A 56,362-nucleotide genomic window follows, 5' to 3' on the forward strand; every position below is an offset into this window, starting at 1 on the left:
CCGGCACCACCCACACCCCACAGGGTCCAGGATCGCTCCGGAGCAACTTCCCAAACTTACCGGCTGCTTGCCTCCTAGTCAAATCGGCGTTCTTGACTTGATCTTCACGAGGAACTCAGTCAACTTCACCGATCTCCACTGGGGAGCAGCGCGGGTACTAACTATACCACCAGTTCTCCGGGGAGGCAAAAGCCCGGTCGGGCGGCCTGCTGCGCCTCAGAGGTCGTCCGCTAGATCCACGCAAAGGGCCCGGAAACTCAAGGCTTCCGGACCCTTCACCCTCAGAAAAGCAGAACAACTACCCCACAGGCGTGAACCAGGAAGCTCCGAGCGGCGGCAAGGTGACGGTCAGTGCCGCAGGCAATCCTTCCGCCCCGGGTGCGGTGGCAAGCAGTTCACCGCTGTTGATCACGCCCGAGCCTCCGTACACCTCGGCGTCAGTATTGAGTACTTCCTGCCATGCGCCGGCGGACGGGACGCCGAGCACATAGTCCTCGTGCGGGCCTCCCGAGAAATTCACGGCGCACACCAGGGGGTTGCCGTCGTTGTCCCACCGGATAAAGGTCAGTACGTTACGGTCCGCGTCCGCGCCGTTGATCCACTGGAAACCGCCGGGCTCGTTGTCCCGGACATGAAGGGCCGGCGTCGAGCTGTACAGCGTGTTCAACTCACGGGTGAGCAACTGGAGTCCGCGATGCGCCGGAATGTCGGCAAGGAACCAGTCGAGCCCGTGCTGTTCGGACCATTCGGCCTCTTGGCCGAATTCGGTGCCCATGAAGATGAGCTGCTTGCCCGGGTGCGCCCACTGGTAAGCCATGAACACCCGGAGGTTGGCAAGCTGCTGCCAGCGGTCGCCGGGCATCTTGCGCAGCATCGATCCCTTGCCATGCACTACCTCGTCGTGGCTGATGGGCAGCAGGAAGTTCTCCGTGAAGGCGTAGACCATGGAGAACGTCACCGTACCGTGGTGCCAGCGGCGGTTCACCGGGTTTTCGGAGATGTACTTGAGGGAATCGTGCATCCAGCCCATGTTCCATTTGAGGCCGAACCCCAGGCCGCCATGGTTGGTCGGCGCGGTAACGCCCGGGAACGCCGTAGATTCTTCGGCGATGGTCACTGCCCCGGGGTGGGTCTTGTAGATCGTCGCGTTGACCTCCTGGAGGAAGGAGATGGCTTCCAGGTTCTCGCGTCCACCGTGGACATTGGGGAACCACTCCCCTTCCTCGCGCGAATAGTCCCGGTAGAGCATGGAGGCCACGGCGTCCACCCGGAGCCCGTCGATGTGGAATTCCTCAAGCCAGTACAGGGCGTTCGCAACCAGGAAGTTCCGGACCTCGGTGCGGCCGAAGTCGAAGATGAGCGTGCCCCAGTCCGGGTGCTCACCGAGCCGGGGATCGGAGTGCTCGTACAGCGGTTCGCCGTCGAAGCGGGCGAGGGCCCAGGCGTCCTTCGGGAAGTGCGCGGGGACCCAGTCCAGGATGACGCCGATGCCCGCTTGGTGCAGCGAATCAACGAGGAACCGGAATTCGTCCGGATGCCCGAATCGTGAGGTCGGAGCAAAGTACGACGTGACTTGGTAGCCCCATGAACCGCCAAAGGGGTGCTCGGCCACCGGCATGAACTCGACGTGGGTGAAGCCAAGCCATTTCACGTAGTCCACGAGGTCCTTGGCCAGCTCTTTGTACCCGAGGCCAAGGCGCCATGAACCAAGGTGGACTTCGTAGACGCTCATGGGTGAGTTGTGCGGGTCCTTGTTGGCGCGCGCCGTCATCCAGGCGTCGTCCTTGAAACGGTAGCCGGACTCCACCACGCGTGACGCGGTCAAGGGCGGAACTTCGGTGCCGAAGGCGAGCGGATCGGCTTTCTCCACCCAATGGCCGGCCTTCGTCAGCAGTTCGAATTTGTAGCACGCCCCTGCTACAACGCCCGGGATGAAGACTTCCCAGACTCCTGAAGAACCGAGCGAGCGCAAGGCGTGTTCACGCCCGTCCCAAGAGTTGAAGTCGCCCTTGACGCGGACTGCCTGTGCATTTGGCGCCCAGACGGCGAAGGAGACGCCGTCCACATCGCCGAGCGGGGAGCGGTAGTGCTGGACGTGGGAGCCCAGTGTGTCCCAGAGCCGTTCGTGCCGGCCTTCGCCGATAAGGTGCAGGTCCACCTCGCCGACGGTTGGAAGGTAGTGGTACGGATCGTTGATCGTCACCGGCGCGGAATCGCCGTACACGACGTCCAGGCGGTAGTCCGGAACGTGGCCGTGCTGCAGCGGTTCGAGGACCGCCACCCAGATCCCGTCGGTCTCGTGGGTCATCGGAACGGAACCGGCTTCGGTGACCACGGTTACTTCCGCCGCGAGGTGCTTGACCGTGCGGATGGTGACGTGACCGTGGTCGTCAAGGTGAGCGCCCAGCACCGAGTGCGGGGCGTGGTGCGCACCGGCGGCCACCCGGCCCAGGGTAGCGGTGTCCACATACAGCGGGACTCGGGGCCGTTCGGTACGTGCTGAGCCTGTCATTTCCTTACCTTCCGATGTCGCCACGGCATCCGTGCCGGGGCTCGTGTTTCCGAGGAGCTGCCGCGAAGCATTGACCGGAATGGGCAACCAGTCCGGCCTGTTCCGCAGCTCGTAGATCACCTCGTACAAGGCCTTGTCCAGCCACAATGCCACAAACAGCGGCGAGCGGCGGTCAATAGTTCCAGGGGTGATGTCGCTGTAGCCTGCCAGGAAGGCCTCGGCGCAGTCGTCAACCCACGTGGCGGGAACCCGGGCGCCCGGGTTCTCGCGGATGGCCGCGCCGGCCGCGTAGTCGAAGGACCGCAGCATCCCGACGACGTCCCGCAGGGGAACGTCGGGAATATTACGGTGTTCGATCGGCCTCAGGGGTTCGCCTTCAAAATCCAGGATCGCCCACCGGGCCGGTTCTCCCGCGGCGCCGGGCACCAAGAGGATCTGGCCCAGGTGAAGGTCCCCGTGGATGCGCTGCAGCGTCCCGGCTTCCTTGCCCGACAGTTGCGTCAGGAGTGCCTCGAGCTGCTGCTCATGGGGCCCGACGGCGGTGCCCGCCTCAGCCCACGACTGGCGGACGCGCCGGGCTACTTCGGGCGCGATGTCCTGGCCCGGAACGCGTTCCCGGGCGGTTCCGAGGGTTTCCGCGAGCCGGAGGTGCACGGTGGCGGTCGCCTGGCCCAGTTGCCGGGCTTCGGCTGTAAAGTCGCTGCCCGATGCCGCGGCGTCGACGGCGAGGCGCCAAGCGTCCTGCCCGCCGGCAAGGAATTCGTGGGCAACGGCGAAATCCGCCGAGGCTGTGCCGTGGCGACCCAGGGTTGTCCGTACCTCCCACGTTCCCGTAATCCATCCAAGGGTGGACGGCACTTCCTTCGTACCCGCCGAGGTCAAGGCCGCGCCCACCTCCACCTCGGGGTTCTTGCCGACCGACACGACCCGGAAGATCTTCACGATCGCCGCGGACACGCCGTCGTCGACGATCACCGAAGTGTTGGACTGCTCGCCGGAAGAGACTCGCACGGATCCTGAGGCAGAGGGCAGCCGCAGGCTGCCCGGCACGGTATGTCCGCTCGCGGTGCACTCCCCCTCGCCGGGTTCGGCGGACGCCTGACCCCGGATGAGATCGAGCCATACCGTGACAAAGTCAGGATCGTGGGGGGCGTCGTATACCCAGATGGCCGGATCCTGCTCGCTTGTTCCACCGATCTGGCCCACCAAGGCAGGTGCCAAAGCAGCCGAGGGCGCGGAACGAAAGCTAAGCGGTACTTGGATGATGTCGGTCTGCCTCCCGCCGTCGGCCGTTGCGTAAGCGACGGACAATAGCTGGACCTCCGAGCCTGTCCCAAAGGCGGGCGCAGAAAGGGCGAACGAACCGACGAAATCCAGTTCGAATAACCCTGCCTTGACCGGAAACCAGCGCTGCCGGGGCAGCCATTCCTTGAGCAGGGAGGCCAGGACCGTGGTGGGCGCCATGAGACTCATCTCAGCCTTCGATGGAGAGCACTGGGATGGCCTGGGTGTACGGCGAGGAGGCGGTGGAACCCGCCGAACGTATCCGAAGCCAGAAGAAGTCGTGGCTGCCGAGCGTGAGGGTCAGGGAGCCGTCGGCGCCAATCCCCGGGAACGGTTGGCCTCCGAACACATCCCTCAAGCCTCTTCCGGCATATTCTGGGATATCCAACGTGGTAGCAACCGGATGCTGAGACAGGTTGAAAACGCACAGGATCGATTCGGCGTCCTCGCCTTCCGGATTGCCGTCCCGGAGCTCGCGCAAATAGGCAAGGACCACTTCGTGGTCTGCCGGAACGTTCCGGTAGCCGCCTAGCCCGAAGGCCGCGTGGTTCCTACGGACACTCAGAATCTGCCGTGTCCAGCGCAGGAGCGATCCGGAATGGGCCGCTTCCGCCTCGACGTTCGCCATGCTGTAGTTGTAGACCAGCGACTGGATGACGGGCAGGTACAGCTTTCCGGGGTCGGCGTTGGAGAACCCTGCGTTGCGGTCCGGGTTCCATTGCATCGGCGTGCGGACGGCGTCGCGATCGTCAAGCCAGATGTTGTCTCCCATCCCGATTTCATCCCCGTAGTACAAGAAGGGGCTGCCTGGAAGGGAAAGCAGCAACGCGTTGATCAGTTCGATCTCGGAGCGGGAATTGTCCAGCAGCGACGCAAGCCTGCGCCGGATCCCGATGTTGGCGCGCATTCGCGGGTCCGGGGCGTACCAGCCCAGCATGGCGGCACGTTCGTCGGAGGTGACCATCTCGAGGGTGAGTTCGTCGTGGTTGCGCAGGAAGGTGCCCCATTGGGCGCCGGCCGGGATTCCCGGGGTGTCCCGCAGCGTCTCGATGATGGGGGCGGCCTTCTGGTCGCGGAGCGCATAGTACAGGCGCGGCATGATGGGAAAGTGGAAGGCCATGTGGCATTCCGGTTCTTCCTCCGTGCCAAAGTACTCGACGACGTCGTGCGGCGGTTGGTTGGCTTCGGCGATGATCACACGGCCCGGGTAGTTCTCGTCCACCATCTTCCGAAGGTCCCGCAGGAAACCGTGGGTGGCCGGCAGGTTTTCGCAATTGGTGCCCTCTTCCTCGAAGAGGTAAGGGATGGCATCTGCCCGGAATCCGTCAATGCCTTGGTCCAGCCAGAACCTGACGACGTCGTGCAGAGCCTCGACGACCTTGGGGTTTTCGAAGTTCAGGTCGGGCTGGTGGCTGAAGAAGCGGTGCCAGAAGAACTGCCGGCGGATCGGATCGAACGTCCAGTTCGACTCTTCCGTATCCACGAAGATGATGCGCGCGTCCTGGTACTTCTCGTCGGTGTCACTCCACACGTAGAAGTCGCCGAACGGACCATCCGGATTCTTACGTGACTCCTGGAACCAAGGGTGTTGGTCCGAGGTGTGGTTCAGCGGGAGGTCGATGATGACCCTGACGCCCCTCGCATGGGCTTCGGCCACGAGCCTCTTGAAGTCGCTGATGGTGCCGAACTCGTCCAAAACGGACGTGTAATCGGAAATGTCGTAACCACCGTCGCGCAAAGGCGAATCGAAGAACGGCGGCAGCCACAAACAATCCACCCCGAGCCACTGCAGATAATCCAACTTGTCGATCAGTCCGTGGAAGTCACCGGAACCATCGCCATTCGCGTCCGCGAAGGCCCTCACCAGAACCTCGTAGAAAACAGCCTTTCGATACCAATGCGGGTCATGTTGAAGACCCGGGGCGTTCAGCTCGAAAGTGTTCTTCGGCGTGAAGTACTGATTTTGACCCTGCGGATTAAAGCTCACTAAGGCTACCTCCGGATATTGAGAATGTGTGCCGGTTCTTGATGGGCGTCCAGTCGGACGTAGTTGTACTCGCCCCACTCCCAGCTTTCGCCGCTGACCAAATCATCCACCCAGAATCGTCCGTTGGCGGTGAAGTCGGATGGATCCAGCGAAAGAGCCGAGAGATCCAGGGTCACGGTGCTTTCCCTGATGCCGTGGGGATCGACGTTGACCACGATGATCAAGGTGTCCTTGCTGCCGTCAGGCAAGGTCTTGTGCTTGGAGAACACGATGGTGGCGTCGTCCGTGCTGTGGTGCAAAGTCAGGTTCTGCAGGTCGCCCAGGGCGGGGTGGGCCTTCCTGATGGCGTTGAGCCGCGTGATGTACGGGGCGAGACTGTGCCCGGAAGCGGCTGCAGCATCCCAGTTGCGGTCCTTGAACTCATATTTCTCGTTGTCGATGTACTCTTCGGCACCGGGACGCGCCACATGCTCGTACAACTCGAATCCGGCGTACACACCCCAGAGCGGGCTGGCCGTCGCCGCCAAAGCGGCGCGGATGCGGAATGCGGCCGGACCGCCGTATTGGAGGTATTCGGTGAGGATATCCGGGGTGTTGACGAAGAAATTGGGTCGGAAATACGCCGGGGATTCGTGGCTGACCTCCTGGAAATACGATTCCAGTTCGGTCTTGGTGTTCCGCCACGTGAAGTACGTGTACGACTGTTGGAAACCTGCCCGGCCGAGAGCGTGCATCATCGCGGGGCGGGTGAACGCCTCGGCGAGGAAAACGACGTCGGGGTACTTTTTGTTGACCTTGCCGATCAGCCATTCCCAGAACCACACCGGTTTGGTATGGGGGTTGTCCACGCGGAAAATCTTCACGCCGTGGCTCACCCAGAGGAAGACGATGCGCAGGATTTCCTTGGATAGTCCAGCGGGATCGTTGTCGAAGTTCAGCGGGTAAATGTCCTGGTACTTCTTGGGCGGGTTTTCGGCATAGGCGATGCTGCCGTCAACCCGAGTGGTAAACCATTCCGGATTGGTCTTCACCCAGGGATGGTCCGGGGCGGCCTGCAGCGCCAAATCCAGAGCGACCTCGAGGCCCAGCTCATTGGCCCGGGCCACAAACCCGTCGAAATCCTCGAACGATCCCAATTCCGGGTGGATGGCATCGTGGCCGCCGGCTTCGGAGCCGATGGCCCACGGCGAGCCCGGATCCTGCGGACCCGGAGTCAAGGTGTTGTTGCGTCCCTTGCGGTGCTGGAAACCAATCGGGTGGATGGGCGGCAGATAGATGACGTCGAAGCCCATGTCCGCAACGGCGTCGAGCCTCTTGGCCGCCGTCGTGAAGTTGCCTGAAGTCCACGTTCCCGTGGTGGGATCGAGCACGGCACCTTCGGAACGGGGGAAGAATTCATACCAGGCCCCGCGGCCGGCGAGGTCACGCTCCACGAGGAGCGGGTATTGTTCCGAGACGGTCACGAGTTCACGGATCGGCTGGCGCTCGACGACGGCCACGACCTCTTCGCTGAAGCCGGCGGCAAGGCGCTCCTCGTCAGTCTTCGAAGTATCGGCGAGGCCTTCTGAGGCAGCGCGAAGGATGCGCTTGTCCGCCGCGCTTCGGGCGCTTTCGCCTGCCGCTTCGGCGAGCAATGCGACACCCTCAGCGAGCATCAGCTCCACATCGATGCCGGCCTCGACCTTCACTTCCGCGTTGTGATGCCACGTGCCGTAGCGGTCGTGCCAGGCTTCGATTGCGAAAGTCCAGGCTCCGGGCGCCGTCGGGGTCAGCAGGCCCTCCCAACGGTCGGTTCCCTTGCCACGCTCGCCCGGGGCCGGGGCGAGCCGGACACGTTGGCGTTCTTTGCCTTTGGGGTCCAGCAGGACGGCGCTCACCCCCAGCTGGTCGTGGCCCTCACGAAAGACCGTGGCGCCAACCACCAAATCTTCACCAGGCAAGGCCTTGGCCGGGAACCGGCCTTCCTCGATCACGGGCTGCACGGCCGTGATGGGGAATCTGCCGAATCTAAGACCTTCGGTGATACCGGTCTTCTGCTTGGACTTGGATGCTGAGCTGGATCGCGGTGCTGCAGTAGTGGTCACAACCTCGACGTTAGCGAGAAAAATCACATTTTGCGAAGAGGTACCCCAGACTCTTCCGCGCAATGTGTCATTTACCTAAAAGAAACCGAAAGCTGTTCCTGCCGTCCACCGAGTGGATTAGTGTGACGCTCGTGAAGGCAATTCGAAGGTTTACCGTCCGTACACTGCTCCCCGAGCCGATCCAGCCACTGGCGCGTCTCGCGATGAATCTGCGCTGGTCGTGGCACCGGCCTACCCGTGAACTCTTTGCGAGCCTTGACCAGGAATTGTGGGAGGAGAGCCGTCACGATCCAATAAGCCTCCTCGGGTCAATCAGCCGCGATCAGCTGGACCAACTTGCTTCCAACAATGAACTTGTAGAGCGTGTCCAGCACGCGGCTGCGGACCTGGACCGGTACCTGAGTGAGCCGCGCTGGTACCAGGGGCTGGGTCCGGATGCTCCGGCGTGCATCGCGTATTTCTCGCCCGAGTTCGGGATCACCGAGGTGCTTCCGCAGTATTCCGGCGGCCTGGGGATCCTGGCCGGGGACCATTTGAAGGCTGCTTCGGATTTGGGTGTGCCGTTGATCGGCGTCGGGCTGCTGTACCAGGCGGGCTACTTCAAGCAGTCCCTTTCCCGGGACGCATGGCAGCAGGAGACCTACCCTGTCCTGGACCCGGACGGCCTGCCACTGACGCTGTTGCGCGAACCGTCGGAGGACGGCACAGGCAAGCCAGTGACGATCTCACTGCCGCTGCCCAACGGACGCAAGCTCAACGCGCACATCTGGCGTGCCGACGTCGGGCGCGTGCCGCTGCTGCTGCTCGATTCGAATGTTCCGGCCAACGACGACGCGGCGCGCGGGATCACGGACCGCCTCTATGGCGGCGGCGGTGACCACCGCCTGCAGCAGGAGCTGCTGCTGGGCATGGGCGGGGTGAAGGCGCTGCGCGTCTTCCAGCGCCTCACGGGCACTCCTGCCCCGGAGGTGTTCCACACCAACGAAGGCCACGCCGGGTTCCTGGGCATCGAACGGATCCAGGAGCTCATGTCCTCCGAGGCCCCGCTGAGCTGGTCCGAGGCCCTGGCCGCCGGGCGCGCGTCCACGGTGTTCACCACCCACACCCCCGTGCCGGCCGGCATCGACCGCTTCGAGGCCGTGCAGATCAGGCATTTCTTCGACGCCGGTCTGGCCCCGGACGTGCCGGTGGAGAAGGTCCTGGAACTGGGCCGTGAGAACTACGAGGGCGGCAACCCCGCGGTCTTCAACATGGCCGTCATGGGCCTGCGCCTGGCGCAGCGGGCCAACGGCGTGGCCAAACTCCACGGCGTGGTCTCCCGCGAAATGTTCTCCGGCCTCTGGCCAGGCTTCGACCACTCCGAAATCCCCATCACCTCCGTCACCAACGGCGTCCACGTACCCACCTGGGTGGACCCGCGCATCTCTGCCTTGGCCCGCCAGCAGTTTGGAAGCGAGGCCGAGGCCATGGGCCGTTGGGATCTCGCCTACAACGTCAGCGACGAGGACGTGTGGACGCTGCGGCGTCAACTTCGCGTTTCCCTCGTGGAGGATGTCCGGCGTCGGCTCCGGGCGGCATGGAAGAAGCGCGGGGCGGCCGATGCGGAGCTGGGCTGGACGGACACCGTGCTGGACCCGGACGTGCTCACGATCGGTTTCGCCCGGCGCGTGCCCACCTACAAGCGCCTGACCCTCATGCTCCGGGATCCGGCCCGCCTCAAGGCCCTGCTGCTGCACCCGAAGCACCCCATCCAGCTGGTCATCGCGGGCAAGTCCCACCCGGCCGATGACGCCGGTAAGAAGATGATCCAGGACCTGGTGAAGTTCACCGACGACCCCGCCGTGAGGCACCGGATCGTGTTCCTGCCCAACTACGACATCGCCATGGCCCGCACCCTGTTCCCGGGATGCGACGTGTGGCTGAACAACCCGCTGCGGCCCCTGGAGGCCTGCGGGACCTCCGGGATGAAGGCGGCCATCAACGGCTCCCTGAACCTTTCGGTGCTGGATGGCTGGTGGGATGAGATGTACGACGGCGAGAACGGCTGGGCGATCCCGACCGCGAACAACGACGCGTCCCCGACCGAACGCGATGACATCGAGGCCGCCGCGCTCTACGAGCTCCTGGAGACCCAGGTGGCACCGCGCTTCTACGGCTCCACGGTCTCCGCCGACGCCGGCGCGGCCGGGCCCTCCCAGTCCGGCCCGGAAGCCGTGCCGACGCACTGGGTCTCCATGATCAAGCACACCCTGGCCCACCTCGGCCCGGCAGTCTCGGCCGACCGCATGCTCCAGGACTACGTCAACACCCTCTACCGCCCGGCAGCGGAGTCAGGACGGCGTGCCGTGGCTGGCTCCTTCAAGGAGGCGAAGGAACTCGCGGCCTGGACCACCAAGGTCCGCAACGCCTGGCCGCAGCTGATCGTGGAACACGTCGATTCCATCGGCGTCTCCGAAGAACCACAGATCGGCGACACCCTCCAGGTCAACGCCTACATCGCCCTGCACACCCTGACACCGGACGACGTCAGCGTCGAGGTGGCCTACGGGCGGGCTGAAGAAAGCGATGAATTGGAGGACATCACCGTGGCCGAACTGAGCTCGTTCGAGGACCTCGGCAACGGGCGCCACCTGTTCACCGGGTCCATCCTGATCAACCGCTCCGGATCGTTCGGCTACACCGTCCGGGTCTTCCCGAAGCACCCCTCCCTGGCTTCGAAGGCCGAACTGGGGCTGATCGTCAACGCGTAGCGGCAAACTGGGTGGGTGGGCATCGCCCGCCCAGCCAGTCGAGCTACTGCTGGAAGACCGCTATCACAGCGAGGTCCCGCCCGGAGTAGAACTCGGCGTCCTGGAGGATCTCGCAAACCAACCCGAAGGACCGGTCCGTCCGGTAGGCCGCCGGGACCTGCCAAATCAGGGTGACGGGGGGTTGGTCATCCTCGGCCACACTGTCTGCGAAATCGTGGAGTGAATCGTTGAGCGCATCCAGGTCCACCCCGTCGTACTCGGGGAAATCGAGCACCTGGCCGAACACTTCCAGGACGCCCTCCTTGTTTGCAGCCGGCGGCACCATCACGGTGCGGCGGCCGGCGTCGGACACTTGTTCCTGTAGTTCTTCCAGTGTCCACGTGTCTGCCGAATAGATTTTCATGGTTCCTAGGTGCGGTAGACGTTGATGGTGTTGCCTTGGACGACTTCCCGCTCGCCTGCCGAGACCAGTGCTCCCTGCCTGCGGTCATTGAGCTCGGACGTCGTCAGGCGTAGCTCGAACATCCGGCTCCCCGTTCCGGATTCGGCGAGCAGTTTGGGCAGGACGACCTTTTTGTCATCCTTGTTGCCGTTGATCACGATCAAGCCGCGGTAAGCGCCGCCCTCCGAGCTCACCAAAAGCTGCACAACCCGTAGGGAGGGATCGTGCCAACGGGCCGCCGTCATGGGCTGGCCTTTTTCATCAAACCAATCCAGGCCCGTGCCGCTGTCCGGGAAGCCTGCGTCCTGGGCTTGCAGGAACTCTTTCCGGAGCCGTATCACCCGTTTGGTGCTCCGCAGCATGTCATGCGATTCGGGTGTCTGGGTCCAGTCGATCCATGTCAGGGGGTTGTCCTGACAATAGGCGTTGTTGTTTCCCTGCTGTGTGCGTCCGAGCTCGTCGCCAGCGGTGATCATGGGTACGCCAATGGAGATCATCAACGTGGTCATGAGGTTCCGCTTCGATAGGGCACGGGCAGCGAGAATGGTCTCGTTTTCCGTGCGGCCTTCGAATCCGTGGTTGTAGCTAAGGCTGTTGGTCTGCCCGTCGCGGTTTTGCTCGCCGTTGGCCTCGTTGTGCTTACGGTCGTAGGACACTAGATCGGTCAGGGTGAAGCCATCGTGGGCCGTGACGAAGTTGAGCGAGGCGAGCCTGGAGCGTCCTGAAGGTTCAAAGACCCGGGCCGAGCCCGTCAAGGCGTCGGCGAGATCTCCCATGGTGCTGCCGGACATCCCGCCGTCCACAGCGGCCCGCTCTGACAGCCAAAAACGGCGCACGCCGTCGCGGAAGTGATCGTTCCAGTCCACCCAGCCCTCCGGGAACCGGCCGGTCTGCCAGCCACCATAGCCCACATCCCACGGCTCGGAAATGAGCTTGGTCTTGGAAAGCACCGGGTCCTGGGCGATCCGTTTCAAGAATGGGTGCTCAGGGTCGAATTCATTGCCCGCATTGCGGCACAGCGTCACGGCAAGGTCGAAACGGAAGCCGTCTATGTGGAATTCGTCCGCCCAAGATCGCAGCGAATCAATGGCCAGGTCCACCACCCTGGGTTCGGCGAAGTTGAGGGTGTTGCCGCAGCCCGTCGTGTCGAGGTAGCGGCCGTGGGCATCGTGGCGGTAGTACTGCCGCTCCCCCAGACCCCGGAAACTGGAGGTATCGCCGTCGGGGCCGCCTTCGGCGGTGTGGTTGTAGACGACGTCGAGGATCACTTCGATCCCCGCGGCGTGCAGGAGCTTCACCATGCCTTTGAATTCGTCCTGGACGGCGTGGGGGCCCGCCTGCTGAGCGGCTTGCGTGGCGTAGTCCGCGTGTGGCGCAAAGAACGCGGCGGTGTTGTATCCCCAGTAATTGGTCAGGCCCAAGTACTGAAGGTGCTGCTCGTCCATGTGGAAGTGGATGGGCAGCAATTGAACGGCCGTCACTCCCAATGAGTGGAAGTGCTCGATCATGGCGGGGTGCGCCATGCCTGCGTAGGTGCCGCGGAGGTGCTCGGGGATATCCGGGTGCAGCATGCTTTGGCCGCGGACGTGAGCCTCGTAGACAATGGTGTCCCGCCACGGCGTGCGAAGCAGGCGATCGTCACCCCAATCGAAAGCCGATTCCATCCGCACGGAGGTCAGCAGTTCTCCGCGCTGGTGTACCGCCCGACCGTAAGGATCCAGCAACAGCTGCTCGGCGTCGTCGGCGTCAAAGTCCGGGGCAGGAACGGACAGCGGAATCGCGTCCTCGTGGACCGCTGCGCGGAAGCCGTACCGCGCGCCGGGCGGTAGCCCGTCCACAATCCCGTGGTGCACGCCGTCCTCAAGCTTCGGCAGTATGTGGACTTTCCAGGAGTCGCCGGGGGCCTTGTAGGCGATTTCGACTCGAGTGAGTCCCGGGGCCCATACAGCGACGTTGACCCGGTCCGGCGAGGGAGTGTCATCTTCGGATATTCCAGGCCGCGGCAAACTCAGCCCGAGCGGCGACGGCCGCGAGGCGTCCACTGTAGATGCTGTGTCAAAAATCGGCATAACCATTACTTGAGAGTTTAGTCTCCGACGCCAATTCTCCCTTGCCGGCGGCCCATATGACAGTGGTCATGCCCGGCGGTCGGAACCAAACCGGCGGTCCCTACAAACGCAAACAAGCCGCTCACCTGCTGAAACGTCGAATCACCCGGCTCGTAGCGCTTTTCGTGAAACCGGTCGTTTGAGCGGATTGTGTCGGTTGCGCCGAATACGCCCGCCCGCGCGCGTGAGTTCGTATCCTCAGCGCGGCCGTTGCATACTTTGGCTATACACCAATGTGGAGGTAATTGTGCGAATCGCTCTTGCTCAACTCATCAGTGGCCGCGAGCTGGCAGACAACCTGATCCTGTTGGAAGACTACGCCCGCCGGGCCAAGGAGGGCGGCGCCGAGCTCGTGGTATTCCCTGAAGCAACCATGCGGGCGTTCGGGAATTCCCTGCTCGACATCGCTGAGCCCCTGGACGGGCCATGGGCCAGCCAGGTGCGGAAGATCGCCCAGGATCTTGGAATCGTGATCGTGGCCGGAATGTTCACCCCCGGGCTGGCCTCCGACGGCAGCAACGGCAAAGTCCGGAACACGCTGATCGCCACCGGGCCCGGGGTGGACACCAGCTACGACAAGATCCACCTCTTCGACGCCTTCGGCTTTGCGGAATCGGATACCGTCGACGCCGGCACCGATCCGGTGACGTTCGTCGCCGGTGGTCTCACCTTTGGCCTGGCCACCTGCTACGACATTCGATTCCCGGCCCTCTTCACCGCCAATGCCGACCGCGGCGCCGATGTGAATATCGTGTCCGCTTCCTGGGGTGCCGGGCCTGGGAAGGCGGAGCAGTGGAAGCTGCTCGCGCGTGCCCGGGCGATCGACACCACGACCTTCGTGCTGGCGTGCGGCCAAGGCGATCCCGCGAGCCAAGGCCGTGAACCCAAGGGTGCAGCGCCTACCGGAGTGGGGCACTCGGTCGTCGTGTCTCCCTTGGGGAACGTGCTGCAAGAGCTCGACGCCGAACCCGGCCTCTTGTTCGCGGAGCTGGACGCCGCCGTCGTCAAGGAAGCGCGGGTCAAGCTCCCGGTCCTGGCGAACCGCCGCGACTTCTAGCTCCGACTTCTAAAGGGAACAGCAACGCTCGCTCACCGAAAGAAGTGAGCGAGCGTTGCTGTATTTGGCGCTATAGGTGAGCGAGCGTCCATCTGAAACACCCTATAAGTGAGCGAGCGTCGGCTGTGCCGCCAACCTTCTTGCTATTTGGCCGCGCGCTGCCTTGAGACCTCGTACAGGGAGATGCCCACGGCCATGGAGGCGTTGAGCGATTCCATGGCGGAGTCGATCGGGATGGAGATGATCTGGTCGCAGTTTTCGCGGACCAGGCGGCTGAGGCCCTTGCCCTCGGAACCCACGACAATGCACACGGGATCGGTGGCCAGGGCGAGATCCGGCAGCGAGACATCGCCGTCGCCGTCCAGGCCCAGCACGAAGATGCCCATCTGTTTGAACTGCTTGAGCGCGTTGTTCAGGTTGGCCGCGCGGGCCACGGGAACGCGGACCGCCGCGCCGGCGCTGGTCTTCCAAGCCGAAGCGGTGACGCCTACGGAGCGGCGCTCCGGGACAATCACGCCGTGGCCGCTGAAGGCGGAAACGGAGCGGATGATGGCGCCCAGGTTGCGGGGGTCGGTGATGCCGTCGAGCGCAACGAAGAGGGGCGCGTTGGGGATGTACCCCTTCTTCCACTTTGTGACCGTCTCTTCGGCGAGGTCGTAAGCATCCTGGTATTCGTACGGCGGGATCTGCAGCACGAGGCCCTGGTGGACAGCGTCTTCGGTCATGCGGTCCAGCTCGGGCTTACCGGTTTCCAGCAGCGGGATGCCACGTTCGGCAGCGAGCTTGAGGGACTCCTTGACGCGGTCGTCCATCTCGATCCGAATGGCAACGTGCAGTGCCTTCGCGGGGATTCCGGCGCGAAGCGCCTCCACCACGGAGTTGCGTCCGGTGACGACTTCCTCAGTAGCGCGGCCCTTCGGGCCTGAGCGGGCGCCCGGGTTGGAGCGGCTGGCACCCCCGGCCGCGCGCTTGGCCGCGGAGCGCTCGGCAAGCTGCTTGCTCTTGTACGCCTTGTGGTACTCGCGGTCCTCAGCCTTGGGGGTTGGACCCCTGCCTTCGAGGGCCTTTCGACCGTGGCCACCGGTTCCGGTGGTGGGGCCCTTCTTGCTCTTGACAGCCCGGCGACCGTTGTTGGCCATGAATTCCACCCTTGATTGTGTTGAGTACGTCTGCAATCAAGTCTACTGAATCAACTTAAATCGGGACGACGGCGCTTTCTCAATCCCTCCTGAGACTCCAGCTGGCTCCATCGGCGCCATCCTCGACGGCGATACCGGCTGCCGCGAGAGTGTCGCGGATCGCGTCGGAAGCCGCCCAATCCTTGTTCGCCCGTGCCTCGGCGCGAGCCTGCAACTGGGCTTCCACGAGGACCTCAAGGGCCTGGGCAGTCTCGGAGTTCTCCTGGACTTCGCCGCGGACGTCGTTCAGTCCAAGCACGGTGGTCATGGCCGTCACGGCCTGGAGCGCCTGCTCGGCCCCGGCGTCGTCTCCGGACGCCAGAGCGGTGTTCCCCGCCCGGACAGTCTCATGCAGCGCGCCGAGGGCCTGCGGGACGTTGAGGTCGTCATCCATGGCAGCAGCAAAGGCACCCGGAACGGGGCTCGACTCAGGGTGCGCGGCGAAGTTGCCACCGAACTTCTTGGAAGCCTTCGCAACAAAGCCGTAGATCCGCTCTACTGCCGCCGCAGCCTCCTGGAGCGAGGTGGGCCGGTAGTCCAGGATGGAGCGGTACTGCGCCTGGCCAAGGTAGTACCGGACAACCCGCGGACTGGCGAGCTCGAGCATTTCCGAGGGGCTCACTGTATTGCCCACGGATTTGGACATCTTTTCGCCCTCATACGTGACCATGCCGTTGTGCAGCCAGAAATTGGCGAATCCGTCACCCGCGGCCTGCGATTGCGCCATCTCGTTCTCGTGGTGCGGGAAGCGGAGGTCCAATCCGCCGCCGTGGATGTCGAACTGCTGGCCCAAGTACTTCGTGGCCATGGCGGAGCATTCAAGATGCCAACCCGGCCGGCCCGTTCCCCACGGCGAAACCCAGCTCGCCGTCGTCGGCTCCCCGTCCTTGTAGCCCTTCCACAGCGCGAAGTCGCGCGGGTCGCGCTTCCTGCTGCTGAATTCAGGCTCGACGTCGGCGGCTCCCTGCATGTCGTCGATGTTCTGGCGGGTCAGCGAGCCGTACTTGCTCCAGGAGCGGACGTCGAAGTAGACGTCCCCGGAGTCGTCCAGCGCAGGGTAGGCATGGCCGCGGTCGATGAGCCTTTGAATGAGGGCATGCATCTCCGGGATATGGCCGGTGGCACGAGGCTCATAGGTGGGGCGGGAAACGCCCAGGACATCGTAGGCCTGCTCGAATTCCTGCTCGTAGCGGTAGGCCAGGGCCCACCACTCTTCCTCGGCCTTGGCTGTGGGTTCCTCGGCCCAGTCCGGTCCGAAGGACTGCGCCGACTTGGTGAGGATCTTGTCGTCGATGTCCGTGACGTTGCGGACAACAGTGACACGCAGGCCCCGGTATTCAAGCCAACGGGTCAACTGGTCGAAGGCGATCGCGGAACGGACATGCCCCACGTGCGGCATCCCCTGCACCGTGGCACCGCAGTAGTAGACGCTGGCCTTGCCGGCTTCAAGGGGAACGAAGTCGCGGACTTCGGCGGATGCAGTGTCGTAAAAGCGCAGGGTCACCGCTCCAGATTAGCGGATGCGCACCCTCTGGCTTCGTTGCGCACCATCCATCCCTGTTTAGGGGCTATTTGGGCGCTATCATCTTTGGGGCGCTGCCGGCACGGCATATACGAGGGCCGTGGCCACAGCGGAGATGCCCTCTCCCCGCCCCGTGAAACCCAGGCCATCGCTGGTGGTTGCCGTGACGCTGACGGAAGCTCCTGCGGCTGCGCTGAGGACACGCTGCGACTCCTCACGCCGCGGCCCGAACTTCGGCCTGTTGGCAACGAACTGCACTGCCACGTTCCCGATTTCGAAACCGGCGGCGCGAACGATCCTGGCCGCCTCCCCCAGGAGTTTTACTCCGGACGCACCTGCGAATTCGGGACGGTCGGTACCAAAATGCGTGCCGAGATCACCAATGCCGCAAGCGGAGAAGAGTGCGTCAGCGGCGGCATGGGCGACGCAATCGCCGTCGGAATGCCCGGAAAGTCCGCGCTCCCCCTCCCAAAACAGCCCGCCGAGCCATAGCGGCTGCGGATCGCTGTCAGGTGCGTAAGCGTGCACGTCCACCCCGATGCCTGTGCGCGGCAGAATCATGGCCACGTTCTCCGAGTCTGCCATCAGCCTTCAACCCAGCGGACTCCGAGCGGCCCCTCCAACAGGCCTTCGGCAATGATGAGATCCAACGGCGTGGTGATCTTCAGTGACTGGCTGGCACCGCGGACTGCGTGGACCGGCACGCCCAGGAGCTCGACCAGCATGGCGTCATCCGTGACTGCCGCCGACTGCTCGTCGTCGAACGTCGCGGCCGCCGCGTGGGCGCGCAACAAAGTCTCAAAGTCGAATCCCTGCGGAGTCTGCACTGCACGAAGTTGTTCGCGCGGGGCGGTGCCGGTGACGATCTCCGGCGCGATTCCGGCGTCGTCACCGTCAGTTTCCGCAACCATCTTGACGGTATCCACCACCGGAATGGCGGGGATGACCGCTTTGGCGCCGGACGAGAGCGCCACGGCAACCCGGTGGAAGACCCGCTCGGGAGTCAGCGCACGCGCGGCGTCGTGAACCAGCACAGCGCGCGTTCCTTCGAGGACCGCCCCAAGGGCGGCGCGGACCGAATCGGCGCGGGTGGATCCGCCGTCGACCACTGTGATCAGCGGACCGTCAGCGCCAAGCTCTTGCCGGAATTCCTCGCAAAGCTCGCGCAGCTCCAGGTCCCCTGCGGGGACGGCCACGCAGATCTGGCGGGCAACGTCCGCCGCCGCGACGCCGCGCAGGGCATGGGTGAGGATCGTTTCGCCGCCCAGCGGAACTTTCGCCTTGGGCATGCCGTAGCCAAGCCGCTCCCCGGAGCCTGCCGCAACGACGACGACGGCGGTGGCCTCGCGCTGGGATGGTGTAGTCATGCGCCCAAGCCTACGTGGTGCCCACCCGCCCAACTAGCTGGCAGCAAGTGTCGTTTTGGGCGCCCAGAACGACATCTACTGCATGGGCCCACGCCGCCAGGGTTCCCTGGCCGAGCTTGCGAGACGAGGGGGGCGGTGGGGACAGTTGGGCTTTCGGGCAAAAGGAAACCCCGGCAGCAGGTTGCTACCGGGGCTCAAATCTTTGAATCTCTGTTAGGAAGCCAGAACTTCGTCGAGAACGCTTGCGGCCTTCTCTTCGTCGGTCTTCTCAGCCAGTGCCAGTTCTGAAATCAGAATCTGACGGGCTTTGGCCAGCATTCGCTTTTCACCTGCGGAAAGGCCGCGATCGTGATCACGGCGCCAAAGATCGCGGACGACCTCTGCAACCTTGATGACGTCGCCGGAAGCAAGCTTCTCCAGGTTTGCCTTGTAGCGACGGGACCAGTTGGTGGGCTCTTCAGTGAACTCGGCACGGAGAACGTCAAATACGTGCTCCAAGCCTTCCTTGCCCACTACGTCGCGGACCCCAACAAGGTCTACGTTTTCTGCTGGAACTTCAATGGTCAGATCACCCTGAGCCACCTTGAGCTTGAGATACATTTTCTCTTCGCCCTTGATAGTGCGCATCTTGATTTCTTCAATTTTTGCTGCACCGTGGTGAGGGTAAACTACTGTCTCGCCGACCTCAAAAACCATGTGGACTTTCCCCTTTCCCGCAGACCAGTTTATCACGCTTAAGGCATACGATTGGCACGGAAAGGGGTCCTGAGCCCAGTAAATACGCGGAAAATGGCCTTTTCGGCCCTCCGGCACCCTCTTGACGGGAGGGCATAAAAGTGCATTGGACGCAGCGTTCCGGATGACCCTACTCCTTCTGGAGGGCCGCCACAATGGTGATCGGAATCCTTGTTCCTGCTAGTTTGCCGATAGGCTATGGCTGAAAAGTGTTCCAATGACTCTTAGAGGAGTACGTGTCGTGCGCATTACTGCGATGAACCGTGTCCAGCGCGGCAAACTGGCGATGGCGGCGGCCGCCATCAGCATCGGTCTCTTGTCCGTGACCGGCTGTGGCTATATCAACCCCCAGCAGACCAACGAGCAGTATTCTCCGTCTGACGGCGTCAGGGAAGACCTCGGTCCGCTTCAGCTGCGCAACATGCTCATCGTCTCCACGGATGCCAACAAGCCGGGACGCGTCATCGGTGCCGTGTTCAACACCTCCTCGAGCGATGCAACACTGACCATCAGTGGCGCCGGCGGGTCACAGGCGACCATTCCCGTCAAGGCCAAGTCCCAGACCTACCTCAACGAGACCACGGACGCCGCAGTTCTGAGCACGAGCGGCGGAGCCCCGGGCTCTGTGGTTTCCGTGACCATCAAGACCGGCTCCGATTCCAGGACCGTGCAGTTCCCGGTCCTGGATGCTTCGTTGAAGGAATACGCGAAGTACCTCCCCACCGCTTCCGCTTCTCCGAGCCCCTCGGTCAGCGGTTCCACCACCCCAAGCAGCGGTTCCACCGGCTCAAGCAGCAGCGCGACCCCGACGCCGAGCGCAAGCGCCACCGGCCACTAGGCGGCCAGCGGCCGGCGTCGCTCGGGTCGGCAACACGCTGGATCCTCGAAGACAAAAAGGAAGGGCTCCCGATGGGAGCCCTTCCTTTTGCTGTAGCTTCCTACGGCTCGAACTTGTAGCCCAGGCCCCGAACCGTCACGAGGTAGCGGGGAACCGAGGGGTCCGGCTCGATCTTGCTGCGCAAGCGCTTCACATGGACGTCCAAGGTCTTGGTGTCGCCCACGTAGTCGGAACCCCAGACGCGGTCGATCAGCTGTCCGCGGGTGAGCACCCGGCCCGAATTGCGAAGGAGCATCTCGAGGAGTTCGAATTCCTTCAGCGGAAGCGATACCTGTTCGCCGTTGACGCTCACGACATGCCGCTCGATGTCCATGCGCACCGGACCGGCCTGCACGGTGGATGTGATGAGTTCCTCCGGCTCGCCTTGCCGGCGCAACACAGCACGCACCCGCGCCACGAGTTCCCTGGAGGAGTACGGCTTGGTGACGTAGTCGTCCGCGCCGAGCTCCAGGCCAACCACCTTGTCGATTTCCGAGTCCTTGGCCGTCAGCATGATGACCGGGACGCTGGAACGCTGGCGCAGTTGCCTGCAAACCTCAGTGCCAGGGGTCCCCGGAAGCTGCAAGTCCAGCAGCACGAGGTCGGCCCCGTTGCGGTCGAACTCCACCAAGGCGTCACTGCCGTTGTCCACAACCTGGACATCGAAGCCTTCCTTGCCCAATAGGTAGGACAGGGGGTCGCTGAATGACTCTTCGTCCTCCACGATCAGAATCCTGCTCAAGCGCCAGCTCCTTGCTCTAGGGCGCGCACAGCGCCCGTCGATTGAATCACGCTTCGGGGCTTCGCCCCGGCGTCGTCGTCCTCCTGGCCTTCCATTTCCGGAAGGCGGATGGTGAAAGTAGAACCTTGGCCGGGCTGGGACCAGACGGTGACCTCGCCGCCGTGGTTGGACACCACGTGCTTGACGATACTCAGGCCCAAGCCTGTTCCCCCGGTCTGCCGGGACCTCGCCGCATCCACGCGGTAGAAGCGTTCGAAGATGCGTTCCTGGTCTTCGGGGCTGAGACCCTCGCCCTGGTCTGTGACGGAAATGGCCACCACGCCCTCTTTGGCGCGGACCCCCACTCCTACACGGGTGTTCTCCGGCGAATAACGAATGGCATTGTCGATCAGGTTCCGTAGGGCGGTCACCAACAGGTCCTGGTCACCGAACACCATTGTTTCCGAGCGCCCGCCGACCACGATCTTGATGTTCTTGAGCTCGGCCGGGAGCTGCGAGCGGTCCACGGCCTCGGCGATCACCGTATTGATATCCACGGCGTGCCCTTGCTGTGCCACGTTGGCGCCCTGAAGCCGGGACAGCTCAATGATGTCCTGCACCAGCGCGGCGAGTCGCGTCGATTCCTTGTGCATTCGCTTCGCGAAGCGACGCACGGCTTCTTCGTCGTCCGGGCTTGCCTCGAGCGCTTCCGCCAGCAGGGAGATGGCGCCCACTGGCGTCTTGAGTTCATGCGAGACGTTCGCGACGAAGTCGTTGCGGATCTCTTCGGTACGGGTGATTTCGGTGCGGTCATCGGCCAGCAGGACGATATATTCCCACCCGAGCATGGCTGCCCGCACCTGCACCACGATGGTTCCCTTGCCCAGTGGGCCGCGGGGCAACTCGTACGTCTCTTCCAGGATCACGCCGTCGCGCCGGACCTTTGCGGTCATGTCCAGCAACTGCTTGTGCACCACCGTGTGGCCTCTCACGAGGCCGTACGCGTAGGCCGCGGGACTGGCCCGGACCACGCCGTCGATCGCGTCCACCACAACGAAAGCGCGCCCGACGACCGACAGCACTTCCGCGGCTCCCTCCGGAAGCAGCGGCTCGGTGACGTCGAGGTCCACGATCTTCCGCTGCCGTTCACTAAGCCTGAACGCGAGCACGCCAAAGACGCCGCACGACAGGCCGACGAGACCTGCGATGACACCGATGAGCACTGGATCCACGGATCTAGCTTATGCGCTCAAAACACTGCAAAATATGGAACGGACACCAAACCGCCCCGATTCAGCTAACGTTCACCTAAAGGTGCGCAATCGTTCATTGACCACTGCCACCCTTACTAGTTGGACCGTAGTTAGCTGTGATGATTTTCGCGCCGCCAGAAGGGTGCGGAGGAGATTTCCAAGGAGAGGACGCCACCGTGCGCAAGGTTTTTCAGGAGGAGCTCATCCAGGTCGGTGAGGACCTCATCGAGATCTCAAAACTGGTCACTGAGGCGATCCAGAACGCGACCACTGCATTCGAAGGTGCCGACGTAGATCTCGCCCAGGATGTCATTGCCGCCGATGCCCGGATTGACTTCCTGCAGAACGGCCTCGACGAACGGGCCATCGATATCCTGGCCCTCCAGGGCCCCGTGGCAAGCGATCTCCGGATGATTGTCGGTTCCCTGCGGATGAGCGCATCCCTCGAGCGCATGGGTGACCTCGCCCGGCACGTGGCCCAGCTGGCCCGTTTGCGCTACCCGGCCACGGTCATCCCCGAGCAGCTCACGGCAACGTTCAAGGACATGGCCCGCCTTGACCTCGAAATCGTCCAGAAGGTTACCCTGCTCCTGGAATCCCGCGACCTGGAAGTTGCCCGGGACATCCTCAAACTCAACATCCGGGTGGACGATCTGCACTTGAGTGTCTTCAGGGCCATCGCCGCTCCCGCCTGGGCCGAGACTGCCGCCACCACGGTGGATGTGGCCCTTGCCAGCCGCTACTTCGAGCGCTTCGCCGACCACGGCGTCTCCGTTGCCCGCAAAGTGACCTACCTGGTCACCGGTGAATGGCAGCCTGAAGGCTTCTAGCCAGTCTTTATAAACAACGACGGCGGCCGGCCCACCTCGCAAGGTGGGCCGGCCGCCGTCGTTCGCTCAAAAAGCTATTTCTTGCCCTGGGCAGCTACAGCCTTGATGGACTCTGCCGCAGCCTCGGGGTCGAGGTAGGTTCCACCCGGGTTGATCGGCTGGAAGTTCTCGTCCAGGTCGTAGACCAGCGGGATGCCCGTGGGGATGTTCAGGCCGGTTATGTCTTCGTCGCTGATGCCGTCCAGGTGCTTGACGAGAGCGCGCAGGGAGTTGCCGTGGGCCGTGACCAGGACCGTCTTGCCCGCTTTGAGGTCTTCCTTGATGTCGGACTCCCAGTACGGCAGGAGACGCACGAGGACGTCCTTGAGGCACTCGGTGCGAGGCAGGGCGTCGCCGAGGCCTGCGTAGCGCACGTCGTTCACCTGGGAGAACTCGCTGTCATCGGAAAGGGCAGGCGGCGGGGTGTCGTAGCTGCGGCGCCATTCCATGAACTGCTCTTCACCGAACTCGGCGAGGGTCTGGGCCTTGTCTTTGCCCTGCAGCGCGCCGTAGTGACGCTCGTTGAGGCGCCAGTCACGCTTCACCGGGATCCAGCCGCGGTCGGCCTTGTCCAGGGAAATGTTCGCCGTGTTGATGGCCCGCTTGAGCAGGGAGGTGTACAGGATGTCCGGGAGAATGTTGTTCTCGACCAGGAGCTCTCCGCCGCGCGCTGCTTCCTCGCGGCCTTGGTCGTTCAGGTCGACGTCCACCCAGCCGGTGAACAGGTTCTTGGCGTTCCAGTCGCTGTGGCCGTGGCGCAGCAGAATCAGCTTGTAAGTCATGGTTTTCATCCTAAGCGATCATGCCTAGCTGTTGCCGGGCGTTACGTCGCAACGCGGGGTCACTTAGCGCCGGTGTTTGTGGGCCGGATGGGCCGTAAGTGACCCCGCGTTGGAGGATAAAGTGGGACGGTGGTGCAAAAAGCGGAGCGGGTGCAGGGAAGACGCGGCAAACCCGTCGGCAACATCACCAGGGGCACCACCAATCCCAACCGCATGCGCCGTCTGGACCGCTGGTTGGCAGGCCCGCAGGGATGGCGGCTACGCTCCGCCGTCGACCCCTTGGTAGTGGACCTGGGCTACGGCGCTTCCCCGGCCACCGCCGTCGAACTCTTCGAAAGGCTGCAGGCAGTCCGCCCCGATGTCCGCGTGTGCGGGATCGAGATCGAACCCGAGCGCGTCCGGGTCGCGAGATCCCTGGAAAGGCCCGGGCTCAGCTTCCACGTGGGCGGTTTCGAGGTTCCTGTTCCAGGCAATCCCGTGTTGGTGCGGGCCTTCAACGTGCTGCGGCAATACGAGGAATCGGATGTGGCCGGGATCTGGGCGCTGGTGCAGTCGCGGCTGCCACCGCAGGGATTGTTCATCGACGGTACGTGTGACGAAATCGGCCGCAAGGTGACGTGGGTTGCGTTGGATCCAAACGGGCCGCTGAGCCTGAGCCTGTCCATGCGGTTCGGCGGTTTCGAACTGCCCTCCGACGTGGCCGAACGCCTGCCCAAGGCACTCATCCACCGCAATATCCCGGGGGAACGCATTCATGCTTTCCTGAATGCGCTGGACCAGGCCTGGTTGGAAGCCGCACCGCTCGCGTCCTTTGGCAGCAAGCAGCGGTGGACCGCTATGTGCCAATCAATGCGCGACGCCGGTTGGCCCCTTCAGGACGGAACGTCGCGCTGGCGCCTGGGTGAACTTACCGTCGACTGGTCAGCGGTGGCCCCGGCTTAGTTGGCCGCGGGCGGGCCGGGGCCCACACCGGCGAGGGCCCCGGCCTGAGCTTGCGAAGGCTGGGAGCCGGTGGGGATCACCAGGGACCGTACGGCCCCTGGTTCCGGCCGCTGTTCCCGATTTCCTTCACCGCAGGACGGACGTCCGCCAAATAGACACACGCTGCCGTGACGGCTGCGATGCCAAAGATGCCGAAGCCACCGCCGCCACCGAGGAGGGAAAGGCCGCCAATCACCGCGGCGACGCCGGTCAGGGCCAGCCAGAAGGTCTTGGTGCGCTTGGATGCCGCTTCAAACGACGAGGGTTTGTGGCGCAGGCAATCGACCAGCGCCCACAGCTCCAAAGCGAAGGCAACCAGTCCCAGAATGAACCAAATCCCATTCTGGATGTTTGAAATCAAAATTTTTCCGTCCACGCCCACAAGCCTAGCGGTCAAGCGACTTGAGCGCTTGCTCCAAATCCGCCCAGAGGTCTTCGACGTTCTCGATCCCGACGCTCATCCTGATCAGGTTGTCCGGCACGCTGAGCGGTTCGGCGGTGTGCCGGCGTCGGCGTTCGATGAGGGATTCGACCCCGCCCAGCGACGTCGCGGGGATCCACAACCGCAATGCACGAACCAGTTGATCTGCTGCGTCGGCACCGCTGCGGATTCCGTCTCCGGCCAACTGGATGCACAGGATGGAGCCGAACCCCTTCATCTGGGACTTGGCACGCTCATGGCCGGGATCGGTGGGCAGGCCCGGGAAGCGGATGGACTCGACGCGCGGGTGGGTGCTCAGCCGCTCGGCCAACGTCGCGGCAGAAGCTTGCGAGCGCTCGATCCGGAGTGCCAGCGTGCGCAGGCCTCGGAGCGCGAGCCACGCCTCGAAGGGGCCCGCGATGCCGCCGTGGATGATCCGGTGGTGAAGGAGTTCCGCGCGCAGCTCCGCATTCGAGGTCGCCAAAGCGCCGAGTACGACGTCGGAGTGTCCAGCCAGGTATTTGGTCACCGAATGGAGCACGACGTCGGAGCCCAGGCTGAGGGGCTGCTGAACGAGCGGGGTGGAGAAGGTGTTGTCCGTGACCACGATGGCACCGGCTTCATGGGCGGCGGTGGCCAGTGCCCGTACGTCGGCGATGCCGAGCATGGGGTTGGTGGGGCTTTCAATCCACAGCATGCTGGCGGGTATTCCATCGGCGGGGGCGAGCTGCGCCTTGACGGCGTCGGTGTCCGCGATATCAACGGTCCGCAGTTCAAGGATGCCCTTGGCGGCGAGTTCGGTGGCCATGACGAGCGATCCTGCGTAGCTGTGCGTGGGCATGACCAGGACACCGCCGGCAGGCACGAGCGACAACGCGGAACTCACTGCGGCCAAGCCCGAGGCATAGAGCAAACCGGGCAGCTCGGCTCCTTCCAGCTGGGCCAGTGCTTCCTCGAACGGATCCCACGTGGGGTTCGCATAGCGTCCGTAGCCGCGGTCGCCGTCGCTCAGTGCTCCTGTGCCGAAATACGTGGAGGACAGAACGATGGGCGGGTTGACGGGTTGGTCATGGCTTCGTTCGGGACGGCCTGCCGCCACCACCACAGTGTCAGGGGACAGATCTGCGGCATGTTCTCGGGAAAGACTCATTGCCCCAGCCTACGGCGCGGGGCGCGGGCGTTGGAAAGGTGTTACGGCTCCGTCCCGTCGAGCGGCAGGTTCGGTCCCGCGCAGGTGGGCAAGCGTCGTCGTCGGGCACTGTCAGAGTTCCTCTGTACGCTTAGATCCGTGACTACGCAGCGCCTCAAGCAGGACCAGAGCCCTACGCCGGACCAGCGCCCAGGACTCTTCATCGCCTTCGAGGGCGGGGATGGCGCCGGCAAGTCCACGCAGGCCGCCCGCCTGGCTGCATCGCTTGAGTCCCTCGGCTTTTCGGTGCTGCGCACCCGCGAGCCGGGGGGCACGCCGATCGGCGAGAAGCTGCGTTCCTTGGTGCTGGACCACGGCCACGGCACTATCGACCCCCGGACCGAAGCCCTGATGTTCGCCGCATCCCGGGCTGCCCACGCAAGCCAGGTCATCCGCCCGACCTTGGCGCAGGGTTCTGTGGTGATCACGGACCGCTATATCGACTCCTCCGTCGCTTACCAGGGTGCCGGCAGGGACCTCGGGACCGTCGACGTCAGGCGGCTCAACGAATGGGCCACCGAAGGCCTCGAGCCGGACCTGACAGTGCTCCTGGACGTCCACCCGGGCGATGGCCGGGACCGCAGAACTGCCGGAGACGCTGCCGAGGACCGGCTCGAGTCGGAACCGGACGATTTCCATGCCCGCATCCGTGCGGCGTTCCTGGAACTGGCGGAGGCCCACCCGGAGACGTACCTCGTGCTGCCCGCCAAGGACGCCGTCGAAAACCTCGCCGCGCAGATCCTCCGGCGTGTGCAGGACTTGCTCGGGAGCCGCGCATGAGCGTCTGGGACGAGCTCCAGGGCCAGGCGCCCGTCGTCGCACAACTGCGCGCCGCCGCCCAAGGCGAAGGCCTCACGCACGCATGGTTGTTCACCGGACCACCGGGTTCAGGCCGTTCCAACGCGGCCAAGGCATTCGCCGCGGCATTGAATTGCGAACAGGACGATGTCGCACTTCGCGGCTGCGGCGAATGCGCATCGTGCCGGACCATCCTGGGCGAAACCCACTCCGACGTGACCTTTGTCCGCACGGAGAAGGTCACCATCACCATCGACGAAGCCCGCCAGTTGGTGTCCAAGGCCGGCGACCGGCCGGCGACCGGCCGTTGGCGCATCATCGTGGTGGAAGACGCGGATCGCATGGCCGAACGCACCACCAACGTGCTCCTCAAGGCCATCGAAGAACCAACGCCCCGGACCATCTGGATGCTGTGCGCGCCGTCGCCCGCCGATGTGCTGGTCACCATCCGCTCTCGTTGCCGCCCGGTGAGCCTCCGGATTCCACCGGCTGCCGACGTAGCCGCCCTGCTGGTGAAGCGCGACGGCGTCGACCCGGCCATTGCGGACAGGGCCGCCCGCGCCGCCCAAAGCCACATCGGAATTGCGCGTCGGCTGGCCCGCGATCCGGAAGCCAGGGAACGCCGGATGGAGACTGTCCGTTTCCCGCTGGGCCTGCGGGGCGTCACTGCTGCCGTGATGATGGCCGAAAAGCTGGTCAAGATCGCAACGGATGAGGCCAACAGCTCCAACGACGAACGCGACGCCGCCGAGAAGGTCGCCCTGCTCGCGAGCCTGGGCGCTCCGGAGTCGGGCACCCTGCCGCCGTCGATGCGCAGCCAGGTCAGGCAGCTTGAAGACGACCAGAAACGGCGTGCCAAGCGCTCCATCACAGATTCCCTCGACCGCACGCTGACCGATCTGCTGTCCTTCTACCGGGACGTCCTGGTCATTCAGCTGGGGAACGCCGTCGAGTTGGTCAACGTTGAACTCAGGAGTGAACTGGAGGGCTACGCGGCCAGCTCCACGCCAGAGATCACCTTGGCGCGCATGGATGCCATCAACAAGGCGCGAGTGCGGATCACCACGACCAACGTGGCACCGCTGTTGGCCGTCGAGTCCATGGCGAGCAGCCTGATTCAGCAATAGCCGGATAGTTTAGAAGTTTAGAAATACAGCACGCTTCCCCAGCCTGAGGAGAAACGCATGACCCCCGCACGATGCCGGCCCGCCGGGTCCAGTTCCAGGACACGGTTCCCCTCACTGCGGCGGGCTGCAGCGGCAGTGGCTGCCACCGTCACCGCGAGCCTGCTGCTGAGCGGCTGCGTGTTCTCGGTACCGGCGCCCAATGATGGCGCCAGCAACGGGTCCGGTAACGTCAGCACCCCGGACGCGTCCATCGCAGCCGCGGCGCCGGCAGGACTGGAGAGTTTCTACTCCCAAAGAGTGAACTGGACGTCCTGTGAGCAGGGATTCCAGTGCGCCAACATCAAAGTGCCGGTGGACTATGCCAAACCCGATGGTGGCAGCATCTCCATCGCTGCCATCCGGCTCCAGAGCCAGGGCACGAAGAAAGGCTCGCTGCTGGTGAATCCCGGCGGCCCCGGCGCTTCAGGCTATGACTTCGTCAGGGACGCGGCGAAGACGCACTTCACCAGCAAGCTGCGGTCCAGCTTCGACCTGGTGGGTTTCGATCCCCGCGGCGTCAAGCGGTCGGCGCCGGTGACGTGCCTCAGCGATGCCGAGCGGGACGCTGCCCGCGAGAAGGTCTACAACTACGACACTGACCAGGGCGTCGCCGCGGCGCTGGCCGACACGAAGGCCATGAATGCCCAGTGCGTGGAAAAGTCCGGGCCCGCCCTGCCGCACATCGACACCGCCAGCTCCGCCAAGGACATGGACATCCTCCGCGCAGTGCTGAACGACGCAAAACTCAACTACCTTGGCTTCTCCTACGGAACCGCCCTCGGCGCCACCTATGCGTCATTGTTCCCGAACAACGTCGGCAAGCTCGCTTTGGACGGCGCAGTGGATCCGTCCCTCAACAACGAGGACCTCACCGCGGGGCAGGCAGAGGCGTTCGAAAAGGAGCTCCGCACTTACGTGGCGGATTGCCAGGCAAAGTCCGGATGCCCCATGACCGGCAGCGTCGACAATGGCGTGCAGCAGATCCAGAACCTCATCGCCGACGTCGAGCAGAATCCCAAACGCGCCAAAGACGGACGGCTTGTCACCGGGGCTACGTTCGTCAGCGGTATTTTCACACCGCTCTACGACAACGAATCGTGGCCTGTCCTGACCCAGGCTCTGGTGGCCGCATTCAAGGGCGACGTGTCGCTCATGCTCCGGATTGCCGACTTCGGCGCGGACCGGGACCCGAACGGCACCTACACGTCAAACACCTCGTTCGCGTTCAACGCCATCAACTGCCTTGACTACCCTATGGTCACGGATACGGCCGGGATGCGTTCCGAAGAAGCCCGATTGAAGCAACTCTCCCCCACCTTCGGCTATTACTTCTCCTACACCGGGATCAACTGCAAGGACTGGCCCTATAAGCCGGTGCACACGCCTGCCCCCGTGAAGTACACCGGCAGTGCGCCGATTGTAGTCATCGGCACCACTGGGGACCCCGCAACGCCTGTCGCCTGGGCTGGTTCGCTGCGCAAACAACTCGGCAATGCTTCCCTCGTGACGTGGAAGGGCGAAGGCCACACCGCCTACGGCCGCTCCAACCAATGCGTGTCCGACGCCGTGGACAACTACTTCGTGGATGGAAAGGCGCCTTCGGACGGGACTATGTGCTGAGGGTTGGGCGGTTCCGCTGTGGGCGGGGCCCGGATGGCGGCCTGCACTTCCGCGACCATTGCCTCCGGGTAGTGAACAATGTCCTCGTAGAAGTACCTCAACACAGTGAAGCCGCCGGCGACAGAAGTGTTATCCCGGCGTCGATCCGTCTTGATGGCCTTGGGTTCGAAATGAGTCTTGCCGTCCAGCTCAACGATCAAGAAGCGCTCGACGACGAAATCGACCTCCCCCACGCCGGGCAGTTCCATGTGCTGCACGAACGCGATTCCAGCCTGCTGGAAGTACATGGCCGCCAGGGGTTCAAGCAGCGAATCGGCTCTCAAGCATACGAAACCAAGGACGTCCCTCGCCCGGCCGTTCCGGTTGCCGCGCAGCTTTCTGCGCAGGAACTCCACGGTTATGTCGCCACGAGCAACAGCACATTGCACCATGACCAGCGCTTCAGCTGGAGGCCTGCATCGCAAGGCATGTATCAGCACATCGGCGAGAGCTGCCACCGTGGTAAATCGTTGAGGCCCGGCGCTAGAGCCGTGCGGCGCGGGGCTCCAGCAGCGCGGGAAGGTTCTTGACTGAGGGCACGACGGCGGTGGCCCCGGCCGCGCGCAAAGCCGCCTCGGAGTGGAAGCCAGTGAGTACGCCCACAACGGCGGAGGCACCGGAGCGAACGCCGGACAACATATCCGAGCTCGTGTCCCCCACCACGACAACCTCGCGGACATCATCCAGGTCAAGGGCCAACACTGCCGTGAGAATCATGTCCGGGTAAGGGCGCCCGCGGCCGGCGTCGGCGGGGCACAAGCTGAGATCCGCCTTCCCCATCCAACCCAAGGACTCAAGCACCATGTTCTGGGTGTGCCGGCCAAAGCCCGTAGCCAGGCAAACATTCACACCGGAGTCCCGCAACCAGTCGATGGTTTCCTCGGCGCCTGGAATAGCCCGGACGCCGCCGTCGGCAATCAGATCGTCGTAGGCGCGTTCGAAGGCCTTGTTGGCGCTCTCGGCACGTTGAGCTTCTTCAAAAAGGTGGCTGAAAACGGTCAACTTGGAAAAGCCCATGGTGTCCCGGGCGTAGCCGAGCATGCTTTCGAAGCGGGGCGAACCAGGCTCGACGCCGGTCTCCTGCAGTGCGACGGACATCGCGCGCTCCGTAAGACCATCATCGGTAATCGTTGTGCCCACCATGTCCAAGACAGCAAGCCGGAGCCGCTGCGCACGATGTGCCCCGGCGTCGTCCGCGTTGATCCTCTTGCTGCTGTCCATGCTCATGGCGCCCCTTCGCTGGTTGATGACCGAAATCGCGCGGCCACGTTAGTCCGCCCAGCTTGCCCCCGGTCCACGACGGCGGCCTGAACCCGGCGCGACGAGCGGGTGAATTCCGCAACAACGGCGCCGCGGTAGCTCCGCACGGGGCTGTTTTGACCCGGACGAGGTGACTCTATTACAGTTGTATATTGCGTGATTCAGCCGGTACCCGGCCGATAACGCGGTGCTTCCTTAGCTCAGTCGGTAGAGCGTTTCACTCGTAATGAAAAGGTCATCAGTTCGATTCTGATAGGAAGCTCGAAAAGCCCCGCCATTCCACGGATTTGGCGGGGCTTCTTTTTTCCGAGGTTCTTTGCCCTCTTTGCCCTCTTTGCCCTCTTTGCCCTCTTTGCCCTCTTTGCCCTCTTTGCCGGGGCTAGAGTCCCGCTACTTCGCGCCGGTCAGATCACATGGCCCTGTCGCTGCCGATTCTTTTCCGCCAGCGTTAGGCTGACGCCATGAGGAACCGGACGCTGCCAGTGCTGCAGCTGACGCTGATCCCTGCGCTCGTGCTCTCTGCGTCCGCATGCACCCCGACCGCGTGCCCCGCCGTCGGCTTCGTCAACCTGGGCCCGGTCGAACTTGACCTATCAGGGCTCCCGGCTGGAACCAAAGTGTCCGCCTGCTTCGGAGTGAACGACCGCTGCGACCCGGTTCCGGTAACCCGCGACAGCTCCGGCCGGTGGATGGTTCCGCAGACGCCACCGTTCGCGCAACCAGATAACGCTGCGGTACCGCTTCCCCGGATCCGCGTCGTCGCCGCCAAGCCGGACCGCTCCATCTCCGATCAGCTCTACGGAATCGAGCACACTGCGCCGCGCGGAGCCTGCGACAGCTCCTATGACCTCATCCCGGTGAAGGTCTACTGATCCTCCCGGCAGGTCGATGCGGTAACTCCAGGTTTTTCCAAGTCCGCGTTTGGGATTGGAGAAAGCGATAGCGCCCCGCCCCAACGCCAAGCCGCCCGCACCGAATGACGTATGTGTTAGAGACGGGTTTGATAGTTCCCTTTCAAGGCCCCGACACACCAGAGGAGTCCCGGCCTGCGGGCAGGCTTGCGCGCCATATCGTAGGCTCGCCTGACACCATTCCAGGAGAAAGAACAGACCACATGAGCAGTGTTCCTCCACCTCCCGAAAAGCGCTGGCCCTCCGATGCCCCGCAGATACCCAATCCATACACGCCAGTCCAGCCACGCGCACCGTTCAGCACGGCTGCCATCGCGGGATTCATCATCAGCTGCGTCGGGCTTTTTGTCTTCTCCATGGTGGGCCCCCTCGGGACCGCCATCTCGGGCATCGGCTTCCGGCGGGCTAGAGCCCGCGGGTTGCGTGGGCGCGGGCTCGCCATCGCAGGCATGATCATCGGTATCGCCGATTTTGCGTTCTACCTCATCGCCCGGTACTTTCTTCATCTGTAACGCACAGCCGGCTACATGAGATGCCAATCAGTGTGCGAAATGCTATGGACCGCAGGCTGGTGGTCGCGATTTTTGTCGTATGGATGTTGTTCACCATTGCACTCGTCGCTGAGGGCTAGTCGTCCCCCACCCCGTCCCTCTGCCACTGAGTGCGCGTCTCTCCTAGGGCTGGTTCGTCGCGGGATATGTTGGCTAGTCAATTCACAGATCTGGCCGACCCGGTATTCGTGAATGAGCTAGCAACGGCCCGTGCCCGGCGCGCCGGGCGCTGCGAAGTCCAGGCAACGGGATAGAAAAGATGGGCGGGAGTAATCGGCTTCCGCCCCGTCCTCGCTTCCCGGGGATTGTCTTCCGAGCCGCCGAACACTTGAGGGTCATGAACTTCCGCTATCGCCTCGCCCTGCCCGCCGCATTCCTCTTTGCCGCATTGGCCCTCGGTGGATGCCAGCAGGGGACCCACTCCGCCGCCGAAGCGATGACCAAGCCCGCGTCGCCGGCAGTTCCCCAGGCGGTTGCGGCCTCTGGCAGCGCACCCTCGGGTGCGGCGGCGGCAGCCGTGAAGTCCATCCACTCCCCCGGCGTCGTCGCGACCGACGAGCAGCTTGGCGCCGGACAGTGCTCCGCCAAAGTGGTCGACGCCGCTACTGGCGAGTACCTGCCAGACCCCGCCTGCACTCCGGGGGCCACAGATCCCGCGGTTACCCAAGAGAACATCGACTCGACGATATGCATGAGCGGCTATACGGCCACGGTGCGCCCGCCCGCTTCGAACACGGACAAGGTGAAGGCCGAGAGCCTGCGCGAATACGGCCAGACCGCAATGAAGACCACGGAATACGATCACCTGATCAGCCTGGAGCTCGGCGGCACCAACTCCGTCTCGAATCTGTGGCCTGAGCCGAACAAGGCGAGCGCCACGGGCACCACAAACCCGAAAGACGCAGTGGAGAACACTCTGCACAAGGCCATCTGCGCTCACAAGGTCACCCTGTCAGCTGCCCAGGAGGCGATCGCCCACAACTGGGTCACTGCCGTCAAAGACCTCGGTTTGTAGCTGCGCGAAGCGCTGACTCCGACGATCAGGGTCGGCAGCTGGGGTATAGTCACCCCATGCTCTCCATGCGCCGATTTACTTGCCCCCGACCGGGTTCCGGTCGCGAGGGCTCTCAGGCGCGCGCCTAGGTCCTGGCGCCGGATTTGAGTCGGGGGACCAACCCGCTACTCAAATCCGAACATAAGGACCAGCAATGCCCGCTTATCTCAGTCCCTCAGAACTCAACGATGCTTTGACCATCCGGGATCTCTCAAATCCGGACGGCGGGCCTCATGCAATGCAGGCACTCTTGCAAGGCGTCATCGACGCGTTCGGCAGCAAATGGGGTGTGCCTGAACGGATTGTTCGACACAGCCCTCTGGTGAGCGTGGCCGATAACTACGATCGTCTGGGGTTCAACGAATCGGACGTGACCAGGGATCAAAGATACTCCCGCTACGTCAGTCCTACAGTGATGCTCCGCAGCCATACTTCGGCTTCCATCCCATCCCTGCTGCGGGCATTGGATCCAGACGAATCCACCGACGAGCTCTGGGCCGTCCCCGGTCTTGTCTACCGGCGCGACTCGATCGACCGCACCCACGTGGGCACGCCACACCAGGTCGATTTGTGGCGCGTCAGCTCTCGGGAACCCCTCGACGCCGGTGACCTGCGGGAAATGATCGCCGCCCTCGTGCAAGCGGTCCTCCCTGGGGCGCAATGGCGCGCAGTTCCGGCCGTTCACCCCTACACCAGGGAGGGCCTGCAGGTCGATGTCCTCATGGAAGGAGAATGGCTCGAACTGGCGGAGTGCGGGCTTATCACTCCGCATCTGTTCTCCGAAGCCGGCCTGGATCCCGCAAGGTGGTCGGGACTGGCTTTAGGGATGGGTTTGGACCGGGCCCTGATGCTGCGCAAAGGCATCCCCGACATCAGGTTGCTCAGGGCCATGGACAAAAGAATTGAACAGCAGATGCTGGACCTCTCCCGATGGAAACCGGTCTCCCAGATGCCCTCGATCCGGAGGGACATTTCCATTGTCGTTGCCGCGGATTTGGACGCCGAAGTGCTCGGAGACCGGGTGCGGACAGCCTTAGGCGAACAAGCCGAAGAACTGGAAGGCGTCGAACTCCTGGCGCTGACTTCATATGGAGAGCTTCCCGCGGCAGCCCGGGAACGGCTCCGCATCCGCGACGGACAGGCCAACGCCCTTATACGTTTGGTACTGCGTCCCCTCACCCGGACCATGACGGATCCCCAAGCCAACCAGATCCGGGACGATGTGTACCTTGCCCTGCACGAGGGGCCGGTCAAGGAGCTCATCGCAGGCTAGAGCCTGCGCGGTTCACGCCAAATGATGCGAGCACCGCGGGATATGTCGGCAACCGGAGCACCCCATCAGGATCCTAATCCCAGGTGTTCTACCAGGGGGTGCCCCGAAGGTCGATCGGTCCGGGGGGCCACGATGCGGCGGTCTTAGCGGCGGAGCAGATCAGGATCGGAGTATCCGCGGATTCGATGATTGTGGTTCCGTCCAGTCGTGAAAGGCACCGCTCCCGCGCTCGGATTCGCCTCCAGCCGAAGGACTCATAGAACGGTGCCACGTCTTCACGGCAGCCGAGGTAGCCGAAATCCACGCCAGCCGTCTCCATGGCCTCCCGGGCGCGGCCCATCACCACCGTGCCGAGTCCTGTTCCGCGCGCTCGAGGCGCTACAAGCACCCCGCCGGTGCCGCCCACCGGGACCTCGGTGGGGCTGACGTCGATCAGCCTCCTCTGGAATCCGACATGCCCGATGATGCCTAGACTATTGGTGGCGAGCACATGGACATCGGCGGGCGAATACCCATAGGGACAGTCAGGATCCCACACGCCGAACGTCTCGTAATATTCGGCGTCGAAGAGGGACCGAAGGCCCTCGATGGTTCCGCGACGAAGATGGGTGTGCCTGACAACCCGGATCGTCGTCTGCATTTCCTTTCTCAGCCCTCGACGATGGACATCGGCAAACCGCCCCCATGCTCGGAAATGTCGATGCTGTCGAGCTGCCATCCATCCGCGGATGCCCGGAACGTCGCGGTCTGCGGCAACGAGTAGCCTGACGGGACGCTGCTCGGCCCATTCGCCGTCGAGGCAAGGTATTCCTCGGTCTGTTCCTTGAAGTGGACGTTCGCCTTCGAACCGGTCACCTCGATCGACTCCACAGTGACCTTTGTCGAAAAGGACGTATACCAGAAGCCTGCTGACCTGAATCGAGCCTTCGAACGCTCCACCACCGGCAGGTCCCGACCACGCTTGGCCCGGTAGGCGGCCGTAGTCTGCCTGTCGGCGAGGTGCGGGGCCTGCAGAGTGTCGAGAACGGTGCTATTACGATCCTCGACGGCGGTCTGAATCATGGCCGCGAGCTCGGCCGACGGCGGGCTGGGCACCGCTGAGGTCAGTCCAGGTGTGGGCGGCCCGGGTGTCGCCTGGCACCCGCAAAGGGCCAACCCGAGCAGCACGGCGACCGCAGCCAAAGTGCGTGGAAGCTTCATCCTGATCCCCTTGCTATGGATGTCCCCACAGCCTACGGGCGTTTCGCGAATTCAATGCGTATGTAGCCGAGCTCATCGCGTGGGAGGACGGCCGTCAAAACCCCGCCCTGTCCGAGGGACGCTCCAACGCCGTACACGAAGGGGTCCGTGTCGATCTCCACACCCTGCACTTCGACCCCGTCAATCCAAACGGCCACCTCACGGTTGGCTGGACGACCTCCGATGTCCCCGGCGTATCGGTCCCAGGCAATGCCTCCCAGCCATTCGCGCCGGTAGCGATTGATGAGGATATGGTTCATGTGTTCGGCCAGGACCCTGGCCGGAGACGAGCGTTCGGAAGTGTCGCGGTGCCAGGTGGTCCGCACGGCCTCCCACAACTGGGGGTATCGCATCCGTTGAACCCCTTCAACCAGCCAAGCCGGCCGCGGCCAAGGCGGAACGTCTTCGATCGACCTTCGCGTCTGCTCGTCGAGCTCGGCCAGGTTTATCGGGTCGGAATGGTCAGCGGGTTTGCGCCACAGCGTGTAGGTGATGCTCGCCGACATCTCGTTGTATCCGCGGGGATCCTGCCCGTACTGGATGCCGACCATATCCGGATCTTCCAGCGATGGCTGGGGCGCCAGCCCCCTGATGGGGATCGGCATCAGCTCCAGACGCCTGGCCTGCTCGTGGCGAGGGTCAGGCGCGTCTTCGGGGAGCACTCCATCGAATCTCACTTGCCGATTGTGCGACGGCCACGAGTGGTTGGCAATACCGCCTCGGCATGGATCCCAGGTACATCGGCCTTCCGGGAAGCCGCAAGTTCGTCCTATCGATAGGCGTCACGGCGATGTGCGATCGAGACGATCTCGATCAGTACGACGTCCTCCACGATCCGGTAGATGACGCGGTAATCTCCTCGTCTGGCCGAATACAAGGGGAACAGCGGCTCGTGCAACTGCTTACCCACTCGTTGAGGGTTCTCACTCAGGGCGCCCGTGATGAACTCAAAGGCCGCAGCTGCAACCTTCTCTGGCAGGTCATGGGTTAGAGCCCGCTTCGCCGACTTGGAGAATCTGACCTCATAACGAGGGCTCATGCCCCGTGCTTGGTCGTGCGCATGTCCGCCTTGACCTCGTCGGTGGTGAAGGTTTCTCCGCCAGCCAGTTCCTTCAACCCCTTGCCAATATCCTTGACGAGTTTGGCGTCGGACAATACCGCCACCGTTTCGATCATGGCGTCGTAATCGTCGGCGCCCAGGAGGACCGCGGCCCGTGTGCCGTTCCGGGTGATTTCGAATCGTTCATGCGTGGACGATGCCTGTTCCACGATCCGCGAGAAATGCGACCGGGCCTCTGCAACTGGAAGTGTTGTCATGTACATAATTCTAGCGCAATTGCCTAGTGTCTACTTGGATATGCGGTTTTAGGAAGTTATGACACTCCGTCCCGATTGCTCTTATGGGTCAAGGTAGACTCCCGGTTGAGAGCGCGCGGGGACGCCCTCCGCCGCACGCGAGGGGGGACTCCACATGGGCCAACACATGCAGTCGCAGACCGACCAGTCCGATGCCGTAGAGCGGCTCGACGTGCGGCCATCGCGGACAGCCGACGCCCCCGTCCTTACCCGCCACGGCGCGATGAGATCACGGCACCGGCGCTTTTGGTTGGGGCTCTTCGAGTTGGTCTCGGGGTTGCTCACCTGCTGGGTTACCGTCACGAGCGCCGCGACGGGTATCGGACACTTACGGGACATGGCGGGTTCAGGGGCAGAACACCCGGCAGAGTGGATCGCCTACGTCTTCGCCGTTACCTTAGGCTTCGGCGTGGTGTCCATAGGGGGTGTGGCCATCGGGATCTGGAACATCGCCACCCTAAAAAGAACAGCCCGTTCACCACTGATCGCCGCCATTGTGGTCTCCGCGGCGTCAATCGCGCTGACGATGGTGTTCATCGACGGGCCCCTGTTCGATCCGGTGAAAATCGCATGGGCCGCGCTGCACGCGGTAGTCAGCCTCTGGACTATCGGCATCCTTCGGCTCAAGAAAGTCCCGGCCCGGTAGTCCCGCGGCGCGCTGACCACCGTCAGGGGCCAGACTCCCTGCCTTGCCTTCGTTCCTCGCTGCCGACGCTCCCCGCCCGGTCTCTTCCCTGACCGGGATCCTGCTGTTTCCTCTCCGACAGCATTACGCTGACGCCATGAAGACCAGGGGACTTCCAGGACTAATGTTGGCGATGCTTCCGGCGGTGGTGCTTGCTCTTGCTGCGTCCGACTGCACCCGGAAGTCTGCCCCACCGTCGGCTTCGCCAACCTGGGCCCGCTCCGGGCTGCGCCCCTCGCCCTTCGTGTGATCCGATTTGTTTCTCGTCCAGGCCACCATCGTGTTCTCCGCGTTGTGATTCTTCTTTGTGTTCTTCTGGTCCGGCGGCCCGAGCCGCGACTCTCGACGAGCGGCGTCCCCGGGGTGACGGCAACTTCGTCGAGCCCAACCAGTGCACGAGAGCCCGTCATCGGGTAGACGAAACGGATTTGAAATCTAAACCCGAAGCATGCTTAGTATGTAGTAACGGCCGGATCGATCGGCTGCCGAACCAGAGGAGGAAACACCATGGGACTAGGCGACAAGATTGAGAACGCTGCCGAGAAGGCTGGCGGCAAGGGCAAGGAAGCTGCCGGTAACGCCACAGGCGACGAAAACCTGAAGGCGGAAGGCCAGGCCGACCAGGCCAAAGGCGATTTGAAGCAGGCCGGCGAGAAGGTCAAGGACGCTTTCAAGAAGGACTGACCCGACCGTCTAGCGAAGGGCGCATCCCATCGGGGTGCGCCCTTCGCTGTGCCCGCTACTTGATTCCGGAGGTCACTCGAGCGAAAACACTCCGCACACTCACTATTCATGGACGCCGGGCGTCCTCACCGGCATTGTGATCTGCACCCGGCTCTTGCTGATCCGGGAGCTGCGTCAATGGGGTTGCAGCGGAATCACATCTGGGGGGATCTGATGACGACGCTGGTACAGTCCGAGGGCGAATTACACCTTCGCGCAGAGGTGAGCACCGCTTCCGACGCGGACGGCGGTGGGGCGTGGTTCAGTTCAGAACATGAAAATGTCAGGGTTGAGCACACGGGTGAAGGGGTACTCCGGATCACTTTGCGCCCGGGCCGCCGGATCACCGCAGAGGACGGAGCGCTTATCCGGGAGAGATACCTGGCTCTGACGAGCGGAAAGGGCGCCGCGGTACTACTGCAGGTCATCGGCGTCGAGTCCGTCAGCCGCGACGCCGTCCGATTCTTCAGTGATGCTGTCACCATCACGGCTTTTGCGATCCTGGGCAGCACGCCGGTAGACCGTGTCATTGCCCACGGCAGGCACGGACTCCCCACCCATCTGACGATCCGCGCCTCCACCGGGCCACCCCTCCGCCCAGCGAGGTGAGCCCATACGATGCGCTCCCCTCTGAGCAACACGGGGTCACTTACGGCCCATTCGGTACCGCTGGATGGGCCGTAAGTGACCCCGCGTTGCAAGATCCCGCCTGATACAGGCAAGAAGACCCCGCACCTGTTAGGTGCGAGGTCTTCCCGTTGAGAAACTAGGCGAAGTCTGAGACTGCCGGATCCGGTCCGATGCGGCCTTCGGCGCCTCGGTCCAGGCCGTTGATGGCCTCAATGTCGGCCTCATCCAACGTGACGCCGAGTGCTGCGAAGTTTTCCTGGATCCGGGACTCGGTCACGGACTTGGGGATCACGACGTTGCCGATCGCCAGGTGCCAGGCGATAACTACCTGCGCCGGGGTGGCACCGTACTTGGCAGCGATCTGGGCGATAGTGGCGTTCTCAAGGAGCTCGCCGCCCTGCCCGAGGGGCGACCAGGCCTGGGTCAAAATGCCGCGTGCCGTAGCGAACTCCCGGAGTTCGGCCTGGTTGAAGAACGGGTGCAGTTCGATCTGGTGGATCGCCGGAACAACGCCTGTCTCGTCGATCAGGCGCTGCAGGCCTTCCTTGCTGAAGTTGGAGACGCCGATGGACTTGATGCGTCCGCGCTTCTGGAGCTCAATGAGCGCCTTCCAGGTGTCCACGAACTTGTCCTGCTTCGGCTGCATCCAGTGGATCAGGTACAGGTCGAGGGTTTCCAGGCCGAGGCGGTTCATGGACTCTTCAAAAGCCGCGAGCGTGGACTCGTAGCCCTGGTCCGCATTCCACAGCTTGGTGGTAATGAAGATTTCCTCGGGCTTGAGGCCGGAGGATGCGATGGCGCGTCCCACGCCTGCCTCGTTGCCGTAGATCTTGGCGGTATCGATATGGCGGTAGCCGGCGTCGAAGGCCTGACGCACTACCTTTTCGGCTACATCGTCCTCAACCTGCCACACCCCGTAGCCGAGCTGGGGGATGGAGTTGCCGTCGTTAAAAGTAAGGTTCGGTGACGAAGTCATGGCTTCCATCCTGCCAGCCGCGCACACCGGGTGGCCACGGATTCCGGCCCCTCTAAGCTAGGCGCTTAATAGTTGTTATGTGGGAATAGACGCGTCTGCACCTAAATCGCCAAAAGCCTACGAGCCGGCTTTGGCCCTCAGCAGGCGTTCGGCTTCTTCGACATGTTCGTAAACGGCTTCAGCGCGTCGTCGTACCGAAACGGCTCCCACAGGAACGGGCCCGACGGCGAGACGCAGCATCGCGGCCGCCTCCGCTGTGGTGGCAAGAGAGTTCCCCGCTTTGGACAGCGCGCGATGGACGCCCGCGAGCGATCCAGGAATGTCCAGCCCATCACTGGGCGCCTTGAGTTGGGCCTCCACGCAGATCGCACGCACCCTGGACGACAAGTCCGCCAGTTCGTTCGCAATGGCCACGAGTTCGACGTAAAGCTGTTCGTCTTCTACGCCTTCAAGCACTTGGTGGTACCGGTCAAGGCCGCGATGGAAGCGATCGTGGGCACGGCGCCACAGTCCTTTGCCAAGTTCAGCGTCATCCTTCCGTCCCTGTCGGACGGCCCCAAAGAATCCCAACCCAGCGCTCAGAGGTATTGACCCGGGTGTCGGTCCGGGTCTTCAACGCGAGAAGGTTTGTCGGGCTCCGCTTCCTTGCCGGGAAGGCGGGCACGCTGCGGCTCACCATTTTCGCCAATAACGACGCCCGGGGCGATCATGGTTCCGGGCGGGAGCTGGCGAAGCTGCAACTGGGCAACAGCATGCTCCCGGGCTGCCTGCTGGGCAGCAATGGCGGTCTGGATTCCATGGAACAACCCTTCGAGCCAACCGACGAGCTGGGCCTGCGCGATCCGTAGTTCGGCGTCAGAGGGCGTGGCGTGTTCAGGGAAGGGGAGGCTGATGCGCTCCAGCTCCTCCACTAGTTCCGGTGCGAGGCCCTCTTCCAGCTCTTTGATGGAGCGTTCGTGGATCGCTGCAAGGCGTCCGCGGGCTGCCTCGTCCAAGGGGGCGCTCTTCACCTCTTCGAGGAGCTGGCGGATCATGGTACCGATCCGCATGACCTTGGCCGGTTCGTCGACGAGGTCCTGCAGGGTGCTGCCCTTCTTGACGCCAGGTTTCCCGTCGGCCTGCGGACCTGCTTCCGATGTGCTCTGTGCCGTGCCAGCGTCCAAGGTTGTGCCCTCCACCGGGATGTCGTCAAAACTCTCGCCACTGGGTTGAGTGTCGTCCTGATCGCTCATGCGTTCATACTCTCACGGGCCGCAACTCAGCCCAGTGCCTTGACGAGTATTTCGCCTTCGTCCTTAGCGAAACCACATTTTTCGTAGAAGCCCGTCGCATAGAGGTTGGCCGGGACCCAGACTTCTTCCATCCCGTGTTCCCGCATCCACTCCTCCATGACTGCCAAAAGGGACCGGCCGATACCACGGCGGCGCCACTGCGCATGAGTCCCTATTTCCATGAGGAGCAGTTCGGCCCAAGGTCCGGCATTACGACGCCGCTGAATGCAGCAGTGAAGAAATCCCACCGTCTCGCCGCCGAGCTCAGCCAGCCAGAAAAGCACGCCGGGGTCGCCCAGAAAGGAGCGGGCGCCGTCGTACGCCAACGCGCCTGACGGCGCGACTGAAGGATCCTCGTCGAACAAGTTGTCCGTATCCGCCAAGCGAATCAGCACGTCCGCATCGTCGGGGCCGAGCAGCCGGATCCGGACGCCGGCATTCGTCAATGTTTCGATGTCAGCACCTCCCCTGCGGAGCAGTTTATGCGGTGGGTGTCCCCGCACCGCGGACGGTTCCGATCGTGCCGTTGCTGGCGCCATTGGCCTGCTGGACCAGCCTTGCGTCGCAAAGATCCAGCCAGCGGGCCTCCGCCTCGGCATGGAAGATCAGGGAGTCCAGGACGAGCAGCCTGGCCGTATCCGTCACTCTTTGGTTGGCGGCCAGGTCCCTGCGGTCCTGGGTATACGCCTGCAGCTCGCGCAAGGAAATCTCACGTTGGGCCTGGATCAGCGCGGGGACGTCGGTGCCCGCCGTCGTGACGGCCAACGCCAGCTTGATGGCCAATTCGTTCCTCGGCGGCGCTCCACGATCCACTGCGGTCGCGAACCATCGACGGATTTCCGCAGTCCCGGCGTCGGTGATGCTGAAAAGCACGTGGCCGCGGCCGTCGTCGCCCTCTTTGCGGACCAAAGCGTCGCGCTCCAGCCGGTTCAGGGTGGTGTACACCTGTCCGATGTTCAACGGCCAGACGGCTCCCGTGCGTTCCTCGAACGCCGCTCGCAATTGGTAGCCGTAGCGTGGTTGCTCCTGAAGCAATGCCAGGATGCTGTACCGGATGGACATCGCTCTCCTTCGTGCTGCGGGTTTGGCGGGCGCCGCTAGAGCAGCAGCAGGACCTTGCCCATGTGCTCGCCGGAATCGAAGTACTCGTGGGCTTCGCGGACCTGCTCCAAGGGGAACGACTTGGCCACGAACGGCTTGATCCGGCCGTCGGCCAGCATCGGCCAGACCGATTCACGGACGGCATTCATGATGACACCCTTTTCCGCGACCGGCCGCGGACGGAGCGCCGTGCCGATGATGGCCGCCCGTTTGCTGACCAACTGGCCGAGGTCGAGTTCGCCCTTGACGCCACCCTGCAGCCCGATCACCACCAGCCGGCCGTAGTCCGCGAGTGCTTCCACGTTCTGCTGCAGGTATTTGGCACCGACGACGTCGAGAATGACGTCGGCGCCTTTGCCGCCGTTTTGTGCCTTGAGGCTTTCGACGAAATCTTCCTCCGCGTAATTGATGGCAATGTCGGCCCCGAGGAAGGCTTTCGCGGTTCCGACCTTTTCGGCCGTTCCGGCCGTCGTCGCGACCGTAGCGCCGTACGCTTTGGCGAGTTGGATGGCCATGGTGCCGATGCCCCCAGTGGCGCCATGGATCAGTACCGTCTCACCGGCCTGCAGCTGTGCAGTCATGATGAGGTTCGAGTAAACCGTTGCGGCTACCTCAGGCAAGGATGCGGCAGTGACCAGATCCACGCCGTCGGGCAGTCGCAAAACCTGCTCCGCCGGGACAGCAACCTGCTGCGCATAGCCGCCACCCGAAAGCAGGGCCACTACCTTGTCGCCTACCGAAAACGGCTTGCTCACCTCGGGCCCGAACACGGCAATCCTGCCGGAGACCTCAAGGCCGGGAATTTCGGACGCTCCCGGCGGTGGCGGGTAGAAACCGCGGCGCTGCTGGACATCCGCCCTGTTGAGACCGGCGGCGACGACGTCGATGAGAACCTCGCCGGGGCCGGGAACCGGAGCAGGGACGTCCCGGATTTCCAGAACCTCGGGCCCGCCCGGTTCGGAGATGTAGACGGCTTTCATAGAGTGCTCCCGATCCCTCGCTCAGTGCAGTTGGCCTTTCAGACACCTTAACCGCGTTAATCGCGGCGGCAGGTTTTTGGCGCAGCCAACTCCCTATGAAACACTACTAGGCAGGGAAGGTTGTCCGAGCGGCCTAAGGAGCTGGTCTTGAAAACCAGTGTGCGGTAACCCCGCACCAAGGGTTCAAATCCCTTACCTTCCGCGTGGCGCGACACAGCGCAGCTGAGAGGCCGGTTCATGCGAATCTTTGGATTCCATGGCCGGCCTCTTTTGCGTTAAACGGGTGGAATCCCGATGCAGTGCCAAGAAACGCCAATGGCCGGTTCCGCGGGCGGAACCGGCCGGAATCGGCATCGGAAGCTGAAGCAGCCTAGACGGCTACTTCAATGTATCCGTCGACGAGGCGGGTGTTGTAGGTGGCGAGCCGCAGTTCAGGATTGGTGAAGCATTCGCCGGTTTCCAGGTCGTACACCTCTTTGTGAAGCGGCGAGGCGATGGTGGGACGGCTGCCCCGGGAACCGACGATGCCCCGCGCCATGACGTTTGACAGCGTTGCAGGGTCCTGCTGGGATACCGCCAGGACCTCATCCGGCGTGGTGCGGAAAAGTGCTACTTGCTTCCCTCCGACCAGGGCAGCTTCGCCCCAAGCCGGTTCCAGCTCGTCGATTGCGCAGACGCGGCGCCAGCCGGACGCGGTCGGTGCGCCCATCAGGTTTTGCCGATCCAGAATTACGGTCATTTCAGCCCCTATCGCTAAGCCTGCCGGTCCGGCGGATCCAATTCCGCCAGCCGGCACGGGCCGTTTGCGGCCACAACTTCACGGTAGGCCCGCGATGTTTCGCCGGAATGCAATCAATGTGTCCTGCTCGTAAAGGAGACCTCACATAGCCGCAATCCTCACCGTGATGCCGAAGTTAAGCCCCCGAAACAAAGGGGAAACTGACGCGAAACTGCGTGTCTTTAGTCTGAAGTGACAAGTCGCGGATGACGGTTCTGCGGCACATGCGAAAGGCCGCCAGTGACCGGACATACTCCCCCTTCAGAGAGCCCGCGCCGTATTGTCGTCGCGGGCGGAGGCCCTGCGGCCCACCGCTTTGCCGATGCCATGCATACCCGCGGTCTCGAGGGCTGGCACGTCACGGTCCTGACCGAGGAAGCCCATCTTCCTTATGACCGGGTCACACTGAGCAAGGCGCTCATCGAGGTGGACTGCGACCTCACCCTCGGACACGCATCAATGTGGGAGCACGAGGCCCTGGACCTGCGCACTGGCGAGCGGGTGGTCAAGATCAACACCGATGCCAAGTCCGTGGAAACCGCGGCCGGCAATAGCTACGAATATGATGCCCTCGTGGTTGCGACGGGTTCGAATGCCGCCCGTGTGCCAATCCCGGGCGCCGAGCTCACCCATGTCTACCGCACCCTCGAAGACGTCTGGGCCATCAACGAAGCCATCACGCAGCTCACGGAAAAGCTGGGCCGCAAGGTCAACGCTGTCACCATCGGCGGCGGTCTCCTCGGCCTTGAATCGGCAGCAGGGACGGAGCGGTTGGGCGCCACGCCGATCGTCATCGACGGCGCGTCCTGGCTGATGGCCACCCAGCTCGACGAAGGGGCCGGCCAGGCACTGGGCCGCCTTATCAAAGACAAGGGCTTCGAAATCCACGGCGGCGTCTTCCCCTCCGAAGTTTTGTCCGACGACGACGGCCAGGTCACCGGCGTCCTCATGGCCGACGGCCGCATCATCGACGCCGACATCGTGATCGTCGCGATCGGGGTCAGGCCGCGCGATGAGCTCTTCCGTGCAGCGGAGGGCGAGGAACAGGTCTTCACGCTTGGCCAGCGTGGCGGTGTTGTCATTTCCGATGCTTGCGAGACCGAGATCCCCGGAATCTTCGCCATCGGTGAGGTGGCGAACTTCGGCGGGATGTGCCTGGGCCTCGTAGCACCGGCGAACACGATGGCCGAGATCGTCGCGGACCGCCTGCACGGCGGACAAGCGACCTTCCCCGGTTTCGACACGGCCACCAAGCTCAAGCTCTCCGGCGTGGACGTCGCCAGCTTCGGCGACGCGTTCGCCAAGACCGAGCACTCCCTGGAAATCGTCTACGCCGACCCCGCCCGCGGCGTATACCAGAAGATCGTCACCACCGACGACGCCAAGACCCTGCTCGGCGGCATCTTCGTCGGCGACGCCACCCCCTACATGAGCCTGCGCCCCATGCTCGGCCGGGAGCTCCCCGCCGAACCGGGCGCCTACCTCACTGCCGCGGGCGGCGGGGAGGCCCCCGACACCGAACTGCCCGATGACGCGATCCTGTGCTCCTGCAACAACGTCCCCGCCGGGAACATCCGGGACGCGGTCAACGCGTGCGGGACGTGCGAAGGCAACGAGCCGGTCCGCGATGTGCCAGGCCTCAAGGCCTGCACCCGGGCCGGCACCCAGTGCGGCTCCTGCGTGCCGATGATCAAGAAGCTCCTCGAAGGGGAACTGAAGAAGTCCGGCATCGAAGTCTCCAAGGCGTTGTGCGAGCACTTCAGCCTCTCCCGGCAGGAACTTTTCGACGCCATCCGCGTCCTGGAACTGACATCCTTCGAAGACATCCTGGCCAAATACGGCACCGGAGCGGGCTGCGACATCTGCAAGCCAACCATCGCCTCGATCCTGGCGTCGCAGCATTCCGCGTACGTGCTCGACGCCGGCCGCGGCACCCTGCAGGACACCAACGACCGCGCCCTGGCCAACATGCAAAAAGACGGCACCTACTCGGTGGTCCCGCGCATCCCGGGTGGGGAGATCACGCCCGACAAGCTCGTGGTCATCGGCACGATCGCCAAGAAGTACGGCCTGTACACGAAGATCACCGGCGGCCAGCGCATCGACATGTTCGGCGCCCGCCTCGAACAACTCCCGGAGATCTGGGGCGAACTCATTGACGCAGGCATGGAGTCCGGCCAGGCGTACGGCAAGAGCCTGCGCACCGTGAAATCCTGCGTGGGCTCCACCTGGTGCCGCTTCGGTGTCCTCGACTCCGTCGCCATGGCCATCAACCTGGAACTGCGCTACCGCGGCCTGCGCAGCCCGCACAAACTCAAAATGGGCGTCTCCGGCTGCGCCCGCGAATGCGCCGAGGCCCGCGGCAAGGACGTCGGCGTGATCGCGACATCGGAGGGTTGGAACCTCTACGTCGGCGGCAACGGCGGAGCGAACCCCGCTCACGCCCAGCTCCTCGCCGGCGGCTTGGACGACGACATCCTAGTGAAGTACATCGACCGCTACTTCATGTACTACATCCGCACCGCCGACCGGCTTCAACGCACCGCCCGCTGGCAGGAAGAGCTCGACGGCGGCCTGGAGCACGTGCGCCAGGTTGTCGTCGAGGACTCCCTCGGCATCGCCGAGGAGCTCGAAGCCGCCATGGCCAAGCACGTTGGGTCCTACGAGGACGAGTGGGCCGCGACCCTGAAGGACCCGGAACGCCTCCGCCGCTTCCGCTCCTTCGTCAACGCCCCCGAGCAAGAAGACGAGGCCATCGTCTTCGTCCCCGAACGCGGCCAGATCCGCCCCGCCACCAACGAAGAAAAAAGCGCCGTCTTGATTTCTTCCGCGAGCATCCCCGTCCGCGGAAGGGACTAAGAACGCACCTCGACGGCGGGCTACGGGGACGGCGAGCTAGGGCGACGGCGAGTGGTCGCCGCGGGCTCCGACCACTCCGCCCCGCGGCTCGCCGTCGGCGTTTTCCAGAAGCGCGCTAAGGCGTTCGACCTGCTCTGCCAACCGGCGGATCTCCTGTTTCATGGGCTCCTCGGCGACTGTCGCGGCCGCAGCAGCTCCGGAGGAGACCTGTTCAACGAGCCACGATGCAACCGAAGCGGTCACGACGCCCAGGACAGCGATTCCGCAGACCATCAAACCTCCGGCAACGCAGCGGCCCACAACCGTCACCGGGTAATGGTCCCCGTAGCCGACGGTAGTGATGGTGACCATCGCCCACCAGATGGCATCGCCAAAGTTGGTGATGTTGGCGCCCGCGGCGTTCTCCTCAGCATCAAGCACGGCGAGGGCACCGCAATACGTCAGGAGGGCCGCGGACCCAAGGACAAAAGTGAGGATGCGGCCCCGCATGGCGTTCCCGGCGGTGCGATGAAGCAGCTTCAGGAGTGTCACGAGCCGCAACAACCTCAAGGGCCTGAGGACCGGGAGCGCCAAAATCAGCAATTCGTGCAGGTTCCGCACGAACCACTGGGCGCGACGCCGCGCCAGGACCAGGCACATCGCATAGTCCAGGGCAAACACCAGCCAGGTGACCCAGATGATGGTGTCAACGACCGTGGATTGGGCCTCGCTGAGATTGGCGATCACTTGGAATGAATAGGCCACCAGGAACAGCACCGCTGCCGCCACCATGGGCCATTCGGAAACCTGCCGCCATCGCTCTTGAGTCATTCGTCGATATTAGCCACCCACCCTATTGACCGCGTTCACCTGCTGGCACACGGCCGCCTCCCAGCAAACGTTCATCTCCCAGTAACCGGTACTGGCTAGGATCGAACCCATGATTAATATGATCCAGGCCATCGTTATGGGCCTGCTGCAGGGAATCACCGAGCTCTTCCCGATTTCCAGCCTCGGCCACAGCGTCATCCTGCCCAAACTGTTCGGTTGGGGCCTGGACCAGAAGGCGCCCGAATTCCTGAACTTCCTCATAGCCACCCACCTGGCTACAGCAATTGTGCTGTTCTTCTTCTTCCTCCGGGACTGGATTGAAATCGCCAAGGGTCTTGGCCGCTCCATCCGGGACCGGAAGATTGCTCCGTCAGACACGTACGCAAAGCTCGGCTGGCTCCTCGTGGTTGGAACCGTGCCGGCCGGAATCATCGGTTTGGTCCTGGAAAAGCCCATTCGGAACCTCTTCGGTTCGCCGCTGATCGCTGCCGCCTTCCTGGTGCTCAACGGTCTCATCCTTTTTGCAGCCGAGCGTCTGCGGACAAGGGACAGCCGCCGTGTAGCGGAGCATGCGGCCACTGCAACGGTTTCCGACGCCGAAATCGCCACCCTGCCGTGGAAACGCGCCTTGGCAATCGGAACCGCCCAGGCAGCCGCCCTCATCCCGGGAATCTCCCGCTCAGGCTCGTCGATGGCCGGAGGCTTGCTTTCCGGGCTGAACAACGAAAACGCTGCGAGGTTCAGCTTCCTGCTCGCCACGCCGATCATCGGCGCGGCCGCCGTGCTCAAGCTGCCTGAACTCTTCACCCCGGCCATGGCCGACGAGCGTGGCGTGTTCCTGGTGGGGGCCCTGTGCGCGGGTGTCGCCGCATGGTTCGCCACCAAGTTCCTGCTTCGTTTCTTCGAGACCCGGACCTTGACGCCTTTCGCCATCTACTCGGTGGTCGGCGGAGCGATCTACTTCATCTTGATGCTGGTCATGGGCTAGGTTCCCGCTGAAGGCATCGAGCCAGGCATTGAAACTGTCGGAGGCCCCGCATAGGGTTTTGTCTGTCTCCACCACCCACTCATGAAGCCGTGGCAACAACCGCGGTAAACGACACAGGAGCAAACATGCCTACGCCTGACATCACCCCCGGTTCACCTTGCTGGATCGACCTGATGACCTCGGACCCGGAGAAGGCAAAGTCCTTCTACAACACGCTCTTCGGCTGGACCTACGAGACCGGGGACCAGGAAAAGTACGGCGGCTACATCACGGCCTCGAAGGACGGCAAGATGGTGGCCGGGATCATGCAGAAGCAGGAAGAGATGGCCCAGATGCCCGATGTCTGGTCCACCTACCTGCGCACTGACGACATCAAGGCCACCACCGAAGCGGCCGTCGCCAACGGCGGCCAGGTCTACATGGAACCCCTGGAAGTACCGGACCAGGGAACCATGGCCATGTATGCGGACTCCTCCGGAGCAGCGATCGGTGCCTGGCAGTTCGGCGAGATGAAGGGCTATCAGCTGGCTGCCGAAACCGGCGCACCCGCCTGGCACGAGCTCTTCGCCAAGGAGTACGACTCGGCAGTTTCCTTCTACCAGAACGTCTTTGGTTGGGAAACCACCGTCGTGGGCGATACCCCGGAGTTCCGCTACACCACGCTCGGGGCGGGCGACGACTCCAAGGCAGGCATCATGGATGCCTCCGGTTTCCTCCCGGCGGAAGTCCCTTCCTACTGGGGCGTCTACTTCGCGGCGGACAAGGTCGATGACACCATCGAGCAGGCGGTCGCGCTGGGTGCCACCGTCGTCCAGGCGGCTGAGGACACTCCGTACGGCCGGATGGCCACCCTGACAGACCCGACGGGTGCGATCTTCAAACTCATCCAAAACCAGGCTGCATAAGCCCACACCATCACGGATGAGCATGCTCTCCCCCGGCCCCGACGAGAGGACATATCAGGCTTATGTCCACTCGTTGGAACGAGTAAGGAGCATGCTCATCTTTCTTGGGGGAACATGCTCATTTTTGGAGGGGAAGGCCGAGCATGTCCCTGGCGATTTCGTCCGCGTCGCGGAGGGTCCGTTGGCCGCTTCGGTAGCCGGTGCCATCGGAAGGCCGGGCTTCGGCGGCAATGGCAGTCCCCCATTGGGTGGAGGAAAGCTGCAGGCCAAGGGCGTACATCCCCGGAGTCACGGAACCGTTGGCGCCCACGAGCCGGTAGGGGTGCGGCTCGACATCCAAGCCGGAGGTCTGCACCGGCATTCCCTCGGCAGTCATCATCACTTTGGGCCGCACCAACCCGTCGGCGAGCAACTGCCGCAGGAACGGAGAAACACTCATGCCAACGCGGTTCGCGGGAGACATGGCTTCAATTAGGGTCCCGGCTTCCGCGGCGTCGTCGTGCACCCAGGCAGACACCGCGCGGAAGACCCGCTTGGAACGGTCAACACTGAATCGCGGATCCGGGCCAACGAAACTCACGACGCCGGCACGCGCCAAAGCGGCCAACTGTTCGGCGCGCAGGGCGGGAGGACCGCTCGCGAGCCCCTCGACGAAGGACTCGAACCAGCCCCGCAGCTCGCCCACCCACGATTCGTCCGTGATGCCGCCGTCGGCCACAGCGCTCTTCAGGATCGCCCGTCCGGTATGCAAGGCACCGATGGCCATCTTCACGGGATCTGACTCTCCGAGCGCGGAGCGGCGGGCGTCGTCGTCCAGATAGTCGACGACGGCGGCGTCGAGTTCCTTCCTGGACGCGAAGGAATGCCCGGTCAAGGGCGCCGCGAGGCCCAGCAGGTCAAGGCGGCGCGACGCTGCAACGTGGCTGGAGACCAACTCCGCAACTTGGTTTTCCCATCGCCCCGTGGCATGCGCGTGCGGCTGCAACAAGTCTTCGAGGGCAGCAAGGAATTCCGTCGCATCAGAGACGGCGACGGGTTCCGCCACGACCAGCGTTGAGTAATAGGCCCACAGGGCGTCCCGATGCAGGAGGGGCCAAAAATCGTGGTCGAAGCCAGGTTGGATGCCGGCCGCGGCGAAGCGTTCCACCGCGCTCTCGGTCAGATACCGCAAGCGCACGGACTTGGGATAGTAACCGTCCAACCCGGCCTTGGCCCGGTACGGAGTGCCCCGCCTGGATGCCGCAATGATCTTCGGTTCCCTGCCCGAAGGCAAGTACTTAAGCTTCCCCTGGAGACTGTCTTCAGCGGGCACGAACCGTCCCCCGCGGCCTTCGGTCAGCTGGCCCATGACGTCGAAGAAGTTTAGGCCCATGCCGCGGACCAGGACGGTTTCCCCGTCCGGAACCAGCCCCCAGTCCACGTCGGCAGGTGCGGCGGGCGGGACGTATAGCAGCCCGAGCTCCGACGCCACCTCCCTGAACGAACGCTGCTCCGGGTTGAGCCGGGACTCAAGGTGGCCCAGCGCGAGGACGAGGGAATCCACGGTGAGCCGGGCGCCGTCGTCGAGTTCGACGTCGAACCGTCCGCCCGTGGACACGCCGGCCGAACCGTCCGACAAACCGTCCGGCAAACCGTCCGCCGGCCGGCCCGGGAGGGGACGCGCCGCCACGGCGTTGTTCCGGTGGAAGGCGATCTCAACGCCGGCCGGGACACGGTCGAGCAGTTCCTCCAGCGTCGAGCGCAAATACCGCCCGTAAAGGGCGCGGCTGGGAAAGTCGTGGGAGGCGAGCACGGCAAGTTCAGCCCGTTCTTCGTCGCTCAGGCCCGGACCGCCACCTGACCGCCGCTTCGCTCGCCACTGCTCGAAGGAGCCCCCGGCCAAAGGCGGCGCGAGTCGTTCGTCCTCGGGGATCAACGTGGGGTAGAACGACTGCGTGTTCATCAGGTACAGCCGGGACTGCTCGGGTTGCCAGACGTGCCCGGGGCCGGCCGGATAGGGGTCCACGACGTCGATGTGCAAGGAACGCGTCTGGGTTTCCGTCGCGGCCCAATTGGCGAGCAAACGCTCCAGCACACTGGTGCCGCGGGGACCTGCCCCGATCAGCCCAACCCGAATGTTCTGCGATTTACCCACGCCCAAGCCTAACTTCTTGTGACTTGCTTCCTCCTCAGACAGTCACTCTAGGATGAGGGATGACCACCACAGCAGCTGATCAAGCGCCCGCGCCCGACAACGAAACTGCCCAGGGAACCGCAATCGCCCCCGATCCTGTCGACGAGAATATCTGGCTCGAAGACATTCATGGCGAGGAACAGCTGGCCTGGGTGCGGGAGCAAAATGCCCGCACCGAAGACTTGCTCGACGACGCCGACTACACGGCTTTGGAAGCCGGAATCCTGGAGGTCCTGGACTCCACGGACAGGATCGCCATGGTCAACAAGCGTGGCGAGCACTACTACAACTTCTGGAAAGACCAGCAGAACCCCAAGGGCCTCTGGCGCCGGACCACGTGGGAAAGCTACCTCAGCGATGCCCCGGAATGGGACGTGCTGCTCGACATCGACGCACTGGCCGCCGCCGAAGGCGAAGAATGGGTTTTCCACGGCGCCAACTTCCTGCGCCCGGCCGAAGGCGAACCGCACCGCCTCGCCATCATCGCCCTCTCCCCCGACGGCGGTGACGCCAACCGCCACCGCGAGTTCGACGTCGAGACCCGCACCTTCGTGGACCCGGCTGCAGGCGGTTTCGACCTTCCGACCGCGAAGGGCAACGTGAGCTGGCTCGATGCCGACACCCTGTTGGTTGCCACCACCGCCGACGGCCTGCCGAAAACCAGCTCGTCCTACGCGCGCACCGGGGTGAAGCTCCGTCGCGGCCAATCCTTGACTGAGGCGGAGCGGATTTTCGAGATCCCCGAAGACCACATGATGGCCCTCGTCGCCCACGACTCCACCCCGGGTTTCGAACGCACTTTCGCCGTGGACTGGATCGACTTCTTCAACCGGACCACTTCCGTGCTGCATGACGACGCGTGGCTGGCCATCGATGTCCCCACCGACGTCAACCTCAGTTCGCACCGCGAATGGCTCATGTTCCGTCCGCGGCAGGACTGGAACGTGGACGGAACCACCTATCCCGCCGGGTCTCTGCTGGCTGCCGACTTTGAGGGCTATCTGTCCGGGGCACGCGATTTCACGGTGCTTTTCACCCCGGATGAACACACGTCCCTCCAGTCGTGGAGTTGGACCCGGAACTACCTCCTCCTGAACCTGCTGCACGACGTCTCTTCCGAAATCAGGGTGCTCGACCCGGCCCGCAAGGACTCCGCTGGTGGGTGGGCCTCGACTTTGTTGGATGCGTGCCCGCCGCTGCACGATGTGAACGCCTACGCCGTCGACGACGAGGACGAAGCGGAAGGCGACGACGCCGGCAACGACTACTGGCTCGTCGCAACGGGCTTCACCACCCCCACCACCCTCATGCGCGGCACCCTGTCCCCCGGGATCGCGAGCTACACGCTCGACGCAGGCCATGACGGCGGGGTGGCGAGCACGCACGCAGTGGTGAAGTCCTCGCCGTCGTTCTTCAACGAGGCGGACTACGAGGTCCAGCAGCACTTCGCCACCTCGGCAGACGGCACCCGCGTGCCCTATTTCCAGGTGGCGTCCAAAGATCTTGACCTCGACGGCGAGAACCCCACACAGCTCTCGGGCTACGGCGGCTTCGAAGTCTCTAGGACCCCGGCCTACAGCGGAGCCATCGGGCGCGCCTGGCTGGAACGCCGGACCGAAAGCATCCCGTCCGAAGACGGCTCCGTGGCGCATTCGCGTGGCGGCGTCTACGTCGTGGCCAACATCCGCGGCGGCGGCGAGTACGGTCCCGCTTGGCACCGCGCAGCCTTGCAGGCGAATCGACACCGCGCGTTCGAGGACTTCGCCGCTGTGGCGCGGCACCTCATTTCGCGGGGCGTCACCAGTCCGCGGCGGCTCGGCTGTGTGGGCGGTTCCAACGGCGGACTGCTGGTGGGCAACATGCTGACCCAGTACCCGGAGTTGTTCGGAGCCATCTCCTGCGGCGTCCCGTTGCTGGACATGCGCCGCTACACCAAGCTTTCGGCCGGCTACTCCTGGATTGCGGAGTACGGCGATCCAGACGTCCCGGAACAATGGGAGTACATCCGCACCTTCTCGCCGTACCACCTGCTGCGCGACGGAGTGGACTACCCGGAGACGTTCATCTGGACGGCCACCTCCGATGACCGTGTAGGCCCGGTCCAGGCGCGGAAGATGGCAGCCCGGATGCAGGCAATGGGCATCCCGAACGTGTGGTTCCACGAAGCACTTGAAGGCGGTCACGCGGGAGCCTCGGACAACCGCCAGGCGGCCTCGCTCCAAGCCCGCAGCCAGCACTTCCTGTGGCGGGCGCTTGCTGGCAAGGAGGGCTCGGGGCACTAGCGCCGTCGACTACGGAGCGCCCGACGGCGGCCCGTGCCAAGTCCGACAGGCGGCGGTACGGCGCCCGACGGCGGCCCGCGCCGCCGTTTTGCGCTCGGTGCCCAGTTCTGCGTATCCTTGGTTGGCTAGCAATAGCAACTGGAGACGTGCCAGAGCGGCCGAATGGGCTTCACTGCTAATGAAGTGTGGGGCACAACTCCACCGGGGGTTCAAATCCCCCCGTCTCCGCGTTTTGGCCCCGGTCCCTGACCGGGGCCTTTTGCGTTTCCGCACCCCTGGGTGCCGCACCGTTTTCCCCATGTTTGCCGGGTTCCGGCGTCGAAATGACGCGACTCGCCGTGTCGTAAGCGCTTTCCCGATTCAAAGAAAGGGGAGGAAGGTACGCGCTCGGAACGGAGCATCGCCGGATCCTGGAGGAAGATTCATGTCTCCGACTCTTTGAATTCAGCTCGCGCCAATAACCTCGTCCGGGTAACGGAGACCAACGACGAGGAGAGATTCATGCGTTCAATGACGAGATTCGCGATCGCAACGGTTGGGGCCGTTTTGCTGTCGACCACGTTGCTCACGCCGCCGGCGCTGGCGGCCAATGACGGTAACAGCTCAGGACAGAACGGCTCCAACGGCAATGGACACCAAGGCAATACCGAGGGCTTCAGCTTCGGCGTCATCGGGGACGTGCCCTACGGTAACGCTGAAATCCAAGCCTTCCCCTCCTACATTCAGGACCTGAACGCGCACAAGGAACTGAGTTTTGTAGCACACGTGGGCGATATCAAGAACGGATCATCCCAGTGCACGGACCAGTACTTCCAGGCCATCAAGACGAACTTCGACAGCTTTACTGCCCCTCTCGTCTACACCCCGGGTGACAACGAATGGACTGACTGCCACCGAACGAACAACGGTGCATACAACCCCCTGGAAAGACTGGCCAAGGTGCGGGAAGTCTTCTTCCCGCTGCCAGGTGTCACGCTTGGTTCGCCGATGCAGGTGAAGTCACAGGCAAAGGAAGGCTTCCCGGAGAACGTCAGCTTCCGCAAGAATGAGGTCGCCTTCACTGCCGTCAACATTCCGGGCAGCAACAATTCGATGCTGCCTTGGACGGGACTCGGCCAGACCCAGCCCACCGCCACCCAACTTAACGAGGTACAGCAGAGGACCGAGGCTGGCATCCAGGAGTTGAGGGATACTTTCCGCAAGGCGCGGAACAACGGTGACCGGGCCGTCGTCGTGATGACTCAGGCGGACATGTTCGACCCGACAGTCCCGGCCCCTTCCCAGGCGGATTTTGGGGCTTTCAAACCCCTGGTGCAGACCTTGATCGAGGAATCGAACTCGTTCGGCGGCCCGGTCTACCTGATCAACGGCGACAGCCACGTTTACAACCAAGACCACCCCCTTGCTGCCGGTTCCACGTGGCTGTCTTTCTACGGCCAGGCCACAGCAGCGAAGAACCTGACCCGAATCACCGTGGATGGATCCAACAATGCCAAGGACTGGCTGAAGGTCACGGTCAACCCGGGTGAAGCAACGAGCGTCATGTCGTTCGACCGGATCCCGTTCACGCACCCGGCGTCCTAGCTAAACGATCCAAGCAAGACGGCGGACGGCCGAAAGTCGCCGGAATCTCCGGTATGGAAGTTCCGGCGACTAGCGTCCTCGAAGGCCTCTAACCCCGCCGTTTTTCGGGTTTACTCACAGCACTGCGACTGACTTCAGCTCCGGCGTGCCGGTGCAGAGTGAGGCTGTCCGCTGTGCTCAACAGCATCACGGCAGCCATGGCGAGGAAGGCGCCACGGTACGCCGAGGAAG

The 56,362-nt window shown here is 63.7% G+C and carries 52 protein-coding genes and 3 tRNA genes (1 of these 55 cut by a window edge); 23 read left to right on the top strand and 32 right to left on the bottom strand.

Features of this window, described 5'->3' with window-relative positions; all coding sequences use genetic code 11:
- Positions 1–298: 298 nt before the first annotated feature.
- The 3 genes from AC4CS3_RS17060 to AC4CS3_RS17070 are packed head-to-tail and all read right to left on the bottom strand — an operon-like array spanning position 299 to position 7,867.
- Entirely contained in the window at positions 299–3,985 is a 3,687-nt protein-coding gene (locus AC4CS3_RS17060; RefSeq protein WP_490784433.1) for a 1,4-alpha-glucan branching enzyme, read from the bottom strand.
- A gap of 1 nt (position 3,986) precedes the next feature.
- Positions 3,987–5,783, bottom strand: a complete 1,797-nt coding sequence (treS, locus tag AC4CS3_RS17065) for a maltose alpha-D-glucosyltransferase (RefSeq protein ID WP_490784434.1) — start codon at positions 5,781–5,783, stop codon at positions 3,987–3,989.
- 5 nt (positions 5,784–5,788) lie between these two features.
- Positions 5,789–7,867, bottom strand: coding sequence for an alpha-1,4-glucan--maltose-1-phosphate maltosyltransferase (locus AC4CS3_RS17070; RefSeq protein WP_490784435.1), 2,079 nt, complete (start codon positions 7,865–7,867; stop codon positions 5,789–5,791).
- Between the two features lie 131 nt (positions 7,868–7,998).
- Between AC4CS3_RS17070 and glgP the strand changes: the two genes are divergently transcribed.
- Positions 7,999–10,617, top strand: a complete 2,619-nt coding sequence (gene glgP / locus AC4CS3_RS17075) for an alpha-glucan family phosphorylase (protein WP_490784436.1) — start codon at positions 7,999–8,001, stop codon at positions 10,615–10,617.
- 43 nt (positions 10,618–10,660) lie between these two features.
- Here glgP and AC4CS3_RS17080 read toward each other — a convergent pair whose 3' ends face one another.
- On the bottom strand, positions 10,661–11,020 hold the full coding sequence (locus tag AC4CS3_RS17080) for a barstar family protein (protein WP_490784437.1): 360 nt from the start codon (positions 11,018–11,020) through the stop codon (positions 10,661–10,663).
- Between the two features lie 5 nt (positions 11,021–11,025).
- Positions 11,026–13,134, bottom strand: a complete 2,109-nt coding sequence (glgX, locus tag AC4CS3_RS17085) for a glycogen debranching protein GlgX (protein WP_490784438.1) — start codon at positions 13,132–13,134, stop codon at positions 11,026–11,028.
- A 280-nt stretch (positions 13,135–13,414) separates the two neighbouring features.
- Here glgX and AC4CS3_RS17090 point away from each other — a divergent pair, with 280 nt between their 5' ends.
- Positions 13,415–14,224: a carbon-nitrogen hydrolase family protein gene (locus AC4CS3_RS17090; RefSeq protein WP_490784439.1), complete on the top strand. Its 810-nt coding sequence runs from the start codon at positions 13,415–13,417 to the stop codon at positions 14,222–14,224.
- A 143-nt stretch (positions 14,225–14,367) separates the two neighbouring features.
- Here AC4CS3_RS17090 and rlmB read toward each other — a convergent pair whose 3' ends face one another.
- The 5 genes from rlmB to AC4CS3_RS17115 all read right to left on the bottom strand — a co-directional run bounded on the left by rlmB (position 14,368) and on the right by AC4CS3_RS17115 (position 18,987).
- Positions 14,368–15,363 (bottom strand): 23S rRNA (guanosine(2251)-2'-O)-methyltransferase RlmB, encoded by a 996-nt coding sequence (rlmB, locus tag AC4CS3_RS17095; protein WP_441415629.1) that lies wholly within the window; start codon positions 15,361–15,363, stop codon positions 14,368–14,370.
- Positions 15,364–15,442: 79 nt separating this feature from the next.
- Positions 15,443–16,906 carry a cysteine--tRNA ligase gene (cysS, locus tag AC4CS3_RS17100; protein ID WP_490784440.1) on the bottom strand — a complete coding sequence of 488 codons (1,464 nt, stop codon included), beginning with the start codon at positions 16,904–16,906 and terminating at the stop codon, positions 15,443–15,445.
- A gap of 78 nt (positions 16,907–16,984) precedes the next feature.
- Positions 16,985–17,485, bottom strand: a complete 501-nt coding sequence (gene ispF, locus AC4CS3_RS17105; RefSeq protein WP_490784523.1) for a 2-C-methyl-D-erythritol 2,4-cyclodiphosphate synthase — start codon at positions 17,483–17,485, stop codon at positions 16,985–16,987.
- Between the two features lie 23 nt (positions 17,486–17,508).
- Positions 17,509–18,291 carry a 2-C-methyl-D-erythritol 4-phosphate cytidylyltransferase gene (gene ispD / locus AC4CS3_RS17110; protein WP_490784441.1) on the bottom strand — a complete coding sequence of 261 codons (783 nt, stop codon included), beginning with the start codon at positions 18,289–18,291 and terminating at the stop codon, positions 17,509–17,511.
- A gap of 213 nt (positions 18,292–18,504) precedes the next feature.
- The gene (locus tag AC4CS3_RS17115; protein WP_011690592.1) at positions 18,505–18,987 is read right to left on the bottom strand and encodes a CarD family transcriptional regulator; all 483 of its coding nucleotides are present in this window, start codon (positions 18,985–18,987) and stop codon (positions 18,505–18,507) included.
- A 295-nt stretch (positions 18,988–19,282) separates the two neighbouring features.
- On the opposite strand from AC4CS3_RS17115, the gene AC4CS3_RS17120 reads away from it, so the two are divergent.
- Positions 19,283–19,864 (top strand): hypothetical protein, encoded by a 582-nt coding sequence (locus AC4CS3_RS17120; protein ID WP_490784524.1) that lies wholly within the window; start codon positions 19,283–19,285, stop codon positions 19,862–19,864.
- Positions 19,865–19,964: 100 nt separating this feature from the next.
- Here the strand turns inward: AC4CS3_RS17120 and AC4CS3_RS17125 are convergent, their stop codons facing one another.
- Complete coding sequence (locus AC4CS3_RS17125; RefSeq protein WP_059388662.1) at positions 19,965–20,645, bottom strand: response regulator transcription factor; 681 nt, start codon at positions 20,643–20,645, stop codon at positions 19,965–19,967.
- Entirely contained in the window at positions 20,642–21,847 is a 1,206-nt protein-coding gene (locus AC4CS3_RS17130) for a sensor histidine kinase (protein ID WP_490784525.1), read from the bottom strand. The genes AC4CS3_RS17125 and AC4CS3_RS17130 overlap by 4 nt, the downstream gene beginning before the upstream one ends.
- Before the next feature lie 206 nt (positions 21,848–22,053).
- Between AC4CS3_RS17130 and phoU the strand changes: the two genes are divergently transcribed.
- Entirely contained in the window at positions 22,054–22,707 is a 654-nt protein-coding gene (gene phoU, locus AC4CS3_RS17135; protein WP_490784442.1) for a phosphate signaling complex protein PhoU, read from the top strand.
- A 74-nt stretch (positions 22,708–22,781) separates the two neighbouring features.
- Here the strand turns inward: phoU and AC4CS3_RS17140 are convergent, their stop codons facing one another.
- Positions 22,782–23,528: a phosphoglyceromutase gene (locus AC4CS3_RS17140; RefSeq protein ID WP_234752528.1), complete on the bottom strand. Its 747-nt coding sequence runs from the start codon at positions 23,526–23,528 to the stop codon at positions 22,782–22,784.
- Between the two features lie 129 nt (positions 23,529–23,657).
- On the opposite strand from AC4CS3_RS17140, the gene AC4CS3_RS17145 reads away from it, so the two are divergent.
- Positions 23,658–24,470, top strand: coding sequence for a class I SAM-dependent methyltransferase (locus AC4CS3_RS17145; RefSeq protein ID WP_490784443.1), 813 nt, complete (start codon positions 23,658–23,660; stop codon positions 24,468–24,470).
- Between the two features lie 76 nt (positions 24,471–24,546).
- Here AC4CS3_RS17145 and AC4CS3_RS17150 read toward each other — a convergent pair whose 3' ends face one another.
- On the bottom strand, positions 24,547–24,885 hold the full coding sequence (locus tag AC4CS3_RS17150) for a DUF2516 family protein (RefSeq protein ID WP_234758806.1): 339 nt from the start codon (positions 24,883–24,885) through the stop codon (positions 24,547–24,549).
- Between the two features lie 10 nt (positions 24,886–24,895).
- The gene (locus tag AC4CS3_RS17155; protein WP_490784444.1) at positions 24,896–26,080 is read right to left on the bottom strand and encodes a trans-sulfuration enzyme family protein; all 1,185 of its coding nucleotides are present in this window, start codon (positions 26,078–26,080) and stop codon (positions 24,896–24,898) included.
- A 138-nt stretch (positions 26,081–26,218) separates the two neighbouring features.
- Here AC4CS3_RS17155 and tmk point away from each other — a divergent pair, with 138 nt between their 5' ends.
- Genes tmk through AC4CS3_RS17170 form a run of 3 tightly spaced genes read left to right on the top strand, consistent with a single transcriptional unit; the run spans position 26,219 to position 29,703 of the window.
- A complete protein-coding gene (gene tmk, locus AC4CS3_RS17160) occupies positions 26,219–26,899 on the top strand; it encodes a dTMP kinase (RefSeq protein ID WP_490784445.1) in 681 nt (226 codons plus the stop codon).
- Positions 26,896–28,044: a DNA polymerase III subunit delta' gene (locus AC4CS3_RS17165; protein WP_345451290.1), complete on the top strand. Its 1,149-nt coding sequence runs from the start codon at positions 26,896–26,898 to the stop codon at positions 28,042–28,044. The genes tmk and AC4CS3_RS17165 overlap by 4 nt, the downstream gene beginning before the upstream one ends.
- 57 nt (positions 28,045–28,101) lie before the next feature.
- Entirely contained in the window at positions 28,102–29,703 is a 1,602-nt protein-coding gene (locus tag AC4CS3_RS17170) for an alpha/beta hydrolase (RefSeq protein ID WP_490784446.1), read from the top strand.
- Here the strand turns inward: AC4CS3_RS17170 and AC4CS3_RS17175 are convergent.
- Together AC4CS3_RS17175 and AC4CS3_RS17180 are read right to left on the bottom strand one after the other, a co-directional pair.
- On the bottom strand, positions 29,658–30,134 hold the full coding sequence (locus AC4CS3_RS17175) for an endonuclease domain-containing protein (RefSeq protein ID WP_490784447.1): 477 nt from the start codon (positions 30,132–30,134) through the stop codon (positions 29,658–29,660). The two genes, AC4CS3_RS17170 and AC4CS3_RS17175, sit on opposite strands and share 46 nt — an antisense overlap.
- Positions 30,135–30,225: 91 nt before the next feature.
- Positions 30,226–30,969, bottom strand: coding sequence for an HAD-IA family hydrolase (locus AC4CS3_RS17180; RefSeq protein ID WP_490784448.1), 744 nt, complete (start codon positions 30,967–30,969; stop codon positions 30,226–30,228).
- A gap of 222 nt (positions 30,970–31,191) precedes the next feature.
- Between AC4CS3_RS17180 and AC4CS3_RS17185 the strand changes: the two genes are divergently transcribed.
- The 5 genes from AC4CS3_RS17185 (at position 31,192) to srmL (ending at position 34,791) form a co-directional block, all read left to right on the top strand.
- Positions 31,192–31,264 (top strand) — tRNA-Thr (locus AC4CS3_RS17185).
- Positions 31,265–31,463: 199 nt separating this feature from the next.
- Positions 31,464–31,874 carry a hypothetical protein gene (locus AC4CS3_RS17190; protein ID WP_490784449.1) on the top strand — a complete coding sequence of 137 codons (411 nt, stop codon included), beginning with the start codon at positions 31,464–31,466 and terminating at the stop codon, positions 31,872–31,874.
- A gap of 242 nt (positions 31,875–32,116) precedes the next feature.
- Positions 32,117–32,425, top strand: a complete 309-nt coding sequence (locus AC4CS3_RS17195; RefSeq protein ID WP_490784450.1) for a DUF4190 domain-containing protein — start codon at positions 32,117–32,119, stop codon at positions 32,423–32,425.
- Between the two features lie 376 nt (positions 32,426–32,801).
- Positions 32,802–33,479, top strand: coding sequence for a hypothetical protein (locus tag AC4CS3_RS17200; protein WP_490784451.1), 678 nt, complete (start codon positions 32,802–32,804; stop codon positions 33,477–33,479).
- A 193-nt stretch (positions 33,480–33,672) separates the two neighbouring features.
- Positions 33,673–34,791, top strand: a complete 1,119-nt coding sequence (srmL, locus tag AC4CS3_RS17205) for a PheS-related mystery ligase SrmL (RefSeq protein WP_490784452.1) — start codon at positions 33,673–33,675, stop codon at positions 34,789–34,791.
- Between the two features lie 88 nt (positions 34,792–34,879).
- Here srmL and AC4CS3_RS17210 read toward each other — a convergent pair whose 3' ends face one another.
- The 5 genes from AC4CS3_RS17210 to AC4CS3_RS17230 all read right to left on the bottom strand — a co-directional run bounded on the left by AC4CS3_RS17210 (position 34,880) and on the right by AC4CS3_RS17230 (position 37,347).
- Positions 34,880–35,431, bottom strand: coding sequence for a GNAT family N-acetyltransferase (locus tag AC4CS3_RS17210; RefSeq protein WP_490784453.1), 552 nt, complete (start codon positions 35,429–35,431; stop codon positions 34,880–34,882).
- A gap of 8 nt (positions 35,432–35,439) precedes the next feature.
- Positions 35,440–35,991 (bottom strand): hypothetical protein, encoded by a 552-nt coding sequence (locus AC4CS3_RS17215; RefSeq protein WP_490784454.1) that lies wholly within the window; start codon positions 35,989–35,991, stop codon positions 35,440–35,442.
- A gap of 32 nt (positions 35,992–36,023) precedes the next feature.
- A complete protein-coding gene (locus AC4CS3_RS17220) occupies positions 36,024–36,707 on the bottom strand; it encodes a hypothetical protein (RefSeq protein WP_490784455.1) in 684 nt (227 codons plus the stop codon).
- A 92-nt stretch (positions 36,708–36,799) separates the two neighbouring features.
- Complete coding sequence (locus tag AC4CS3_RS17225; RefSeq protein WP_441412759.1) at positions 36,800–37,069, bottom strand: type II toxin-antitoxin system RelE family toxin; 270 nt, start codon at positions 37,067–37,069, stop codon at positions 36,800–36,802.
- Positions 37,066–37,347, bottom strand: a complete 282-nt coding sequence (locus AC4CS3_RS17230; RefSeq protein WP_490784456.1) for a type II toxin-antitoxin system Phd/YefM family antitoxin — start codon at positions 37,345–37,347, stop codon at positions 37,066–37,068. The genes AC4CS3_RS17225 and AC4CS3_RS17230 overlap by 4 nt, the downstream gene beginning before the upstream one ends.
- Before the next feature lie 166 nt (positions 37,348–37,513).
- On the opposite strand from AC4CS3_RS17230, the gene AC4CS3_RS17235 reads away from it, so the two are divergent.
- The 3 genes from AC4CS3_RS17235 to AC4CS3_RS17245 all read left to right on the top strand — a co-directional run bounded on the left by AC4CS3_RS17235 (position 37,514) and on the right by AC4CS3_RS17245 (position 39,403).
- Positions 37,514–38,032, top strand: a complete 519-nt coding sequence (locus tag AC4CS3_RS17235; RefSeq protein WP_490784457.1) for a hypothetical protein — start codon at positions 37,514–37,516, stop codon at positions 38,030–38,032.
- Positions 38,033–38,578: 546 nt separating this feature from the next.
- Positions 38,579–38,755, top strand: coding sequence for a CsbD family protein (locus AC4CS3_RS17240; RefSeq protein ID WP_236815163.1), 177 nt, complete (start codon positions 38,579–38,581; stop codon positions 38,753–38,755).
- A 213-nt stretch (positions 38,756–38,968) separates the two neighbouring features.
- The gene (locus tag AC4CS3_RS17245; protein ID WP_490784458.1) at positions 38,969–39,403 is read left to right on the top strand and encodes a DUF7793 family protein; all 435 of its coding nucleotides are present in this window, start codon (positions 38,969–38,971) and stop codon (positions 39,401–39,403) included.
- Positions 39,404–39,560: 157 nt separating this feature from the next.
- Here the strand turns inward: AC4CS3_RS17245 and AC4CS3_RS17250 are convergent, their stop codons facing one another.
- The 6 genes from AC4CS3_RS17250 to AC4CS3_RS17275 form a co-directional block, all read right to left on the bottom strand.
- Complete coding sequence (locus AC4CS3_RS17250; RefSeq protein WP_437772422.1) at positions 39,561–40,400, bottom strand: aldo/keto reductase; 840 nt, start codon at positions 40,398–40,400, stop codon at positions 39,561–39,563.
- Positions 40,401–40,517: 117 nt separating this feature from the next.
- A complete protein-coding gene (locus AC4CS3_RS17255) occupies positions 40,518–40,970 on the bottom strand; it encodes a hypothetical protein (protein WP_490784459.1) in 453 nt (150 codons plus the stop codon).
- Between the two features lie 8 nt (positions 40,971–40,978).
- The gene (locus AC4CS3_RS17260; protein WP_490784460.1) at positions 40,979–41,632 is read right to left on the bottom strand and encodes a bacterial proteasome activator family protein; all 654 of its coding nucleotides are present in this window, start codon (positions 41,630–41,632) and stop codon (positions 40,979–40,981) included.
- Positions 41,633–41,658: 26 nt separating this feature from the next.
- Entirely contained in the window at positions 41,659–42,117 is a 459-nt protein-coding gene (locus AC4CS3_RS17265; protein WP_490784461.1) for a GNAT family N-acetyltransferase, read from the bottom strand.
- A 34-nt stretch (positions 42,118–42,151) separates the two neighbouring features.
- Complete coding sequence (locus tag AC4CS3_RS17270) at positions 42,152–42,733, bottom strand: PadR family transcriptional regulator (protein ID WP_490784462.1); 582 nt, start codon at positions 42,731–42,733, stop codon at positions 42,152–42,154.
- A 35-nt stretch (positions 42,734–42,768) separates the two neighbouring features.
- Positions 42,769–43,752, bottom strand: coding sequence for an NAD(P)H-quinone oxidoreductase (locus AC4CS3_RS17275; protein WP_490784463.1), 984 nt, complete (start codon positions 43,750–43,752; stop codon positions 42,769–42,771).
- 114 nt (positions 43,753–43,866) lie between these two features.
- Here AC4CS3_RS17275 and AC4CS3_RS17280 point away from each other — a divergent pair.
- Positions 43,867–43,954 (top strand) — tRNA-Ser (locus AC4CS3_RS17280).
- Positions 43,955–44,122: 168 nt separating this feature from the next.
- Here the strand turns inward: AC4CS3_RS17280 and nirD are convergent.
- Positions 44,123–44,491 carry a nitrite reductase small subunit NirD gene (gene nirD / locus AC4CS3_RS17285; RefSeq protein ID WP_490784464.1) on the bottom strand — a complete coding sequence of 123 codons (369 nt, stop codon included), beginning with the start codon at positions 44,489–44,491 and terminating at the stop codon, positions 44,123–44,125.
- A 279-nt stretch (positions 44,492–44,770) separates the two neighbouring features.
- On the opposite strand from nirD, the gene nirB reads away from it, so the two are divergent.
- Positions 44,771–47,389, top strand: a complete 2,619-nt coding sequence (nirB, locus tag AC4CS3_RS17290; protein ID WP_490784465.1) for a nitrite reductase large subunit NirB — start codon at positions 44,771–44,773, stop codon at positions 47,387–47,389.
- A 36-nt stretch (positions 47,390–47,425) separates the two neighbouring features.
- Here nirB and AC4CS3_RS17295 read toward each other — a convergent pair whose 3' ends face one another.
- On the bottom strand, positions 47,426–48,199 hold the full coding sequence (locus AC4CS3_RS17295; RefSeq protein WP_490784466.1) for a potassium channel family protein: 774 nt from the start codon (positions 48,197–48,199) through the stop codon (positions 47,426–47,428).
- A gap of 109 nt (positions 48,200–48,308) precedes the next feature.
- Here AC4CS3_RS17295 and AC4CS3_RS17300 point away from each other — a divergent pair, with 109 nt between their 5' ends.
- The gene (locus AC4CS3_RS17300; protein ID WP_490784467.1) at positions 48,309–49,187 is read left to right on the top strand and encodes an undecaprenyl-diphosphate phosphatase; all 879 of its coding nucleotides are present in this window, start codon (positions 48,309–48,311) and stop codon (positions 49,185–49,187) included.
- A gap of 125 nt (positions 49,188–49,312) precedes the next feature.
- Positions 49,313–50,092 (top strand): VOC family protein, encoded by a 780-nt coding sequence (locus AC4CS3_RS17305; protein ID WP_490784468.1) that lies wholly within the window; start codon positions 49,313–49,315, stop codon positions 50,090–50,092.
- A 118-nt stretch (positions 50,093–50,210) separates the two neighbouring features.
- Here AC4CS3_RS17305 and AC4CS3_RS17310 read toward each other — a convergent pair whose 3' ends face one another.
- Positions 50,211–52,226 carry an FAD/NAD(P)-binding protein gene (locus tag AC4CS3_RS17310; protein WP_490784469.1) on the bottom strand — a complete coding sequence of 672 codons (2,016 nt, stop codon included), beginning with the start codon at positions 52,224–52,226 and terminating at the stop codon, positions 50,211–50,213.
- Between the two features lie 59 nt (positions 52,227–52,285).
- On the opposite strand from AC4CS3_RS17310, the gene AC4CS3_RS17315 reads away from it, so the two are divergent.
- The 3 genes from AC4CS3_RS17315 (at position 52,286) to AC4CS3_RS17325 (ending at position 56,131) form a co-directional block, all read left to right on the top strand.
- Entirely contained in the window at positions 52,286–54,547 is a 2,262-nt protein-coding gene (locus tag AC4CS3_RS17315) for a prolyl oligopeptidase family serine peptidase (protein ID WP_490784470.1), read from the top strand.
- A 140-nt stretch (positions 54,548–54,687) separates the two neighbouring features.
- A tRNA-Ser gene (locus tag AC4CS3_RS17320) sits at positions 54,688–54,775 on the top strand.
- 273 nt (positions 54,776–55,048) lie between these two features.
- A complete protein-coding gene (locus AC4CS3_RS17325; RefSeq protein ID WP_490784471.1) occupies positions 55,049–56,131 on the top strand; it encodes a hypothetical protein in 1,083 nt (360 codons plus the stop codon).
- Positions 56,132–56,219: 88 nt separating this feature from the next.
- Here AC4CS3_RS17325 and AC4CS3_RS17330 read toward each other — a convergent pair whose 3' ends face one another.
- Positions 56,220–56,362 carry the 3' portion of an MFS transporter gene (locus tag AC4CS3_RS17330; RefSeq protein WP_490784472.1) on the bottom strand. Its footprint extends 1,297 nt past the window's final position, so the window shows 143 of its 1,440 coding nt (coding positions 1,298–1,440); its start codon lies off the right edge, out of view; it ends in the stop codon at positions 56,220–56,222.

Source organism: Arthrobacter sp. SE2 (assembly GCF_058244265.1).

Bases quoted from the DNA above. Each gene is read 5' to 3' on its own strand.
- AC4CS3_RS17120 (WP_490784524.1), top strand. From the start codon at position 19,283: ATGAACCGTGTCCAGCGCGGCAAACTGGCGATGGCGGCGGCCGCCATC.
- AC4CS3_RS17155 (WP_490784444.1), bottom strand. From the start codon at position 26,080: ATGAGTCTTTCCCGAGAACATGCCGCAGATCTGTCCCCTGACACTGTG.
- AC4CS3_RS17325 (WP_490784471.1), top strand. From the start codon at position 55,049: ATGCGTTCAATGACGAGATTCGCGATCGCAACGGTTGGGGCCGTTTTG.
- AC4CS3_RS17200 (WP_490784451.1), top strand. From the start codon at position 32,802: ATGAACTTCCGCTATCGCCTCGCCCTGCCCGCCGCATTCCTCTTTGCC.
- AC4CS3_RS17175 (WP_490784447.1), bottom strand. From the start codon at position 30,134: ATGGTGCAATGTGCTGTTGCTCGTGGCGACATAACCGTGGAGTTCCTG.
- AC4CS3_RS17180 (WP_490784448.1), bottom strand. From the start codon at position 30,969: ATGAGCATGGACAGCAGCAAGAGGATCAACGCGGACGACGCCGGGGCA.
- srmL (WP_490784452.1), top strand. From the start codon at position 33,673: ATGCCCGCTTATCTCAGTCCCTCAGAACTCAACGATGCTTTGACCATC.
- AC4CS3_RS17260 (WP_490784460.1), bottom strand. From the start codon at position 41,632: ATGAGCGATCAGGACGACACTCAACCCAGTGGCGAGAGTTTTGACGAC.
- AC4CS3_RS17295 (WP_490784466.1), bottom strand. From the start codon at position 48,199: ATGACTCAAGAGCGATGGCGGCAGGTTTCCGAATGGCCCATGGTGGCG.
- AC4CS3_RS17165 (WP_345451290.1), top strand. From the start codon at position 26,896: ATGAGCGTCTGGGACGAGCTCCAGGGCCAGGCGCCCGTCGTCGCACAA.
- AC4CS3_RS17140 (WP_234752528.1), bottom strand. From the start codon at position 23,528: ATGACTTACAAGCTGATTCTGCTGCGCCACGGCCACAGCGACTGGAAC.
- AC4CS3_RS17315 (WP_490784470.1), top strand. From the start codon at position 52,286: ATGACCACCACAGCAGCTGATCAAGCGCCCGCGCCCGACAACGAAACT.
- AC4CS3_RS17250 (WP_437772422.1), bottom strand. From the start codon at position 40,400: ATGACTTCGTCACCGAACCTTACTTTTAACGACGGCAACTCCATCCCC.
- AC4CS3_RS17190 (WP_490784449.1), top strand. From the start codon at position 31,464: ATGAGGAACCGGACGCTGCCAGTGCTGCAGCTGACGCTGATCCCTGCG.
- AC4CS3_RS17225 (WP_441412759.1), bottom strand. From the start codon at position 37,069: ATGAGCCCTCGTTATGAGGTCAGATTCTCCAAGTCGGCGAAGCGGGCT.
- ispD (WP_490784441.1), bottom strand. From the start codon at position 18,291: ATGACTACACCATCCCAGCGCGAGGCCACCGCCGTCGTCGTCGTTGCG.
- AC4CS3_RS17215 (WP_490784454.1), bottom strand. From the start codon at position 35,991: ATGAAGCTTCCACGCACTTTGGCTGCGGTCGCCGTGCTGCTCGGGTTG.
- AC4CS3_RS17170 (WP_490784446.1), top strand. From the start codon at position 28,102: ATGACCCCCGCACGATGCCGGCCCGCCGGGTCCAGTTCCAGGACACGG.
- AC4CS3_RS17275 (WP_490784463.1), bottom strand. From the start codon at position 43,752: ATGAAAGCCGTCTACATCTCCGAACCGGGCGGGCCCGAGGTTCTGGAA.
- AC4CS3_RS17270 (WP_490784462.1), bottom strand. From the start codon at position 42,733: ATGTCCATCCGGTACAGCATCCTGGCATTGCTTCAGGAGCAACCACGC.
- AC4CS3_RS17115 (WP_011690592.1), bottom strand. From the start codon at position 18,987: ATGGTTTTTGAGGTCGGCGAGACAGTAGTTTACCCTCACCACGGTGCA.
- nirD (WP_490784464.1), bottom strand. From the start codon at position 44,491: ATGACCGTAATTCTGGATCGGCAAAACCTGATGGGCGCACCGACCGCG.
- AC4CS3_RS17240 (WP_236815163.1), top strand. From the start codon at position 38,579: ATGGGACTAGGCGACAAGATTGAGAACGCTGCCGAGAAGGCTGGCGGC.
- AC4CS3_RS17195 (WP_490784450.1), top strand. From the start codon at position 32,117: ATGAGCAGTGTTCCTCCACCTCCCGAAAAGCGCTGGCCCTCCGATGCC.
- AC4CS3_RS17245 (WP_490784458.1), top strand. From the start codon at position 38,969: ATGACGACGCTGGTACAGTCCGAGGGCGAATTACACCTTCGCGCAGAG.
- glgX (WP_490784438.1), bottom strand. From the start codon at position 13,134: ATGGTTATGCCGATTTTTGACACAGCATCTACAGTGGACGCCTCGCGG.
- AC4CS3_RS17235 (WP_490784457.1), top strand. From the start codon at position 37,514: ATGCAGTCGCAGACCGACCAGTCCGATGCCGTAGAGCGGCTCGACGTG.
- ispF (WP_490784523.1), bottom strand. From the start codon at position 17,485: ATGATTCTGCCGCGCACAGGCATCGGGGTGGACGTGCACGCTTACGCA.
- AC4CS3_RS17230 (WP_490784456.1), bottom strand. From the start codon at position 37,347: ATGACAACACTTCCAGTTGCAGAGGCCCGGTCGCATTTCTCGCGGATC.
- rlmB (WP_441415629.1), bottom strand. From the start codon at position 15,363: ATGGCCAACAACGGTCGCCGGGCTGTCAAGAGCAAGAAGGGCCCCACC.
- AC4CS3_RS17060 (WP_490784433.1), bottom strand. From the start codon at position 3,985: ATGAGTCTCATGGCGCCCACCACGGTCCTGGCCTCCCTGCTCAAGGAA.
- AC4CS3_RS17210 (WP_490784453.1), bottom strand. From the start codon at position 35,431: ATGCAGACGACGATCCGGGTTGTCAGGCACACCCATCTTCGTCGCGGA.
- AC4CS3_RS17300 (WP_490784467.1), top strand. From the start codon at position 48,309: ATGATTAATATGATCCAGGCCATCGTTATGGGCCTGCTGCAGGGAATC.
- AC4CS3_RS17305 (WP_490784468.1), top strand. From the start codon at position 49,313: ATGCCTACGCCTGACATCACCCCCGGTTCACCTTGCTGGATCGACCTG.
- AC4CS3_RS17080 (WP_490784437.1), bottom strand. From the start codon at position 11,020: ATGAAAATCTATTCGGCAGACACGTGGACACTGGAAGAACTACAGGAA.